The 55848-nt window shown below is 70.6% G+C and carries 51 protein-coding genes and 1 pseudogene (2 of these 52 running past the window's edge); 35 read left to right on the top strand and 17 right to left on the bottom strand.

What is annotated here, in order from left to right; genetic code table 11:
* Positions 1 to 1270: the 5' portion of a S8 family serine peptidase gene (locus ACFYXF_RS37000; RefSeq protein ID WP_389356348.1), read on the bottom strand. It extends 2114 nt beyond the left edge of the window; the window shows 1270 of its 3384 coding nt (coding positions 1-1270); the start codon lies at positions 1268 to 1270; the stop codon falls past the left edge of the window.
* A gap of 342 nt (positions 1271 to 1612) precedes the next feature.
* Here ACFYXF_RS37000 and ACFYXF_RS36995 point away from each other — a divergent pair, with 342 nt between their 5' ends.
* Positions 1613 to 1735 (top strand): hypothetical protein, encoded by a 123-nt coding sequence (locus tag ACFYXF_RS36995; protein ID WP_389356347.1) that lies wholly within the window; start codon positions 1613 to 1615, stop codon positions 1733 to 1735.
* Between the two features lie 43 nt (positions 1736 to 1778).
* Here the strand turns inward: ACFYXF_RS36995 and ACFYXF_RS36990 are convergent, their stop codons facing one another.
* A complete protein-coding gene (locus ACFYXF_RS36990) occupies positions 1779 to 2546 on the bottom strand; it encodes a polysaccharide deacetylase family protein (protein WP_389356346.1) in 768 nt (255 codons plus the stop codon).
* A gap of 159 nt (positions 2547 to 2705) precedes the next feature.
* Here ACFYXF_RS36990 and ACFYXF_RS36985 point away from each other — a divergent pair, with 159 nt between their 5' ends.
* The 5 genes from ACFYXF_RS36985 to ACFYXF_RS36965 all read left to right on the top strand — a co-directional run bounded on the left by ACFYXF_RS36985 (position 2706) and on the right by ACFYXF_RS36965 (position 7291).
* A complete protein-coding gene (locus ACFYXF_RS36985) occupies positions 2706 to 3908 on the top strand; it encodes a sensor histidine kinase (RefSeq protein WP_389356345.1) in 1203 nt (400 codons plus the stop codon).
* Entirely contained in the window at positions 3896 to 4585 is a 690-nt protein-coding gene (locus tag ACFYXF_RS36980; RefSeq protein ID WP_389356344.1) for a response regulator, read from the top strand. The genes ACFYXF_RS36985 and ACFYXF_RS36980 overlap by 13 nt, the downstream gene beginning before the upstream one ends.
* A 116-nt stretch (positions 4586 to 4701) precedes the next feature.
* Positions 4702 to 5073, top strand: coding sequence for a nuclear transport factor 2 family protein (locus ACFYXF_RS36975; protein ID WP_389356343.1), 372 nt, complete (start codon positions 4702 to 4704; stop codon positions 5071 to 5073).
* Between the two features lie 107 nt (positions 5074 to 5180).
* Positions 5181 to 6365 carry an NAD(P)/FAD-dependent oxidoreductase gene (locus tag ACFYXF_RS36970; protein WP_389356342.1) on the top strand — a complete coding sequence of 395 codons (1185 nt, stop codon included), beginning with the start codon at positions 5181 to 5183 and terminating at the stop codon, positions 6363 to 6365.
* A gap of 29 nt (positions 6366 to 6394) precedes the next feature.
* On the top strand, positions 6395 to 7291 hold the full coding sequence (locus ACFYXF_RS36965; protein ID WP_389356341.1) for an RNA polymerase sigma-70 factor: 897 nt from the start codon (positions 6395 to 6397) through the stop codon (positions 7289 to 7291).
* 69 nt (positions 7292 to 7360) lie between these two features.
* Here ACFYXF_RS36965 and ACFYXF_RS36960 read toward each other — a convergent pair whose 3' ends face one another.
* Positions 7361 to 8683, bottom strand: a complete 1323-nt coding sequence (locus ACFYXF_RS36960; protein WP_389356340.1) for an MFS transporter — start codon at positions 8681 to 8683, stop codon at positions 7361 to 7363.
* A gap of 244 nt (positions 8684 to 8927) precedes the next feature.
* Between ACFYXF_RS36960 and ACFYXF_RS36955 the strand changes: the two genes are divergently transcribed.
* The 14 genes from ACFYXF_RS36955 (at position 8928) to fabG (ending at position 24113) form a co-directional block, all read left to right on the top strand.
* The gene (locus tag ACFYXF_RS36955; protein WP_389356339.1) at positions 8928 to 9758 is read left to right on the top strand and encodes a 2-amino-3,7-dideoxy-D-threo-hept-6-ulosonate synthase; all 831 of its coding nucleotides are present in this window, start codon (positions 8928 to 8930) and stop codon (positions 9756 to 9758) included.
* Complete coding sequence (locus tag ACFYXF_RS36950; protein ID WP_389356338.1) at positions 9755 to 10972, top strand: 3-dehydroquinate synthase II family protein; 1218 nt, start codon at positions 9755 to 9757, stop codon at positions 10970 to 10972. The genes ACFYXF_RS36955 and ACFYXF_RS36950 overlap by 4 nt, the downstream gene beginning before the upstream one ends.
* 6 nt (positions 10973 to 10978) lie before the next feature.
* Positions 10979 to 12388 (top strand): class I adenylate-forming enzyme family protein, encoded by a 1410-nt coding sequence (locus ACFYXF_RS36945; protein ID WP_389356337.1) that lies wholly within the window; start codon positions 10979 to 10981, stop codon positions 12386 to 12388.
* Between the two features lie 112 nt (positions 12389 to 12500).
* Entirely contained in the window at positions 12501 to 12776 is a 276-nt protein-coding gene (locus ACFYXF_RS36940; RefSeq protein WP_389356336.1) for an acyl carrier protein, read from the top strand.
* A complete protein-coding gene (locus ACFYXF_RS36935; RefSeq protein WP_389356335.1) occupies positions 12773 to 13057 on the top strand; it encodes an acyl carrier protein in 285 nt (94 codons plus the stop codon). The genes ACFYXF_RS36940 and ACFYXF_RS36935 overlap by 4 nt, the downstream gene beginning before the upstream one ends.
* Positions 13047 to 14351: a beta-ketoacyl-[acyl-carrier-protein] synthase family protein gene (locus tag ACFYXF_RS36930; protein ID WP_389356334.1), complete on the top strand. Its 1305-nt coding sequence runs from the start codon at positions 13047 to 13049 to the stop codon at positions 14349 to 14351. Before ACFYXF_RS36935 ends, ACFYXF_RS36930 begins: the two co-directional genes overlap by 11 nt.
* A complete protein-coding gene (locus tag ACFYXF_RS36925) occupies positions 14348 to 15088 on the top strand; it encodes a hypothetical protein (protein ID WP_389356333.1) in 741 nt (246 codons plus the stop codon). Before ACFYXF_RS36930 ends, ACFYXF_RS36925 begins: the two co-directional genes overlap by 4 nt.
* Positions 15075 to 16784: a class I adenylate-forming enzyme family protein gene (locus ACFYXF_RS36920; protein ID WP_389356332.1), complete on the top strand. Its 1710-nt coding sequence runs from the start codon at positions 15075 to 15077 to the stop codon at positions 16782 to 16784. The genes ACFYXF_RS36925 and ACFYXF_RS36920 overlap by 14 nt, the downstream gene beginning before the upstream one ends.
* A complete protein-coding gene (locus ACFYXF_RS36915) occupies positions 16781 to 17350 on the top strand; it encodes a hypothetical protein (RefSeq protein WP_389356331.1) in 570 nt (189 codons plus the stop codon). The genes ACFYXF_RS36920 and ACFYXF_RS36915 overlap by 4 nt, the downstream gene beginning before the upstream one ends.
* Before the next feature lie 5 nt (positions 17351 to 17355).
* Complete coding sequence (locus tag ACFYXF_RS36910) at positions 17356 to 18288, top strand: NAD-dependent epimerase/dehydratase family protein (RefSeq protein WP_389356330.1); 933 nt, start codon at positions 17356 to 17358, stop codon at positions 18286 to 18288.
* Positions 18285 to 20270 (top strand): FAD/NAD(P)-binding protein, encoded by a 1986-nt coding sequence (locus tag ACFYXF_RS36905; RefSeq protein WP_389356329.1) that lies wholly within the window; start codon positions 18285 to 18287, stop codon positions 20268 to 20270. Before ACFYXF_RS36910 ends, ACFYXF_RS36905 begins: the two co-directional genes overlap by 4 nt.
* 11 nt (positions 20271 to 20281) lie before the next feature.
* A complete protein-coding gene (locus ACFYXF_RS36900) occupies positions 20282 to 21715 on the top strand; it encodes an adenylosuccinate lyase family protein (RefSeq protein WP_389356328.1) in 1434 nt (477 codons plus the stop codon).
* Positions 21703 to 23325, top strand: coding sequence for an MFS transporter (locus ACFYXF_RS36895; protein WP_389356327.1), 1623 nt, complete (start codon positions 21703 to 21705; stop codon positions 23323 to 23325). Before ACFYXF_RS36900 ends, ACFYXF_RS36895 begins: the two co-directional genes overlap by 13 nt.
* A 65-nt stretch (positions 23326 to 23390) precedes the next feature.
* Positions 23391 to 24113, top strand: coding sequence for a 3-oxoacyl-ACP reductase FabG (gene fabG / locus ACFYXF_RS36890; protein WP_389356472.1), 723 nt, complete (start codon positions 23391 to 23393; stop codon positions 24111 to 24113).
* Positions 24114 to 24224: 111 nt separating this feature from the next.
* Here the strand turns inward: fabG and ACFYXF_RS36885 are convergent.
* A pseudogene (locus tag ACFYXF_RS36885) lies at positions 24225 to 24380 on the bottom strand (helix-turn-helix domain-containing protein); the annotation flags it as partial.
* A gap of 103 nt (positions 24381 to 24483) precedes the next feature.
* On the opposite strand from ACFYXF_RS36885, the gene ACFYXF_RS36880 reads away from it, so the two are divergent.
* From ACFYXF_RS36880 to ACFYXF_RS36865, 4 genes are read left to right on the top strand one after another with little or no spacing between them, the layout of a single operon-like run.
* Positions 24484 to 25971, top strand: a complete 1488-nt coding sequence (locus ACFYXF_RS36880) for an ATP-binding protein (protein ID WP_389356326.1) — start codon at positions 24484 to 24486, stop codon at positions 25969 to 25971.
* Positions 25972 to 25980: 9 nt separating this feature from the next.
* The gene (locus ACFYXF_RS36875) at positions 25981 to 26673 is read left to right on the top strand and encodes a Rieske 2Fe-2S domain-containing protein (RefSeq protein ID WP_389356325.1); all 693 of its coding nucleotides are present in this window, start codon (positions 25981 to 25983) and stop codon (positions 26671 to 26673) included.
* Positions 26655 to 27029 carry a hypothetical protein gene (locus ACFYXF_RS36870; RefSeq protein ID WP_389356324.1) on the top strand — a complete coding sequence of 125 codons (375 nt, stop codon included), beginning with the start codon at positions 26655 to 26657 and terminating at the stop codon, positions 27027 to 27029. The genes ACFYXF_RS36875 and ACFYXF_RS36870 overlap by 19 nt, the downstream gene beginning before the upstream one ends.
* Positions 26984 to 27301: a prevent-host-death family protein gene (locus ACFYXF_RS36865; protein WP_389356323.1), complete on the top strand. Its 318-nt coding sequence runs from the start codon at positions 26984 to 26986 to the stop codon at positions 27299 to 27301. The genes ACFYXF_RS36870 and ACFYXF_RS36865 overlap by 46 nt, the downstream gene beginning before the upstream one ends.
* Positions 27302 to 27353: 52 nt before the next feature.
* Here the strand turns inward: ACFYXF_RS36865 and ACFYXF_RS36860 are convergent, their stop codons facing one another.
* Positions 27354 to 27560, bottom strand: coding sequence for a DUF397 domain-containing protein (locus tag ACFYXF_RS36860; protein ID WP_389356322.1), 207 nt, complete (start codon positions 27558 to 27560; stop codon positions 27354 to 27356).
* Positions 27557 to 28429, bottom strand: a complete 873-nt coding sequence (locus ACFYXF_RS36855) for a helix-turn-helix domain-containing protein (RefSeq protein ID WP_389356321.1) — start codon at positions 28427 to 28429, stop codon at positions 27557 to 27559. Before ACFYXF_RS36855 ends, ACFYXF_RS36860 begins: the two co-directional genes overlap by 4 nt.
* Before the next feature lie 249 nt (positions 28430 to 28678).
* Between ACFYXF_RS36855 and ACFYXF_RS36850 the strand changes: the two genes are divergently transcribed.
* The 3 genes from ACFYXF_RS36850 to ACFYXF_RS36840 are packed head-to-tail and all read left to right on the top strand — an operon-like array spanning position 28679 to position 29564.
* Complete coding sequence (locus ACFYXF_RS36850) at positions 28679 to 28987, top strand: hypothetical protein (RefSeq protein WP_389356320.1); 309 nt, start codon at positions 28679 to 28681, stop codon at positions 28985 to 28987.
* Complete coding sequence (locus tag ACFYXF_RS36845) at positions 28984 to 29184, top strand: hypothetical protein (RefSeq protein WP_389356319.1); 201 nt, start codon at positions 28984 to 28986, stop codon at positions 29182 to 29184. Before ACFYXF_RS36850 ends, ACFYXF_RS36845 begins: the two co-directional genes overlap by 4 nt.
* Entirely contained in the window at positions 29181 to 29564 is a 384-nt protein-coding gene (locus ACFYXF_RS36840) for a hypothetical protein (RefSeq protein WP_389356318.1), read from the top strand. Before ACFYXF_RS36845 ends, ACFYXF_RS36840 begins: the two co-directional genes overlap by 4 nt.
* A 59-nt stretch (positions 29565 to 29623) precedes the next feature.
* Here the strand turns inward: ACFYXF_RS36840 and ACFYXF_RS36835 are convergent, their stop codons facing one another.
* Positions 29624 to 30370, bottom strand: coding sequence for a phosphotransferase (locus ACFYXF_RS36835; RefSeq protein WP_389356317.1), 747 nt, complete (start codon positions 30368 to 30370; stop codon positions 29624 to 29626).
* A 292-nt stretch (positions 30371 to 30662) separates the two neighbouring features.
* Here ACFYXF_RS36835 and ACFYXF_RS36830 point away from each other — a divergent pair, with 292 nt between their 5' ends.
* Positions 30663 to 31592 carry a hypothetical protein gene (locus ACFYXF_RS36830; protein ID WP_389356316.1) on the top strand — a complete coding sequence of 310 codons (930 nt, stop codon included), beginning with the start codon at positions 30663 to 30665 and terminating at the stop codon, positions 31590 to 31592.
* A gap of 239 nt (positions 31593 to 31831) precedes the next feature.
* On the opposite strand, the gene ACFYXF_RS36825 is transcribed toward ACFYXF_RS36830, so the two are convergent.
* The 3 genes from ACFYXF_RS36825 to ACFYXF_RS36815 are packed head-to-tail and all read right to left on the bottom strand — an operon-like array spanning position 31832 to position 37477.
* Entirely contained in the window at positions 31832 to 34789 is a 2958-nt protein-coding gene (locus tag ACFYXF_RS36825) for a hypothetical protein (RefSeq protein ID WP_389356315.1), read from the bottom strand.
* 16 nt (positions 34790 to 34805) lie between these two features.
* A complete protein-coding gene (locus tag ACFYXF_RS36820) occupies positions 34806 to 36098 on the bottom strand; it encodes a hypothetical protein (protein ID WP_389356314.1) in 1293 nt (430 codons plus the stop codon).
* On the bottom strand, positions 36098 to 37477 hold the full coding sequence (locus ACFYXF_RS36815; RefSeq protein ID WP_389356313.1) for a hypothetical protein: 1380 nt from the start codon (positions 37475 to 37477) through the stop codon (positions 36098 to 36100). Before ACFYXF_RS36815 ends, ACFYXF_RS36820 begins: the two co-directional genes overlap by 1 nt.
* A gap of 150 nt (positions 37478 to 37627) precedes the next feature.
* Between ACFYXF_RS36815 and ACFYXF_RS36810 the strand changes: the two genes are divergently transcribed.
* From ACFYXF_RS36810 to ACFYXF_RS36800, 3 genes are read left to right on the top strand one after another with little or no spacing between them, the layout of a single operon-like run.
* Positions 37628 to 38065 carry a hypothetical protein gene (locus tag ACFYXF_RS36810; RefSeq protein WP_389356312.1) on the top strand — a complete coding sequence of 146 codons (438 nt, stop codon included), beginning with the start codon at positions 37628 to 37630 and terminating at the stop codon, positions 38063 to 38065.
* A gap of 1 nt (position 38066) precedes the next feature.
* Positions 38067 to 38540 carry a hypothetical protein gene (locus tag ACFYXF_RS36805; RefSeq protein WP_389356311.1) on the top strand — a complete coding sequence of 158 codons (474 nt, stop codon included), beginning with the start codon at positions 38067 to 38069 and terminating at the stop codon, positions 38538 to 38540.
* Positions 38537 to 39421: a DUF3592 domain-containing protein gene (locus tag ACFYXF_RS36800; RefSeq protein ID WP_389356310.1), complete on the top strand. Its 885-nt coding sequence runs from the start codon at positions 38537 to 38539 to the stop codon at positions 39419 to 39421. Before ACFYXF_RS36805 ends, ACFYXF_RS36800 begins: the two co-directional genes overlap by 4 nt.
* 4 nt (positions 39422 to 39425) lie before the next feature.
* On the opposite strand, the gene ACFYXF_RS36795 is transcribed toward ACFYXF_RS36800, so the two are convergent.
* The 7 genes from ACFYXF_RS36795 to ACFYXF_RS36765 form a co-directional block, all read right to left on the bottom strand.
* The gene (locus tag ACFYXF_RS36795) at positions 39426 to 42017 is read right to left on the bottom strand and encodes a hypothetical protein (protein WP_389356309.1); all 2592 of its coding nucleotides are present in this window, start codon (positions 42015 to 42017) and stop codon (positions 39426 to 39428) included.
* A 184-nt stretch (positions 42018 to 42201) separates the two neighbouring features.
* Entirely contained in the window at positions 42202 to 45552 is a 3351-nt protein-coding gene (locus ACFYXF_RS36790) for a S8 family peptidase (protein ID WP_389356308.1), read from the bottom strand.
* A gap of 142 nt (positions 45553 to 45694) precedes the next feature.
* Positions 45695 to 46759, bottom strand: a complete 1065-nt coding sequence (locus ACFYXF_RS36785; protein WP_389356307.1) for an ABC transporter permease — start codon at positions 46757 to 46759, stop codon at positions 45695 to 45697.
* Positions 46756 to 47688, bottom strand: coding sequence for an ABC transporter ATP-binding protein (locus ACFYXF_RS36780; protein ID WP_389356471.1), 933 nt, complete (start codon positions 47686 to 47688; stop codon positions 46756 to 46758). Before ACFYXF_RS36780 ends, ACFYXF_RS36785 begins: the two co-directional genes overlap by 4 nt.
* 4 nt (positions 47689 to 47692) lie before the next feature.
* Entirely contained in the window at positions 47693 to 48190 is a 498-nt protein-coding gene (locus tag ACFYXF_RS36775; protein ID WP_389356306.1) for a GntR family transcriptional regulator, read from the bottom strand.
* Between the two features lie 334 nt (positions 48191 to 48524).
* On the bottom strand, positions 48525 to 49592 hold the full coding sequence (locus ACFYXF_RS36770; protein ID WP_389356305.1) for a CU044_5270 family protein: 1068 nt from the start codon (positions 49590 to 49592) through the stop codon (positions 48525 to 48527).
* Positions 49589 to 50278, bottom strand: coding sequence for an RNA polymerase sigma factor (locus ACFYXF_RS36765; RefSeq protein WP_389356304.1), 690 nt, complete (start codon positions 50276 to 50278; stop codon positions 49589 to 49591). Before ACFYXF_RS36765 ends, ACFYXF_RS36770 begins: the two co-directional genes overlap by 4 nt.
* Positions 50279 to 50483: 205 nt before the next feature.
* On the opposite strand from ACFYXF_RS36765, the gene ACFYXF_RS36760 reads away from it, so the two are divergent.
* The 4 genes from ACFYXF_RS36760 to ACFYXF_RS36745 form a co-directional block, all read left to right on the top strand.
* Complete coding sequence (locus tag ACFYXF_RS36760; protein ID WP_389356303.1) at positions 50484 to 53768, top strand: FG-GAP-like repeat-containing protein; 3285 nt, start codon at positions 50484 to 50486, stop codon at positions 53766 to 53768.
* 446 nt (positions 53769 to 54214) lie between these two features.
* Entirely contained in the window at positions 54215 to 54919 is a 705-nt protein-coding gene (locus ACFYXF_RS36755) for a Crp/Fnr family transcriptional regulator (RefSeq protein ID WP_389356302.1), read from the top strand.
* Between the two features lie 105 nt (positions 54920 to 55024).
* Positions 55025 to 55747 (top strand): hypothetical protein, encoded by a 723-nt coding sequence (locus ACFYXF_RS36750; protein WP_389356301.1) that lies wholly within the window; start codon positions 55025 to 55027, stop codon positions 55745 to 55747.
* Positions 55744 to 55848 carry the beginning of a hypothetical protein gene (locus tag ACFYXF_RS36745; RefSeq protein WP_389356300.1) on the top strand. Its footprint extends 2331 nt past the window's final position, so only the first 105 of its 2436 coding nucleotides appear in the window; it begins with the start codon at positions 55744 to 55746; its stop codon lies off the right edge, out of view. The genes ACFYXF_RS36750 and ACFYXF_RS36745 overlap by 4 nt, the downstream gene beginning before the upstream one ends.

The raw sequence follows: 55848 nt of genomic DNA, 5'->3' as shown, positions 1-55848 counted from the left end.
CGGCGGCGGTGATGGCGGCACCGGGCGCGGTCAGGTCGGGCTTGACCCCGCCGTCCCCGACGCGCGGGCCACGGCTGGAGAAGTCGGCGAGCGCGTCGGCCTTGTCGACCGCGCCCACGGTGAGCGCGGCGTCCGCGCTGCCCGGCGAGCCCACGGTGCTCTCGCCGTACTCGCCCTCGTTGCCCGCCGCGATGACGAAGAGCGTGTCGCTCTCGGCGGATAGCCGGTTGACCGTCTCCTCCATCGGGTCGATGCCCGGCATGTCCGTACCGCCGAGGCTGAGGTTGACGACGTCGGCGCCCTGCGCCACCGCCCACTCCATGCCCGCGATGATGCCGGAGTCGGAGCCCCAGCCGTCGTCGTCGAGCACCTTGCCGTTGAGGATCTTCGCGCCCGGGGCGACACCCTTGTACTTGCCGCCGGACTTGGCGCCCGTACCGGCCGTGATCGACGCCACATGCGTACCGTGCCCGAACTTGTCGGCGGGGCCGGACGCGGAACCGGTGAAGTCCTGCTCGGCGATCACCTGGTCGGTGAGGTCGGCATGGGTGGTGTCGACGCCGGTGTCCAGCACGGCGACCTTGGTGCCGGTGCCGTCGTACCCGGCGGCCCAGGCCGTCGGCGCGCCGATCTGCGGGACGCTCTTGTCGAGGCTGGCCTTGCGCCGACCGTCCAGCCACAGCTTCTCGACGGCGGTCGAGGCGGTGAACTCCGCCGCGCCCTCCGTGTTGTCACCGGTGACGGCGTTCCAGAACTCGGAGCCGCGCTTCTTCACCGGGCGCATCGCCTTGCCGTTGACCACCGGCAGCGCCCGGCCGATCTTCGCCCCGGCCCCGGTGAACGGGGACATCGAGGGCGCCTTCTTGCCCTTGAACGTGACGATCAGCGGTACGTCGGCACGCCCCGCGTCGTCGTACCCGTCGGCGACCAGCTGGGTCACGTCGAACAGCCGGGCGTCCAACCTGCCCTGCGCCAGCAGCAGTTCGGCGTCACCGGGCACGACCCGGGTGTGTCCGTCGACCACCCGGACGGAGAACGGCACCCGCTCCCGGCCCTCCGCCCGCACCACACCGGTGACCTTCCCGGCACCGTCCACCATGACCTGGTCACCGGTGACGAGGGTGACTGTCTTCATGGCCTTGCCCGAACCGGCCGCCTCACCGGCACCCGCCTCGGCCGTACTGACCGTACTGGCGCCGCTCGTGTCCTGGGCTTCCGCACCCGGCACGCCGGCCAGCAGAAGGGCCGTGGAAGCGACCCCCGCCGCCACGACCGCACGCCTTGGTCTTGCGCGTAACTCCACCTGAACTCCTGACACTTCGGAATCGGAAGGCTTCGGAAGGAAGCCGTCCCGCGAACGCCGGACGACTCGGGCCTAGAGACGGACGGGGGTGGCACCGGGTTGGAAAAAGATCAGACGTGTTTCTGACGAGAGATCAGTCTGCTGTCCGCCGTGGAACCCCCGCCTCCGCCGTTCGGCCAGTACAGAGGGGGTTTCGGTCCATGGGTTCCAGCCGTTCGGCCGAGGCGGCGCTGCCCTCCGAGGCAGCAGATTGGGCTGTCGGGACCCGGGCAGATGCGCGGGGTGACACGAGCCGCGAGGGAGTAGGACATGACGAAGGCACCACTGCACGGGACGCGGACGAACCGGCATCTGGCGTGGGTCACAGCACTGGCCGTGGCCGCGCTGATCGCCACCCAGTGGCTCGCCTCGGCGGGCCTCCCCGCCCACTGACGGTGATACCCACTGCCCGGATCCCGGCGGGCGATGGTCGCCGTCAGGGCCGGTACACACCGCCCGGTTCCGGTACGGCGGGTGCCAGGAGCTGGGAGACCGTCACGATCGTGTAGCCGCGCCGGTGGAGGGCGTCGATGATGCCCGGCACCGCGGGGATCGTCCCCTTGTAGCGGTCGTGCAGCAGGATGATGCCGTCGCGGCGCGTCTGTTCCAGTACGCGGCGGGTTATCAGAGCGGTGTCCGTCGTCTCGTAGTCCTTGGCCGTGACGCTCCAGAGGATCTGCGCCAGGCCCAGTCTCCGCATGACGGCGGAGACGTCGTCGTCGGTGCGGCCCTGCGGGGGCCGCATCAGGACCGGGGCACGGCCGGTGATGCGCCGCACATCGTCCTGTACGGGTTTCAGCTCGGCCTCCACCTCCTTCGCGCTCAGTTCCGTGAGGACCTTGTGGGACCACGTGTGGTTGCCTATTTCGTGCCCCTCCTCCGCCATGCGCAGAACCGTCCGGGGGTAGGTGTCCGTGTGTCCTTTTCCCTGGAGGAAGAAAGTCGCGTGCACCTTCTTCTCCTTGAGGATGTCGAGGAGTTTCGGGGTGGGGGCACTCGGTCCGCCGTCGAAGGTGAGGGCGACGCATTTCGCCACGCTGCAGTCGGGGCCGGTGCTGCTCCTCCGGGCGGTCTCCGGGGCGGTCTCCCGGGCGTCACGCGGAGACGTCACACCGTGCAGCGTGGTACATCCGGCGGTCAGGAGCACCAGACCCGCGACACCGCACAGCATGGTCGAAATTCTTGCGGATTTCTTGCTTTTCATTCCGCCAACCGTAGAAATTGGCGGGGTCCGGGAAATCGGCAATAAGGCGGCAGTCGCACCCGTACCAAAGAATGGTGTGCACCCGTGCCACCTATACTTTGGTATAGGGAATCAGCCGTCGGCTTCCGTGTGCCGCGACCCGTGGGTACGGTCTCTTCCGTGATCGACGTGCGAAAGGCCTGGCGTGACCGTCCCGTGCTCGCGGACCTGGCCGTGGTCGCCGCGGCCGCCGCCCTGACCCTGATCGTGGCCAGGGCACGACGTACGGGCCTGTCCGTCTATCCGCAGCTCGCCGGCAGCGCCCCGGAGAGCTTCGTCGGCGGGCTGCTGCCCGCCGGCTGGGGGTTCGCCTCCCTCGGCAGCCTCGTGCCCCTGCTCGCCTGCGCCGCGCTCTGTCTGCGCCGGCGGCATCCCGCCGGGGTCGCGGCGACCCTGATCGTCCTCAGCACCTGCTGGCCCCTGGCCGTGCCGGTGCTGATCGCCCTGTTCACCGTCGCCACGACATGTCCGGCCCGTACGACCTGGTCGATCACCGGGGCCGCGCTCGTACCGGTGCCGGTGTATCTCCTGGTCGCCCCGCCCGTCGGCCCCCTCGCCCTCGCGACCGCGGTGTCGGCGGTCACCCTCGTGGCGGGTGCCGTGGGCTGGGGGCTGGCGGTCGCCGGCCTGCGGGAACGGGCCGTACGGGCGGAGACGGACGCCGCGACGCGCGCCCAGCGGGCACAGCGGCACGCCCGGGAGGAGATCGCCCGGGAGATGCACGACGTGCTCGCGCACCGTCTCTCGCTGCTGTCCATGCACGCGGGAGCCCTGGAATACCACCCGGGCGCCCCACCGGAACAGGTCGCCCAGGCCGTCGGTGTGATCAGGGACAGCGCCACGCAGGCCCTGGAGGACCTCCAGGACGTACTGAAGGTCCTGCGCGCCCCGGTCGTGAGCGAGCACACCGAACCGCCCCTGCCGATTCCCACGCGGCTGGCCGTGACCCTGCTGATCGAGGAGTCCCGTGCCGCGGGCGCGCGGCTCAGCGTGCGCCGGCTGCTCGACGACCCGGCCACGATGTCGCCGGTCACCGCCCGCACGGCCTACCGGCTGCTGCAGGAAGCCCTCACCAACCACCGCAAGCACGCCCCCGGCACCCCGGCGTCCCTCACCGTCACGGGCGGGCCCCGGGACGGGCTGAGCATCCAGGTGACCAACCCGCTGCGCCCCACCACGGACTCCGTACGAGACCCTGTGCCGGGCTCCGGTCAGGGGCTGATCGGCATGCGGGAACGGGTCGACCTGGCCGGCGGGCGACTGCACCACCGCACCACGCCCACCGACTTCCACCTCGACGTCTGGCTCCCATGGACAGCGTGACCCGCACGACCCGGCTGCTCGTCGTCGACGACGATCCCCTCGTACGTGCCGGACTGCGGCTGATCCTGTCCGCCGCCGACGACATCGACGTCGTGGCGGAGGCCTCCGACGGCGCCGATGTGCAGGGCCTCGTGGACCTGCACCGCCCGGATCTGGTCCTCATGGACATCCGTATGCCGAGGATGGACGGTCTCTCGGCCACCGCGGCGCTCCGACAGCGGCCCCGGCCCCCGGAGGTGCTGATCCTGACCACCTTCACCACCGACAGCTACGTCCTCCAGGCGCTGCGGGCCGGAGCCGCCGGGTACGTCCTCAAGCACACGCCCCCGGCCCAGATCGTGGCGGCCGTGCGCAACGTCATGGCGGGTGAACCCGTGCTGTCCTCGGCCGCCGTGAGACAGCTGATCGACACCGTCACCGACCCCGCGGCCGGGGCGGTGGGCCGGACCCGGCGCGAGGAACGGGAGAAGGCCGAGGCGGCGCTGGACCGGCTGGGCGCCCGGGAGCGGGAGGTCGCGCTCGCCGTCGCCGAGGGCCGGACCAACGCGGAGATCGCCGCGGCCTGCCACATGAGCCTGCCCACGGTGAAGGCGCACGTCTCGCACATCCTGACCAGGCTCGGCCTCAACAACCGCGTGCAGATCGCGCTCCTGGTCTACCGCGCGGGCCGCGTCTGAATCCGGGGCGCCTCGTGGCGCCGCACCCTGAACAGTTACTGCTAAAGTCGAAGTTACTTGCTTCTATTCTAGCAGTGACTGTACGGCGGTCACCGCCGTCACCCCCGAGGAGCGCCATGCCCAGGAACGAGTCGCAGAAGCAGCCGCAGGACATCGCCCCGAGCGCGCTGCCCGAGACGATCACCCGCTATCTGGCGGCGCACCGCGCCCACGACACCGCCGCCGCGATCACCGCGTTCACCGGTGACGCCACGGTGACCGACGACGGCAGGACGTACGAGGGCATCGCGGCGATCGAGCGGTGGCTGGGCCGGGCCGCGACCGAGTTCACGTACACCGTCGAACTCACCGGCGCCCAGCGGACGGACGCGGCCCGTTTCGTCGCCGTGCAGCACCTCGAAGGCGATTTCCCCGGTGGCACCGTCGACCTGCGCTACCGGTTCGCCCTGCGCGGCGGCCTCATCGAGCGCCTCGTCATCGAGCCCTGAGAATCGCCGTTGCCGCGTCCGGTGTGCGCCACGTCTCATCCGTGGGGTGTTACGCCGGGAGCGGCTGTGGTGTCTCCATGCCGAGTCCACAGCACTAGGGAGACATGATGAGCGGGAACGCAGAGGTGGTCGTGGTCGGCGGCGGGTACGGAGGTGTGACGGCGGCCAACCGGCTGGCTCGGCGCGACGGTGTGTCGGTGACCCTGGTCAATCCGCGGCCCGAGTTCGTCTCGCGGATCCGGCTGCACCAGCTCGTGACCGGCTCCGACGACGCGGTCGAGGGCTTCGGTGAGGTGCTGGCCGGGAACGTCCGGCTGGTGGTCGACACCGCGACCCGGATCGACGCCGCCGAGCGCCGGGTGTCGCTGGCGGACGGCGACCCGCTCCCGTACGACTACCTCGTCTACGCGGTGGGCAGCGGCGCCGCCGATCCCGGGGTGCCCGGAGCGGCGGAGTTCGCTCACTGGGTGTCCGACCTCGAGGGCGCGGAGCGGCTGCGGTCGGCGCTCGACGCGGCGCCCGCGTCCGCTCCGGTGATCGTCGTCGGGGCCGGTCCGACCGGCCTTGAGACCGCCGCCGAGCTGGCGGAAACGGGCCGCAAGGTGACTCTGGTGTGCGGTGATGTGCTGGGTCCCTCGCTGCATGCCCGGGTCCGTCGGCCCGTCGCCCGCAGGCTCGCCCGGCTGGGCGTGACCGTCCTCGAAGGTCCCGGCGCACAGGTGACCGAGGTGACGGGCGAGGGCGTACGGCTGGACGACGGCCGCGTACAGCCCGGCGCGGTGACGATCTGGACCGCCGGATTCCGGGTCCCGGACCTGGCCGCCCACAGCGGGCTGCGCACCGACTCCGCGGGCCGCCTGCTCACCGACACGACGCTGACCAGCGTGGACGACGAGCGCATCGTCGCCGCCGGGGACGCGGGCGTGATGCCGGACCACCCGTTCCGGATGAGCTGCCAGGCCGCCGTACAGCTGGGCCCGGCCGCCGCCGACACGATCCTGCGCCGGATCGCGGGGAAGACTCCCGCTCCCGTCCGGATGTTCTTCGCCGGGCAGTGCCTCAGCCTCGGCCGGAAGGAGGGCGTCACCCAGTTCTCGTACCCGAACGACAAGGTGAACGCGCTCGGCATCAGCGGGCGGACCGGCGCCGGCGTCAAAGAGATCGCCTGCCGGTTCACCCTCAACAAGCTGGTGTCCGGGGCCCGCAGGGCCGGTTCGCGCCCGGCCGCCCGCGTGTCCCACGGCGGCACCACCGACCGTACGACTCCGTCCGACGCCCGGCCCGCGGCCTAGGGTCGGTCCGAGGGAGGTACGCGCACGACATGGACGACCACGTCACCGACCCCGCGACCGAGGCCTTCGTCGCCCACCGGGACCTGCTGTTCACCGTCGCCTACGAGATGCTCGGCTCGGCGGCGGACGCCGAGGACGTCCTCCAGGAGGCCTGGCTGCGCTGGGCGGAGGTCGACCTCGCACAGGTGCGGGACCAGCGCGCGTACCTGGTGAGGATCACGACCCGGCAGGCACTCAACCGGCTGCGCACCCTCAAAAGACGCAAGGAGTCCTACGTCGGTCCCTGGCTGCCGGAGCCCCTGCTCACCGCGCCGGACGTGGCCGAGGACGTCGTACTGGCCGAAAGCCTGTCGCTGGCACTCATGTTCGTCCTCGAAACCCTCTCGCCGACCGAGCGCGCCGTCTTCGTCCTGCATGAGGTCTTCGACTTCGGATACGAGGACATCGCGGCCGTGATCGACAGGTCCCCCTCCGCGACCCGCCAGCTGGCCTACCGCGCCCGCAAGCACGTCGACGCCCGCCGGCCGCGCACACCGGTCTCCCCGGCGGAGACCCGGGCGGCGCTGGAGTCGTTCCAGCAGGCGCTCGTGACCGGGGACCTGAAGGGGCTGCTCGACGTGCTCGCCCCGGACGTCGTCTTCGTCAGCGACGGCGGCGGGCTCAGGCCGGCGGCCCTGAAGCCGGTCGTCGGCGTCGACAAGGTGCTCCGCTACATGGCCGGCAGCGCGGGCAAGGCCGGCGGCGTCCTCACCGGTGCGCCCACGACCGTCAACGGCAACCCCGGACTCGTGCTGCGCGTGGACGGGGTGATCGACGGCGTGCTGGCGGTCCGGGTGGAGAACGCCCGGGTCACGGGCCTGTACTACGTCCGCAATCCCGAGAAGCTCACCCGGGTCGAGTCGGAGACCTCTCTCACCTCCCACTGAGCCGAGAGCCGAGCCGACAGGGGGCCAGGAGCCCTGGACGGGCCTCTGGCTCCTGGCCCCCTGTCGGCCTCAGGCGTCGAACTCGTGTTCCCGGGTCTCCGGCAGCGCCAGCAGACACAGGAGGCTCACCAGGCAGAGGCCGCCCGTGTAGAAGCCGAGGACCAGCGGGGATTCCCAGTGGCTGTTCAGCCAGGTGGCGACCGACGGGGCGAAACCGCCGCCGAAGGTGTTGGCCAGGATGAAGGCGGCCGAGGCGCCGGTGTAGCGCATCCGGGCCGGGAACAGTTCCGACAGGAAGGCCGCCACCGGGGAGAACATCAGCGCGAGGAACATCAGGCCGACCGTGTAGGCGCCGGTGATCACCAGGCCGTCGCGCGAGCTGAGCGAGGCGTACATGGGTATCGCCCAGACCACGCTCCCGACGGCCCCGGTCAACATCAGCGGGCGGCGGCCGATCCGGTCGGAGAGCCTGGCCACCGGGAGGGTGATCGCGATTCCGGCCGCCGCGCCGATGCTCGCCGCCGTCAGCATCGTGTTCCGGGGGATGCCGAGTTCCTGTGGGCCGTAGGAAAGGCTGTAGACGATCGTCAGGTAGTAGACGGCCGAGCCGCCGATCGCCGCGCCGGTGCCGAGCAGCAGCCGGCCGGGGTACTGCTTGACGATCGTGCCCAGTGGGAAGCGGGGCGCGGAGTCCGGCTGGGGCGTCTGCCCCTTGGCCTTGAAGACCGGGGACTCGGAGACCGTCGTACGCACCCACAGGCCGACCACGACGAGCACGGTGCTGAGCAGGAACGGGATGCGCCAGGCCCAGTCGGTGAAGCCCTCCATGCCCACGATGTTCATGGTGGGCAGGATGACGGCGGTGGAGAGCAGGAAGCCGAGCGAGGGGCCGATGTTCGGGATGGACGCGTACAGCGCCCGGCGGCCCGGCGGCGCGTGTTCGGCGGCGAGCAGCACCGCCCCGCCCCACTCGCCGCCCATGCTGACGCCCTGGAGCAGCCGGAGTGTCACCAGCAGTACGGGGGCGAGGAGTCCGGCGGTCTCGTACGTGGGCAGCAGGCCGACGCCGACCGTGGCCACGCCCATCAGCAGCAGGGAGACGACCAGGGCCTGTCTTCGGCCGAGCCGGTCACCGATCGTGCCGAACAGGACGACGCCGAGGGGGCGGGAGAGGAACGCGGCGGAGAAGGTGAGGAACGCGGCCAGGGACGAGAGGGTCGCGTTGCCGGAGGGGAAGAAGGCGGGACCGAGGACGAGTGCGGAGGCGGTGCCGTACACGGCGAAGTCGTAGTACTCGATCGTGGTGCCGACCAGGCTCGCGACGGCGACTTTCGGCGCCTCGGTCTTTTCCGACCGTTGTGGGGAAACGGTCATTGTCGGTAATTCAGGCATGGGGGGTCACTTCCAGGTCCTGGGGTGGTCCTGATTGGGGAGGGGAGTCACCCTAATCATCGAAATTCAATTTCGACAAGAAACGATTCCTGTCAGTTGGCTGTCAATATTCATGCCGCCAGCCGTATAAAAATTTACCGACGGTTACACCTTGCCAACCACCAGCCACACGAGAATGCTCGTGTCCGCATAACTTGAAAGTTCTACAACCATCGATTTTCGGACACGGAGAATCACAATTCCCATGCTGAAAACGGGCAAGCAATTACGCTTGAGAAGACTTTCGCTCGCGGGTGACGACCGCCATCTGCTCATACCCCTCGACCACAGCGTTTCGGACGGCCCGATCGTCCCCGCCGACAAATGGGACGACCTTCTGCGGGCGCTGGTGGCCGGCGGCGCCGACGGGATCATCGTCCACAAGGGACGGGCCCGCTCCTTCGCGCCGGACATCCTGAGGAGCTGCGCGCTGGTGGTGCATCTCAGCGCCAGTACGTCCTGTTCCGCCGACGTCCACGCCAAGGTGCTGGTCGCCGACGTCGAGGAGGCGCTGACGCTCGGCGCGGACGCGGTCAGCGTCCATGTGAACATCGGCTCGGACACCGAGGCCCGGCAACTGGCCGACCTGGGGGCGGTGGCCAGATCCTGCGACGCGTGGGGCATGCCGCTGATCGCGATGGTGTATCCGCGCGGCCCCCGGATCGAGGACCCGCGCGATCCGGCCCTTCTCGCCCATCTGGCCAACGTGGCCGCCGACCTGGGCGCGGACATGGTGAAGACCTCCGTCGCCCTGCCGATCGAGCGGATGGCCGAGGTCGTCGCCAACAGTCCGATTCCCGTCCTCGCGGCCGGCGGTCCACCGGACGGCTCCGACCTCGTCGAGTACGGCGCCGCCGTGATGGCGACCGGCTGCCGGGGGCTGGCGATCGGGCGCCGGATCTTCTCCCACCCCGCGCCCGCCGCGCTGGTGTCGCGGCTGTCGGCGGTCGTGCACGGCGGTGACGGTACCGGCGATCGACTTCCGGATGACATGCACATGACCGATTACTCGACGATCGTGGCAGGAGTGGCATGAGGTTCGCATGGATCGACCTGCGTGAGGTTCCCCGTCCGCAGCTCCAGGCGGTGGTGGACGCGGCAATCCACGCCCGGATGGCCGGAGTTGTGGCCTCGGATGCCGAGTTGCTCGGAACCTTGCCGCCGACGGTGACGCGGGTGCTGGTTCCCGGAGGGCCTTCGCCTGCTGCCGTGACGCCTACTGCCGTGAAGAAGCTCGGCGACAAGGAGGCGAAGGAAGCGAAGGCCGGGGACAAGGAGGCCAAGTCCCCGTCCGGGGGCGGTGCTTCGCCGTCCGGCGGCGGAATCGACGTGCTCCTGCGGAAGTTCGGCACGCAGGACGAGCTGGACGCCCTCGCCGCCGATCACCGCGCCTCCACTGACAAGCAGGTCTCCGGCTTCATCGACGTACGGGACGACCGCACCCTCCAACTGTCCTGCGCGGGCGCGATGGTGCTGCCGTACACGGTGATCCACTTCGCCGATCCGACCAAGATCCCGCTGGAGATCGTGCTCGCGGCAGCCGAGTCCGCCGAGGGCAAGCTGGTGACGATGGTCGACGGTCTGGAGGAGGCGGCGATCGTCTTCGACGTGCTGGAGCGCGGCTCGGACGGCATCCTCTTCACGCCCCGCAGCGCCGACGAAGTGTTCGCGCTGGCCCGGCTGTTGGAGGCGACGACGCCCCAACTGGAGCTGTCCACCCTGACCGTGGAGAGCATCCGGCACGTCGGACTCGGTGACCGGGTCTGCGTCGACACCTGCTCGCACTTCGAGGAGGACGAGGGCATCCTCGTCGGCTCCTACTCGTCAGGGTTCGTGCTGTGCTGCAGCGAGACACACCCGCTTCCGTACATGCCGACCAGGCCGTTCCGGGTCAACGCCGGTGCCCTGCACTCGTACACGCTCGGCCCTGACAACCGTACGAACTACCTCAGCGAGGTCGGTTCCGGCAGCGCGCTGCTCGCCGTCGGCGCCGACGGGCGGACCCGGCGGGTCGTCGTCGGGCGGGCGAAGCTCGAATCCCGGCCGTTGCTTGAGATCCGTACGCATGCCGAGGACGGCCGGCTGGTCAGCCTGACCGTGCAGGACGACTGGCATGTACGGGTGCTCGGCCCGGGCGGGAAGGTCCTCAACGTCACCGAGCTGCAGACCGGGGACGAGTTGCTCGGCTATCTGGCCGCCGACAAGCGCCATGTGGGGCTGCCCATCGGCGAGTTCTGCAAGGAGGTCTGAGGTTCGATGGGCGAACTCGAAGACAAGGGTTCGGGATCGGGATCGGACCTCACCGATCTCGTACGGCGCCTGTTCGACGCGCACGAAGACCGGCTGCCGTATCTGACGCATCAACAGGAGACCGTCACCCGGGGCGAGTTACGTGAGCGGGTGATCAAGCAGGCCGCCGTCTTCGCCGGTTACGGCATCGGGCCGGGCTCCACCGTGGGGCTGCGGACTCCGCCGAGTTTCACGCAGATCGAAGTGCTGCTCGCCCTGTGGCGGCTCGGTGCGCAGGTGCTGCTCTTCGACTTCCGGCTCAAGCCGCCCGAGGTGGCCGCGCTGTGCGGTGCCTGCCGGCCGCAGTTCATGGTCAGCGCCGGTTCCAACGTCCGGGCCACGTTCGGTTTCCGGTCCGAGTACGAGGTGCTCACCGAGCGGCGCAGAACCGGCCTCCCGGCGACCACCGGGCATCGGCTCGTCCAGTTCAGCTCGGGCTCGACCGGGCGGCCGAAAGTCATCGGCAGGACGGCCCGTTCGCTCGCCACCGAGGTGGACCGGTTCGCCGGGGTTCCGGGTATGCCGGTCAAGGGCGACCGGCTGCTGCTGCTCAGTTCGACCGCGCACAGCTTCGGGCTGATCGGCGGTCTGCTGTACTCGCTCGCCGCCGGTGTCTCGGTCGTCTTCGCGCCCCGTGTCTCCGCCCGCGACATCCTGCGGACCGCGCGCGAACACCGGATCACCGCCGTGTTCGGCGTCCCCACGCACTACGAACTCCTCGCCGCCGCCACCGATCCCGGCGCCCTGCCCGACCTGCGGGTCGCGGTGTCGGGCGGCGAGATCATGCCCCCGCAGGTCGCGGCGGGGTTCGCGCGGCGGTACGGCGTGGGGGTCGGCGAGGCGTACGGGACGACGGAGACCGGCATCGTCGCCATCGACGTCGGCGGGACGCTGCGGCCGTCCGTCGGTCGGGCGGCGCCGGGCGTGGTGGTCCGGGTGGCCGGCGGTGAACTCGACGTCGCCCTCGACGAGTCGCCGTACCTCTTCGACTCGGGCGGCACGCAGTACGCCGACGGGTGGCTGCACACCCGGGACCGGGCCGAAGTCGACGTGACCGGTGCGGTGTTCGTGCGGGGGCGGGCCGATTCCCTCGTCGTCATCGGTGGGCTCAAGGTGGATCTGACCGAGGTGGAGAACGTACTTCGCGAGCATCCTGCCGTTGAGCAGGCGGTGCTGGTTCACGAGGGCGTGACCGAGGCGTATGTCGCGGTGCGGGCGGGGGTGGAACGGCCTTCCGCCGAGGAGTTGGTGCGGTGGTGTCGGGAGCGGGTGGCTGATTTCAAGGTGCCTCGGGTTGTGCGGGTGTTGGATTCGCTGCCTCGTACTTCCAACGGGAAGTTGGTGCGGCAGGCCGCCCTGTTGCGTGGGTCCGGGTAAGGCGCTTCCGCAGGTTGTCCTTTGTCTGCGGGTTCGTTGTGGCTTGTCGCGCAGTTCCTCGCGCCCCTAAAAACGGGGCGCTTTACTACCCCCTTCTCTGGAGAAGTTGATCATGAGTACGTCTACCCTGGAAGACGAGATCCGCGAGTTTGTTCTGAGCGCGGTCATTGACGACATGAACATCCTGATGAGCCGTGACGGCATCACGGACGACAGTCCGGTGACCGTCGGGGGGCTGGATGTCGACTCCCTGAGCCTGATCGAACTCACGTTGCGGCTGGAGTCGCGGTTCGGGGTCGAGATCCCGGACACCGACATCGAACCCCTGGCCACCCTGACCCTCGGCGGGCTCGTCGCCGAGGTCGTCCGACGCGGTGCGAAGGCATGAGCACGAGTACGGGGGCCACTGGCACCGACATCACCATCGACTCCGTACGGGAGTTGCTGTCCGACCGGAAGGTCTTCCCCGGGCTGCCCGACGATCTCGGCGAGGATGCCGAACTCGTCCTGGATTCCCTGGGGTTGGTGTGGCTGCTCCATGTGGTGGAGGAGCGGTACGGGCTGGTCGTCGAGCCCAGCGACGAGGACATCGCCGGGCTGACCTCGCTGCGGCGGCTCACCGGGTATCTGCGGGGCGTCCAGGAAGGGGGCGTTCGGGGTGAGTCGTGAGGTGACGGTCACCGGGTATGGCGTGCGCAGTGCCTTCGGCGAGGGGGCGGATGCTTTGCGGCGCGGGGTGTTCGCGGGGGTGCCGGCGTTTCGGCCGACGACCCGGTTCGATACCGGGCCGTATCGTACGGCGTTCGCGGCTGCCGAGCCCGACGGTGTCGCCGCGGTGGAGGGGTGGGCGTTGCGGCATGCGCTCGGGCGGTGTGGAGATGATGCTCTGCGCATGGCCGGGCTGGGTCGGGGTGCTGAGGCCGCTGTACTGCTTGGGGTTGCCGGGGATCATCGGAGTGTTACCCGGTACTGGCGGGGCGCCGGGGATTCCGTGCCGAGCGATGGGTCGTACGTAGGGCGCGGGCCGTCCGTGGCTGGTCGCGCCCACGCGGCGGAGCCGCAAATGTCACAGCCCCGCGCCCCTGTCGGGGCGCTGCACGCGGCGGAATTGGATCGCAGCCCCACGGACACCGCCTCCCCCCTCGCCGATGCCGTGCCTGCTCGGCTCGCCGAGTTGCTGGCCGGCCACCTCGGTCTGAACGGCCCCCGACTCACCTTCACCAACGCCTGTGTCGCCTCCGCCGCCGCCCTCATTCATGGGTGTCGGCTGATCTCGTCCGGGCGGGTCGATGTCGCTGTCTGTGCGGGTGGGTATCTCGTCGAGGAGGAGACCTTCGGGAAGTTCGACTCCGGGCGGGCCCTGTCGCGGGACGGGATGGTACGTCCGTTCAGTGCCGAGCGGACTGGGCTGTTGCTCGGCGACGGTGTCGCGGCCGTCGTGCTGGAGTCCGCCGAGCACGCCCGGCGGCGCGGGGCCCGGCCGCTCGCGTCCGTCGTCGGGTGGGGCGCCGCCACCGACGCCCACCACATCGCCCAGCCCCACCCGGAGGGTGCAGGCCTCGCACGCGCCGCCCGGCAGGCGTTGCGGCTGGCCGGGGATCCGGACGGGGCGTCCCTCGACTACGTCAACGCCCATGGCACCGGCACCAAGTACAACGACGGCGCCGAGACACGTGGTCTGCGCGCCGCCCTCGGGAAACGCGCCGAGTCGATACCGGTCAGCTCGACCAAGAGCACCACCGGCCACCTCCTGGAGGCCGCGGGCGTCGTGGAGTTCGTCATCACGATGCTCGCCCTGCTGGACGGCGTCCTCCCGCCGACCGCCGGATACGGCACCCCCGACCCGGAGTGCGACCTCGACTACGTACCGAACAGCCCCCGTCCCGCCGACCCGCGCCGCGCCCTCACCATCAACGCCGCCTTCGGGGGCGCCAACACCGCACTCGTCCTGGAGCGGCCATGACCACGACCGACTCGGCGGTCGTACGAGGTTCCCTTGCCGTCCTCGCCGCCGCCACCGCCACCCACGGCACCGGCCGGGGCGACGACATCGCGCTGCCGAAGCTGCCCGGCTTTGTGGAGTCGGCGTTCAGTCCGCTGGCCTACGAGGTCGCCGCGAGGTGTCTGACCGTGTGCCCCGGGGACGGGGACCGTACCGCCGTGGCGCTGGTCAGTCTCGCGGGCGACACCACCACCGCCGATCTGGCCAGCTCACGCATGGTGTCCGGGCGGGTCCACAACCCGCTGCTGTTCATGCAGGCCACCGCCAACTCGGTGCTGGGGCACATGAGTCGGGAGTTCGGGGTCACCGGCCAGATGTTCAGCCTCTCCACCCTCGCCGACCCGCTGGCCGAACTCCTCGACATGGCCGCCCTGTTGCTGGAGGACCCGGAGCTGGACCGGGTTCTGGTGCTCGGTGTGGAGCTGGGGGGTGGCGGGCGCGTGGCCGCCGTGCGCCGTGAACTGGCCGCCGTGTACGGGGGTTCGGTCCCCGACTCCCCAGACCTTCCCGCTTCCGGCGGCCTGGCGGCTGCGGTGTTGCTCGCCCGACCCGGCGACGCGGCCGGGGCGCAGACGTCGATCGGGTCCGCCGGACCGCCGGTCGGGCAACCCGGCAGTATCCAGGGCCTGTTCGAGCTGGCCGCCGCCCACGCCGGACCACGTACCGAGACGGAGACCCATACCCATGCTCATCAGTAGGCAGGAGCGGGCCCGCATCTGCTCCGACACCGAACTGGGCGCCGGTAACATCCTGGCGCGGCTGGCCGCGTACGAGCGTCCGCGCGACGAGGTCGTGCTGCGTATGGACGGCAACTGGCAGGCCCCCGACGGGAGTTGGCCCACGCAGCTAACCCTCGGGGAGTTGTGCGAGGTCGTCGAGACCTACGCCGGCTGGTACGCCGCCCATGGTGTCCGGCCCCGCGACCCCGTCGCCCTCCACTCCTACTCCAGCGCCGAGTTCGCGGTGAACTTCCTCGCGCTGACGTCCCTCGGCGCGATCCCGTCGTTCGTCAACGGCAACCTGGCGCCGGACATCGCCCGGGAGTACGTACGACGGCAGGGGGCCGTCGGTGCGTTCACCGACCGGGAGCATCACGACGTACTGGCGTCGGGATCGGCCTCGGACCTGCGCTTCTGTGTGACCGCCGCCGATATCCGCCCCGAGCACCTCTCCTCGCTCCCGCCCTCCCCCTCCTACCCCTACCGGCACGACCCGACCGACCCGGTGCTCATCTCGCACTCGTCCGGAACCACCGGTATGCCCAAGGGAGTTCCGCACACCCACCGGACGCTGATGTACGCGCAGTTGCACCGCCTGCGCTACTCCACCGGCACCGACATGGAACGCACCCTGGTCGGACTGCCCGGCGCCCACAACGCGATGGTCGCGACGCTGCTCTACTGCCTGCTCCTGCGCACCGACATCAAGCTCCTCTCCAGCCAGCGCGGCACCGAAGTCCTGGACGCCATCGAGGAGTTCAGGCCCACCACCGTGCTGGCCTTCGCCGGGACCTTCGGCGAGATGGCCGCCGAGGACCTGACGGACCGTGATCTGTCCAGCGTGCAGGTGTGGTTCAACACCGGGGACGCGGCGCACGAGGCCCACATCCGGGCCCTCGTACGGCACGGCAGCCACCAGACCATCGGCAAGGATCTGCGGCGGGTACGGGTCGACGGCTCTGTCTTCGTCGACGGGCTCGGATCCTCCGAGGCCGGCTACTCCGTCTTCCACAACCGGCACACCAAGGACACCTCGGCCTACTCACGCTGCGTCGGCAGGCCGATCAGCTTCGCGGAGGCCGCCGTACTCGCCGAGGACGGCACCCCGCTGCCGGCTGGCGAGATCGGCCGCCTCGGCCTCAAGTCCCCGACACTCACGCCCGGTTACTGGAACGACTCGCTGACCTGGAACCGTATGCGCCTCGGCGGCTACTGGCTCACCGGCGACCTCGCCCACCAGGACGAGGACGGCAACTTCTACCACCTCGACCGCGCCCCGGACGCCATCCGCACCCGCGCCGGCGTCGTCTTCAGCACCCGCACCGAAGAACTCCTGCTGCGCGAACTGCCCGAGCTGGCCGACTGCACGGTCGTCGGGGTCGCTGAGGACGGCGTACGGGCGGACTGGGACGGGGATGGGGTGGCGGACGCGTACGCGCTGCTTCAACTCTCCGATGAGGATGAGGTTTCGGCCGAAGAGGGCGTCGGCGACGAGGAGTTGACCGAGCGCGTGAACACGGCCCTCAAGGCCGCGGGCTTCCCCCCAATGACACGCGCCCTGCGCATGAAGCCCGACGACGTCGCCAAGGGCGCCACCGGAAAGGTCCTCAAGCGGGTCATGCGCGACCGTTTCACCGCCTCCTCCGCCGCCTTCTCCATCAAGGAGCGCCGATGACCACGGGCACCGAAGGCGTCAACTACCGTGCCCGCGCCGGTGAGGCGTACCGGCTCTGGTGGCAGCACGACGCCAACTGGTATCAGGCGGTGGCGAGTCGGTTCGGGCAGGACGCCGCGAACGAGCTGAACGCCGAGGCGCTGCGCAAGGTCGCGACGCATGTCGGACAGCGCGTCGGCCGCCTCTCCGGCCCGCTCCCCGACACCGGCGACACCCGCAAGGACCTGGAGGAACTCCGCCGCCGGTACGACGACTGCGGCGACCGGATGTTCCCGCCGGAACTCCGCAACGCCTCCACCGAGGTCGAGGAGGACGACCTGATCGTCCTCACGCTGCGCCGGAACTTCGCGATCACCATGGTGCGGATGGCAGGTTCCCTGGACGGCTACCGCTGCCCCTGCACCGACATCCACGCGGGCTGGTCCGAGGGACTCGGCATCACCCTCACCGAGAACCGCGCCGAGACCTGTCTCCGCGACGGCGACAAGGCGTGCCGCCTGCTGATGCGCGTACGCACCCCCCTCACCCACGCACATCCCGCTACTCACGACGGTACGGAGGACTGAGCACCGTGCGGATACTTGTCGCCGGAGCCACTGGCGTGGTCGGACATCCGCTGGTGGGCGCGTTACGGGCGCGCGGCCACCAAGTGAGCGCGCTGGTACGGGAGGAGTCCCGGGCCCGCGCCCCCGAGGCGGACGCGCTCGTGGTCGCCGACGCCCTCGACCGTGCCGCGCTGCTGGCCGCCGTGTCGGACGTACGCCCCGACGTGGTCGTTCATCAGCTGTCGGCGCTACGGCTGTTGCGCGACGACCCGCCCGAAGCCTTCGCGCGGACCGCCCGGTTGCGCACCGAGGGCACCGCCAACCTGATCGCGGCGGCCCGCGCGGCCGGTGCCCGGCGGCTGGTCGCGCAGAGCATCGCCTTCGCCGCCGCGCCGACCGGGGAGGCGGTCGTCGACGAGAGCGTGCCGCTGTACGTGGACGCCCCGGACCCGGGTTGGGCGGCCACCGTACGGGCGGTGGCCGACCTGGAGTCCCAAGTCCTCGACAGCGCATCGGAGTTGAGCGGGCTGGTGCTGCGGTACGGGACGCTCTACGGCCCCGGCACCGCGTACGCCCGTGCCGGCGGCGGCACGGCCGAACGCGTGCGGGCCGGGAAGTTGCCGCTGCCCGAGGGCGGGGCCGGGATCACGTCGTTCCTGCATGTGGAGGACGCCGTGGGAGCGGCGGTGGCGGCCGTGGAGTCCTCGGAGGCCGCCGGGGCCTTCCACATCACCGACGACGAACCGGCCCCCTCCGCCCAGTGGTTGCCCCACTACGCCGACGCGCTCGGCGCCCCTCCCCCTCGTACGATTCCGGCGGCGATGGCACCCCGGCTGCTCGGCTGGTTCATGGCCCACCAGTTGACCTCGGCGTCCGGCGCGTCAAATGCCCTGGCCCGTACGGGACTTGGCTGGAAGCCGCTGCGGCCGGGCTGGCGCGACGGGCTGGGCCAGGAATGACCGAACCCGCGCCCAGTCCGGGTGAGGTTCTCACCGTGTGTGTGATCGGCGCCGGTCCGCGCGGGCTCTCGGTCCTGGAGCGGCTCTGTGCCAACGCGGGCGAGGCCGGCCGCCCGGTCGTGGTCCATCTCGTCGACCCGTACCCGCCGGGGCCGGGCGCGGTGTGGCGTACCGATCAGCCGCCCGAGCTGCTGATGAACACGGTCGCCTCGCAGGTCACCCTGTTCACCGACGACAGCGTGCCGTGCGCGGGCCCGTCGATACCGGGCCCGAGCCTGTACGAGTGGGCACGCGCCCTCGGACCCGGGTTGTACCCGGCCCGGGTCCTGGCGGAGGCGCGGCAACTGGGACCGGACACGTATCCGACCCGCGCCTTCCACGGCCACTACCTGGAGTGGGTCTTCCGGCACCTCTTACACACCGCCCCCGACCTGGTCACGGTCCACACGCACCGCTCGACCGCCGTCGCCCTGGCCGACACCCCCGACGGGCGCCAGACGGTGACCCTGGCGGACGGCGACCGGCTGGCCGGGATGGACGCGGTCGTACTGGCCCTGGGACACGGGGAGTTGACCCCGGCTCCGGAGGAGAGGAACCTGCGCTCCTTCGCCGCCAGGCACGCCAGCGTGACCTACGTCGGTCCCGCCAACCCGGCCGACGCCGATCTGAGCGGCATCCAGCCGGGCACGCCGGTCGCCCTGCGCGGACTCGGGCTGAACTTCTTCGACCAGCTCGCGCTGCTCACCGAAGGCCGGGGCGGCACCTTCAAACAGGGCGACCGGGGTGCGGGCCTCGTCTACATCCCGAGCGGCAACGAACCGGTGCTGTACGCCGGTTCGCGGCGCGGAGTGCCGTACCACGCGCGCGGCGAGAACGAGAAGGGTGCGCTCGGCCGCCACCGTCCGCGCTTCCTGACCCCGGAGATCATCGCCGGACTGCGGCGGCGTCCGGTCGGCTTCCGGGCGGACATCTGGCCGCTGATCGACCGCGAGGTACGGACCGTCTACTACGAGGCGTGGATCCGGGCCGCCCAAGGACCCTGGGCGGCAGCGGAGTTCGTCCGGTCCTGCTTCGCGGGGCTCGATCCCGAGCCGGTCCTCCTCGACCGGTACGAGGTACCGCCGGACAAGCGCTGGGACTGGCGGCGCGTGGAACGCCCGTACGGGGAGCGGCATTTCACCTCCCGGGCCGACTTCCGGGAGTGGCTGCTCGGGTATCTGCGCCGGGATGTCGTCGCCGCCCGGCTCGGCAATGTGAACGGGCCGCTGAAGGCAGCCCTGGACGCGCTGCGGGATCTGCGCAACGAGGTCCGGCTGGTGGTCGATCACGGCGGGGTCTCCGGTGCGTCGTACCGGGCCGAACTGGACGGCTGGTACACGCCGTTGAACGCGTTCACGTCGATCGGCCCGCCCGCGTTCCGGATCGAGCAACTGATCGCGCTGATCGAGGCGGAGGTGGTGCAGGTGGTCGGTCCGGGGATGCGGATACGGATGGTGGACGGTGATCCCGGTTTCGGTGAGGCCGGGTTCGGTGAGGCCGGTTTCCTCGTGGACGCGGAGGGGGTGTCGGAGGCGCCGGTGCCGGTGAGGGCGCTTGTCGAGGCGCGGCTGCCCGACATCGACGTGCGGCGGAGCGCCGATCCGCTGGTGCGGGGGCTGTTGGCGGAGGGCGGGTGCGTCCCGTACCGCCCGGGTGGCCATGAAGAGTTCGAGTCGGGCGGGATGGCGGTGACCGACGGCGCTCCCCGGCTGCTGGACGCGTCGGGACGACCGCACCCCCGCCGGTTCGCGTTCGGGGTGCCGACGGAGGGGGTGCGCTGGGTGACGGCGGTCGGCATCAGACCTGGCGTGGGCTCGGTGACGCTGGAGGACTCGGACGCGATCGCGCGGGCGGTGCTGGGGCTGGAGGAGCGCGAAGTGGTTTCGTACGGCGATGAGTTGATGGCTGGTCGAGTATCGGGCGCGGGGAGTGGACGCGGATGAAAGGGAGAGAGTTGACCGCGTCCTCCGTCGGCACCGACGCGGGGCTGCTCGCCCCCACCTGGGCGGGTACGCCGGCGGCGGCCGAGGTGACCGACGAGGCGTGGCTCCAGGCCATGCTGGACGTGGAAGTGGCCCTGGCCCAGGCCCAGTTGGCGGTGGGACTGACACCGGCGTCGGCGGTGGCGGCGATCGCCTCGGAGGCCCGCGCGGACCGCCTCGACCTGGTCGCCCTGGCGCACGCGTCCCGGGCCGCAGCCAATCCGGTCGTCGCGCTCGTCACCGCGCTCACCGAGGCGGTCGCCGCGAAGGACCCGGCCGCCGCCGAGTACGTCCACCGGGGTTCGACCAGCCAGGACATCCTGGACTCGGCGGCGATGCTGATCGCCCGCCGCGTCCTGGCCCTGATCTCCACCGACCTCGAACGCACGGCCACGGCCCTGGCCGCACTCGCGGACACCCACCGCCACACCGTTCTGGCCGGCCGCACCCTGGCCCAGCACGCGGTACCCACCACCCTCGGTCTGAAGGCGGCGACCTGGCTCCAACTCGTCATGGACGCCCGTACGCGAGTAGTGGCGGTGGCAGCCGCACTCCCGGCCCAACTCGGCGGAGCGGCGGGCACGTTGGCGGCGTACCGCGAATACGCGGCCCTCGACGGCGGGGCGGTGAGGGCGTCCGAGGGTGCGGGCGGCGTCGAGCTGCTGACCCCCTTCGCGAAGGCCCTCGGCCTGGCCGAACCGACCCTCCCCTGGCACACCGTACGCACGCCGATCGCCGAACTGGGCGCGGTGCTTCAGCTGGTCACCGGGGCGCTCGGCAAGTTCGCGCTGGACGTGCAGACGCTGTCCCGTACGGAGATCGGCGAGGTCTCCGAACCGGCGGCGACGGGACGCGGAGCCTCATCGGCGATGCCGCAGAAACGCAACCCTGCCCTCGCGACGCTGATCGTGTCGGCGGCCCGCCAAGTACCGGCGTACGCACTGGTGTTGGCGCAGTGCCTGCTGGCCGAGGACGAGCGTCCCGCCGGGGCCTGGCACGCCGAGTGGCAGCCGTTGCGCGAGGCCCTGCGCCTGACGGGCGGCGCGGCGCACACGGCGGTGGAGCTGGCGGAGGGCCTGATCGTCCACCCGGACCGCATGCTGGCCAACCTCCACCTGACGGGCGGAGCGGTCGTGACCGAGCGCCTGGCGGTGGCACTGGCTCCGGTACTCGGCAAGGCGAGAGCGAAGAAGCTCCTGGCGACGGCTTCGGCGGAGGCGGCGGAGACGGGCCGTCCGCTGACCGAACTCCTGGCCGGACACCAGGAGTTGTCCGAGAACCTCACCCCAGCCCACCTGTCGGACCTGCTCGACCCGACCCGCTACACGGGCGCGTCGGACGCCCTGATCGACCGAGCACTGCGCGCATACGAGGGCAACGGAGGCGTCGTCCGATGGGCAAAGTGAGAGTGAGCGATGTGATCGGTACGGGCGGTACGGGCGGTACAGGCGGTACGACCGGTACGGGGAAGCCCCGGTCGTCCTGGCCGGTCCTCCTGGTCGTGGTCTGCGCCCAGATGCTGATCTGGCTGGACACCTCGGTCCTCAACGTCGCCGTCACCACCCTGGCCGACCCGGCCGACGGACTGGGCGCGTCCCAGGCCGAGTTGGAGTGGGTGGCGAGCGCGTACACGCTCGTCTTCGCGGGCGCCCTGTTCGCGGGCGGCGCGCTGGCCGACCGTTTCGGCCCCCGGACCACGCTCCTGGCGGGCCTGGCCCTGTTCGGCGCGGCCTCGGGAGCCGGTGCGTTCGTCTCGTCCCCCGGCTGGCTGATCGTGGCGCGGGCCGTGATGGGCGCGGGCAGCGCACTGCTCATGCCGGCGACGCTGTCGGTGATCGTGCAGAGCACCCCGGAGGAGAAACGTACGCGGGCGATCGCGATCTGGAGTTCGTCCAGCGGACTCGGCGTGGCCGTGGGCCCGGTGGTCGGCGGGGCGCTGCTCAGCAACTTCTGGTGGGGCTCGGTGTTCCTCGTGAACGTACCGATCGTGGCGCTGTGCATGGCCGGAGTGGCAGCGGTCGTACCGGAGTTGAAGAGTCCGAGGCGCCGCCAACTGGACCTCCCCGGCCTGACGTTGTCGGTCGTAGGCCTCGGCGGAGTCGTCTACGGGATCATCGAGTTGGGCAACGGCCGGACCTGGTACGGCCCCCACGTCCTCCTCCCCCTCCTCCTGGGCGGCGCGTTGCTGACCGCGTTCGTGGCGGGTCAGCGCAAGTCACCGGCCCCCAGTCTGGACGTACGACTGTTCCGGCAGCCCGGGTTCGCGGCGGGCAGCGTCGTGCTGCTGATCGCGTTCATGGCCCTGGCCGGTCACCTCTTCTACGCGGCCTTCTACCTCCAGGGCCCGCGCGGCCTCTCCCCCGCCGATGCCGGGACGGTGATGATCGCCGCAGCGATCGGCATAGTCCTGGGCAGCCAGGCATCCCCCGCGATGAGCCGCCGTCTGACGGCCCGTTGGACGGTGGCGGCGGGAGTCCTGGCCACGGCGGTCACGTACATCGCGTACGCCTGGCTGGACGGCGGCACCCCGATCTGGTTCATCGCCACGCTGCTGTGGGTGCAGGGCTTCGGCATGGGCCTGGTCGGTACGCCGGTCACGGCCGTGATGATGAGCGGGGTGCCGCCGCAGCTGGCGGGCGCGGGGTCGGCGGTCAACAGCGTCACGCGGCAGGTGGGCGGGACGCTGGGGGTGGCGATGGCGGGCTCGATCCTGTCCGGGGTGTACCGGTCGCGCATGTCGGACGCCTCAGAACTACCGCAAGCGGTACGGGAGTTGCCCGCGCCCGTCACGGAACAGGCCCGCGAGTCCGCGGAGGCGGCCCGCTCCCTGGCCGACTCCCTCCACCTGCCCGAACTGGCGACGACGGCCGACCGGGCCTTCCTCGACGCGATGTACGCGGCCACCCTCTCCATCGCCGCCCTGGCCCTGATCGGCTTCGCGGTGTCGGTGGTGGGCCTGCGGACACGGGCGACGGAACCGCGAGCCGCCGTCCCGTCGAAGGTGGACTCCGCGTAGCGGACGCAACCCGGAAGAAGGAGGAACAGAGGGTGGAGGAGAGGAACTTGGAGAGCGAGGCCATGATGGCGCAGGCGGCGCCCCGTTCGGTCTTCGTCACCGGCGGGAACCGGGGGATCGGGCTGGCGATAGCCCGCCGTTTCGCGACGGCGGGGGACCGGGTCGCGGTGACGTACCGGGAGGGGAGGCCGACAGCGTCGGAGGGATTCCTGTCCGTACGCTGCGATGTGACGGACAGTCAACAAGTGGATCAGGCCTTCAAGGAGGCCGAGGCGGCACACGGCCCGGTGACGGTCCTGGTCGCCAACGCGGGCACCTCGAACGACCGTCTGCTGGTCCGGATGACCGAGGACGACTTCGCCTCGGTCATCGACACCAACCTCACCGGGGCCTTCCGGGTCACCCAGCGCGCGGTACGCGGAATGCTCCGCGAGGGCCACGGCCGTATCGTCCTGATCTCCTCGACGGCGGCCCTGCACGGCTCGGCCGGCCAGACCAACTACGCGGCGGCGAAAGCGGGTTTGATCGGCTTCGCCCGCTCCCTGACCCGCGAGCTGGGCCCAAGGGACATCACCTGCAACGTGATCGCACCCGGCCTCACGGAAACAGACATGAGCGCCGCCCTCACCCCCGACCAGCGCCGCGACCTCCTCCGCCAGACCCCGGCGGGCCGACTCGGCCGCCCGGAGGAGATAGCGGACGCGGTGGCGTTCGTGGCGGGGGCGGGGGCCGGGTATGTGCGGGGGGCGGTGATTCCGGTGGACGGGGGTGCGGGTTTGGGGCATTGAGGGGGGCGGGCGCGAGGTTCCCGTCTGCCTCGCGGTCCACGGATATCGGGCGTGGTCGTGCGCGCCGGAAAGACAGGGTCCGCGCCTGCTCAGGCCACCGAGGACTGCCCGGTCACCGCCCCGGTCGATGGTCAGCGACGCGTCCAGCGCCTTGGCCAGGCGGGTGAGCAACGGCAGGGTGGGTACGGAGTCCCCGCCCTCGATGTGGGAGATCTGCGACTGGGTCATGCCGGCCCGCCGCGCCCGCGCCGGCTCGGACTGCGACAGACACTCGTTCCCCCGGGAGAATCCGCGCCCTGCGGCACACCCAGCAGCTGCAGAATATAGAAGTACACTTTATGAAAACGTACTTCTAGTTTCTGGGGCGCCCGTGAAGAAGCCCGCCGAGATGTTCGACCGGGAATACGAGTGGTCGGCGCTGAGTCGGTTCATCGCCGACCCGCAGCCCGGCGCGACCCTCGGGGTGGTCTCCGGACGTCGCCGCCAAGGCAAGACCTTCCTGCTGGAGGCCGCCTGCCGGGCCACTGGAGGGTTCTACTTCGGTGCCACCGAGGCCGCCGACGCCGAGTCGCTGCGCCGGATCAGCACGGCGTTGACCGCCCACGTACGCCCGGCCAGCCCCTTCCACTTCGCCAACTGGTCGGAGGCCGTCGACGAACTGCTCGCACTCGGCTCCGAGCGGCCCGTCCCCGTGGTGATCGACGAGTTTCCCTACCTCGCCAAGGGCAACCCCGAACTGCCGTCGATCATCCAGGAGGCGCTGCGGCCCCTGCGCGACCAGCGCACCGCCTCCCGCACGCGACTCCTCCTGTGCGGCTCGGCCCTGTCCTTCATGGGCCGACTGCTGTCCGGCAACGCACCCCTGCGCGGACGAGCGGGCCTGGAACTTATCGTCCGCCCACTCGACCATCGCCTCGCCGCGGAATTCTGGGGCATCACCGATCCCCACCTGGCGATGAAGGTGAACGCGATCGTCGGTGGCACACCGGCCTACCGGCGCGAGTTCGCACGCGGCGACTCTCCCGAGGGACCGGACGACTTCGACGACTGGGTCATCCGTACCGTCCTCAACCCCGAAAGCCCCCTCTTCCGCGAGGCCCGCTACCTGCTCGCCGAGGAACCCGACCTCCGCGACACCGCCCTGTACCTGTCCGTCCTGGCCGCCGTCGCCGACGGCAACTCAACCCGCGGTGGCATGGCCGGCTACCTGGAGCGCAAGGCGGTCGACCTCGCGCACCCCATCAACGTCCTGGAAGACGCCGGACTGCTGCACCGGGACGCCGACGCCTTCCGCGAGAACCGGCCCACCTATCGCATCGCAGAACCACTGATCGCCTTCCATCACGCGATCATGCGCCCGGTCTGGGACCAGCTCGAACGCCCCGGCAGTGCGGCACGGGTCTGGCAGGCCAGCCGCCGCCGCTTCGTCAGCAACGTACTCGGACCCCACTTCGAGCAGGTCTGCCGCGAATGGGCCCTGCACCACGCGGACCCCGAACTCCTGGGCGGTCTGCCCGCCCGGGTCGGCCACGGCATCGTGCACGACCCGAAAACCCGCACCAGCCACGAGGTCGACGTGGCGGTCATCGGCATCGCCGACGGTCACTCCAAGCCGCCGCTCCTGGCCATCGGCGAGGCCAAGTGGAACGACACCATGGGCATCGCCCACATCGACCGCCTCCGACACATCCGAGACCTCATCACCCAGGCCGGCCGCTACGACACGAGCGACACCCGGCTCATCTGCTTCAGCGGAGCGGACTTCAACGGCAAGGCGCACGCGTCCTCGGAAACGAACCCCGACGTCCGGCTGATCGACCTCACGGCCCTCTACAGCCCCACCTCACACACGCCTTAGCATCGGCGCATGCGCTTATGGCGGAGTCATGACACGGTCGCGGCCCTCCCTCGCGATCCCCGGGCCGACGAGTACCCGATGCCGATCGTTCCGTACGGGTGGTACGCCGTGCTCCGCAGTGGCGAGCTGCGTCCCGGGAAGGTCGTCAGCCTGCATTACTTCGGGAAGGCGCTCATCGCCTTCCGGGGGACCGACGGGCGGGCGACCGTGCGGGACGCGCACTGTCCGCACTACGGCGCGCATCTGGGCGCCGGCGGGAAGGTCGTGGACGGGACGGTGGTGTGTCCGTTCCACGGCTGGCGGTTCGGCGCGGACGGCAAGTGCGTGGAGGCGCCGTTCGCCGCCCGCACCCCCAAGGTGTCCCTCGGGGGCTTTCCGGTCCGCGAGCACAGTGGACTCGTCTTCGTGTACGCGGGGCCGGGCGAGCCTTCGTGGGAGGTGCCGGAGATCCCCGAAACGGGGTCCCGGGACTTCGCGGCGCCGATCGACGACATCTGCCGGGCGCGCATCCACGTCCAGGAGATGCGCGAGAACATCGTCGACGAGTCCCACTTCCACTTCATCCACGGCCAGAGCGAGCCCCCGTACAGGAGTGGCGGGAGGACGGCCCGTACGCCGAGGCCCGCGGCCGGATCTCGCGGCGTGTCCTCGCCTGGGACATCGACAACACCTTCGACGCGTTCATGTACGGCCCGGGCGTGATGGTGGTCCGCGTCCACGGCCCCGTCCTGTCGCTGACCGCGGTGGCCCTCACCACCCCCGTCGACGACAGCACGAGCGAACTCCGCATGCTGTACTACCTCCGCAAACCGGCCCGCTTCCCCTTCCTCACACCTGCGCTCAAGCTCGCCTTCCGCGCGGAGGCCCTGGGCGAGGTACGCGAGGAGCTCCGGATCTGGGACCAGAAGATCCACCAGGCCCGCCCGGTGCTGCTCCCGCACGAGAAGGGGATCAGAGCGCTGAGGCGGTGGTATGGGCAGTTCTATCCGCCGGAGGTGACGATTCCGGGGGCGTGTCAGCCGACCCCGTCGAACGCGCCCGGCTGTTCGCAGCTCTGATCAGCAGCGACGAGGGCGCCCGCGCGATTCTGCTCGCCCTGCCCGAGGTCTTTCCGTGGACCCGGCACCTGTCGACGGAGGAGGTACGCGAGTTCGTCGTCGACCTCGTGAACGCAACCCATGACGTCGCAGACCTGGACGTGCACACCAACCTGCACCGAGTCATAGTCGAATGGCGCGCCACCGCCAGAATCCTCGCGGACCCCGACCTGACGGCACAGCTGACCACCCCGCTCCCGGACGAGGACCACGGCGAGGTACCCGCTCCATGAGCCCCAAACCCCCGACCGTGCGGCCGGGGGTGTCCGTTTTTCTACTCTGCGGTCAGTGTTTGACATGCTCCACAAAGGCGCCCCAGGCTGCTTCGGAAGCAACCAGGATTGGCCCGCGAAAATTCTTGCTGTCGCGCACGGGGACAACGCCGGGGAGGTCTTTGGAGACCTCTAGGCAGTTGCCACCGTTGTTGCTGTAGGAGGACTTGACCCAGTTCTCCACGTCGGATGCAGTGAACGTGGTCGGCTGTATGTTCATTCTGAGATCTCTCGCGATAGCTGGTTCAGGATCTTCGGAGTGTCGCGCGGGGGAAGGGCGTTCGACGTCATGGCGTCGAACATCCGGGAGAACCGACCGACTTCGCGCGGCTTGTCGGTGACGGCGACGGTCCGCATCGCGGTATCGCTCTGGATGGTTGTAGGCAGGCCGTCGTCGAGGATCATGATGTTCACGTCGTGGAAAGCCACGTAACCCCGTTCCCCGTGGGGGAGAACCTGGATGGTGACGTTCTCCAGGGCGGCCAGCTCGATCAGTTCTGCGTACTGGCCACGCATCACGTCCGCGCTGCCGACGGGATACCGCAGAGCCGGTTCGTTGAGAACCACCCAGAGTTTCACGGGGTCGTCCTCACGCGTGAGCGCCTCCTTCCGCTTCATACGCATGCGCACGCTCTGCTGCACAAACTCCGTCGTGCTTTCGTCGATGAGCTTGTGCAGTTCGTGTACGGCTTCCGCGTATGCCTCGGTCTGAAGCAGGCCCGGGATGACGGACGGATGGAAGGCCCGGATCTCCCGCGCTGCCGCTTCGATGCCGAGGAAGCGAGGCATGCCGGAGAGCATGTTCGTACTGCCGTCCAACCACCACTCCCGGCTGGACGCCTCCCGCTGGAGAGCGACCAGGCGGTCCGTCTGATCCTCGTCGGTGATCCCGTAGCGCTCCAGCAGTTCCCGCAGGTGGCCGGCCTGCCGGAAGGACTTCCAGCCTGTCTCGACACGCTGGAGGGTGCTCTCGTCGATGCTCAGGCCGTCGACAGCCTGAGCCATGGTGAGCCTGGCCTCCTTGCGCAACTGCCGTAGTTCATGGCCGAGTCCGATCCGCCTGGCGGTTGGCTGAGGTTTTGCGGCCATGTGCTCCCCGATCCCGCGCATGTGCGCGCGTTGCGTGCGATGTGTTCAGCCTTGCATCCGGTGCGCGCGCCGCGGAAGCCATGCGCATGCATCGGCAAGTGCCAATTTTCCCACTGAGGCTGATTACTGGCAGATTCTATTGCGACTGCCGGACGTTGAGGAGGACGGTGATCCCGAGACGAAAAGACCCCGGCGAGTCGGTCAGGACCCCCGGGGCATGGACCACCAACTGCATAGGAGTTGATGAACATGGCCGAGCGTAGCGCTGCCGCGCTGCACTGGGTTGGGGTGACCCTGGTTCTCTGGGGCCTCACCCGCCTGATCCCGCCGACCGGCATCCGCCGGAAAACTCCGACGACGGCGCCAACCGTCATGACCAGTGCGAACGCCGGTGACCTTGCCGGTTCGGCGGTACGGGTGCCCGCTGCGCGCCGGTCGCCGTACAGCGCCGACCGCGCACCCCTGGACGGTTCCGCGTCCCGACTGTCCCGGCCCTACCTCCCCGCCGTCACTGACCTTGTTGTCCACGCAGAACCGAGCACGGCGGGGGCCCGATGACCGGCCGGCGGGGTACCAGGCTTCAAGCGGCCGTACGGCAGGCCGAGTTGCCGATGCTGCGCGCCTACCGGCTCTGGTTCGAGCACGCCCGCAAGTGCGCCGAATGCAAGCCCGCCAGCAAAGCGATGGACGGGTGCGAGAACGGACAGGGGCTGTGGGGCGCCTACCGCCACGCGTACGACGGAGGTGCCGGATGACCACCCATCCCACCGACACCTGCGGGACCGTTCGCGCCTCGCTGTTCTACCGGGCACCGATCCTCAGCGAGACCGGAGCGTGCGTCCTCCGCAAGAGGCACGAGGGAGACCACCAGGATGCCAAGGGCGCACGCTGGTACGTGATTCCGCTCGTCGGCGGACCGGACCTCGGCGGGGAGAAGGGCCCCGCGACGACCCCCGAACCGACCTGGACACCGGAAGCCCCATTCCGTTCCACCCGCTGCGTCCTGGGCCAACACCCCGGGTGCCGCGACTCCGAACCCCGCGACACCGGCGTACCCGGAGTCCGCTACCTCGTGTGCACCTGCGTCTGCCACCACCCGGCACCGGCGACGGGAGCTGTCGATGAACTCCACTGACTCCAGGCCGAGTTGGTGGCAAGTGCAACACGCGCCAGTGGTCTGGTCAGGCGGCCGTCTCACATCCGGGACCTCAGTACGTCGACCTCACAGCCCGGCGCGAAGGGGTGGAAGCCGTGCTCGGTCAGCCAGCGAACACTCAGCAGGCTTCGTAACGACCACCACGCGTGGATCACGTCGAGGTCGATGTCGGTGCCGTAGCCGGTGACGACGTCTTCGAGGTGTTCCTCGTGTCCGAGCGTGAAGGTGGCGAGGTCGTGCAGGGCATCGCCCTGGCCCGCCTCGGACCAGTCGATGATGCCGGTGACCTCGTCGCCGTCGACGAAGACGTGCGCGATCTGCAGGTCGCCGTGTGTGAACGCGGGAGTCCACGGCCGGAGCGCGGCCTCGGCGACCTGGCGGTTGCGGGTGACCAGGTCGGCGGGCAGGAGGCCGTTCGTCACGAGCGAGCCGCACTCGTGGTCGAGTTCCGCCGTCAGCGCGGCGATGCTCCGGCCGGCCTGGCCAGGTCGGGGTGGCAGGGGTGCTTCGTGCAGCCTCCGGATGGCGGCGCCCGCTGCGGCCCACGCCGCCGACGACCCGGTCGACGGCCCGCCGAGGCGCCCGAGCGTCGTCCCCGGGAGTGCGGCGATCGCAAGCACGTGCGGCTTGCGCCACAGGATGTCCGGGGTCGGGACCGGCACGAGGGACATCGCCTCGACCTCGGCGTCGAGGCGCGCCTGATCGGCGTCCACCTTCAGGAACACGTCACCGACGCGCAGAGTCACGCGCTCGGAATGGGCGACGACGACTTCGACCTCATCCATGGGCGACCAGTATCCCGGGGTCGATCGCCGACGTCGCCGGGTTTGTCGCGTGCGAGTACGCGGCTGACCGCGTCCCGAAACCCGGCGGCCTCGTGCACGACACCGGCCTCTGACCAGGTCAAGCCCACCACTTTTGCCAGGAGTCCTTAGCACCGCAGCACCATCCACAAGTCGGGTTCCGGTGTTTTCGCCGGAACCCGTTCGGCGAGGAGATACGGTCCGATGCCGTGGGGCGACGCCAGGAGCGCGCCCCCGCCCTCCTTTCCTCTCTTCTCCGTGCGGGAGTTGTGACATGGGTGGTCTTCGATTGCTTTCCGGAGAAGAGGTCGACAGAGCTCTGTCGGCCATGGCCGACAGTTCGGCCGTTCTGCTCCGGGAGTGCGAAGCCGAAGAACGGCGCATGGAGGAGTTGGAGGCGCTCAGCGAGGCCGGTATTCGGCAACACGCTGACAGGAGGCAGAGTTCCAGGTACGACGCTGAAACCGTGCTGCTGACGGTCCGTCTGGATCTGGCCGTCCGCTGCGCCAAGGCGCACCGCGACGCCGCGCGCGAGTTCGTCTGCTGGTGGCTGGACACATCCCTGGCTGCCTGGAATTCCGCCGTCCACGGAACGCCGCTGCCTCACGCCCGCATGGGTGCAGCCGCGCCGGACACCTTGATGACCGACGAAGAGATGTCGATCCTGCCGAGTGCGGACGAACAGACGCGTCAGCTCGTGGAGTTGGGCACCTTCCTGGGCGCCCCTCGGCCGGATTCCGTATCCGGCGATGACGATGACCTCGTAAGCATGACCGCCGACCTGGCGGCCCGCGCCGGACTGTTCGTCCAGCAGGACGACGCGGGCGGTATCAGCGTGGTGGACAGTGCCGATCCTGAGGCGCGACGCCGCCGCCTCTGGGGAGACCTCTGGCTCGAACACGGCATTCCGGCCCTGCCCGAGCCGGACGAACTCGACGTTCTCCTCGACCGCACACCCGGCGAGGCAGCGGACCGCCTGCGGAGCGCCACTCAGGAAGTGATCCGAGCTGTCATGGCCGGATCGCGTGCCTCCGAAATGGAAGCCGCCGAGGACCCATGGACACCCGCAGACATTGATGAGTACGACCGACTCTCCGACCAACTGAATCGTCTGACGAACCTTCTCGCCGACTGCGCACAGATCATCACCGACAGCCTTCCCAGGACCCGGGCGGCGAACCAGAGTCGGACCGGCGCCGACTGAACTGTTGCGGAGCGGGGCGGGGCACGGCTGCCGTCGTTCGGGGCGGCTGCGCCCGGCCGCTTCCCGTACTGGATCTCAGGACCCCTTGATCAGCTTCTTGATCTGCCGGCGACGCCTGGCCGTCCCCGTCGTCCGACGACGACGCGCACGCGGCGGACACCGCAATGCGCACGTGCGGCCCCCTGAGTGCCGCTTCGCTTCCGGAATCGTCGTCGGTGTTCAGTCTGGACGTTCAGGGGTCATACGACGATGCACGTCATCGCCGCCCACAGCAGCGGCGAGTGTTCGGTCCTGCCCTCCGATCGCCAGTGGTCCAGCTGTTCGCGCTGCCAGTCCGCCAAGCTGCTTACCGGGTCGGGGTGTTCGTGGGCCCTGTCTATCGCGCATATCGCCTCCGACAGGGGGCGTACCGACTCCGGGACCTTGGCCAAGTGGTGGTAGGCGAAGCTTGTGGGGAGGGTCCAGCGGGTGGCTGTGACCAGGGCGGCGCCGTTGTGGAGCATGGCCGTGGCCAGGCCGAGCGGTTCCGTGAAGCGGAGGTCGGCGGCGCTCTCGCAGCCGATCAGGGCTACCCGGGGTGGTGCGGGCCAGATACGGGAGCCCGGTTCGCCGTCTGGGCGGAGCGGCAACGTGCCCAGTAGGAGGTCCTTGGCCGACAGGGGGCGGTGGGTGCGGATCGGGTCGGTCAGGCCTGTGGTGTTCGGGCCGCAGCAGAGGTGGAGCGTGCCGTCCTCGCTCTGGCCGCCGGTTACAGGTGCGCCGCTCACGTGGCCTACGTAGAGGAGTCTGCGGGCGCCCTTGCGCAGCACCTCGCTCAGCCAGTCCCTGTCCTGGTCCGTGCGGCGGAACGCCTCCGCCGGGGTGGCGATGGATGGTGCGACCGTGGTCGTGTCGAGGTGGTTCTGGACGAGGGCCAGCAGCTCCGGGTCCGAGCCCGGTGGGCCCAGGACCGAGCCGAGCGGGGAGTCCGCACGGAATCCGGGGACCCTGGGGTCCAGGACCAGGACGACTGTTTCGGAGGGGGACGCGGACCTGTCTTCTTCGTCTTCGGGGGTCGTCTGCCTTCTCAGTGACGTCGGTGCCGTCGTCACCACGTCCGCCAGGTCCAGGAGTCGGATGTCTGTCCCGTCTTGTACAGCCAGTAGCTCCCAGGGGACCTGGGCGACCCGTGGCGACGGCTGGATCCGGATCAGGGGGCGGCCCGCTCGTGCCGACACCTGGCGGATCTGTGCCGTCAGGCCCTCCGGCCACAGTGCCTCCGCCAGCGACCGGGCGAGGTTGCGCTCTGTGTCGTGGGTCGCCAGCGGGCTCGTCTCGAACGCCCGGCGCATACCCGTCGCGCCCTCGCCCGACGCCGGCAGCGCCTCCGCCAACTCCCCCACCGCCCGGTCGACTTCGTCGGCGGGGGCTCGGCCCGTGCCGAAGCCCTTCGCGCCGCCCGCCCAGGTCCAGGTCATGAACAGGTCGCCGGCGTCGGCCAGTCGGACCTGGACCACTGGGCGGCTCGTCAGATCATCGGTGATCCAGAAGGGGATCTCGTCGTCGTTCACGATCCGGCGGCGATAGCGGAACTCGGCCGCCGCGATGTACTCCTGGAGTGCGACCCGGCCGGGGCCCTGGGCCGCCATCCGTACCTTCGGGGGCGGTGCGACGCGCAGGCCCGCCGAGGCGGCTGCCTCCGCCGCCACTCCCCCGAGACCGGGCCCGAGCGTCGTCGGGGCGTCCGCTCGCTCGTACGCCCTCTCCGCCTTCATCGCCGCGTTCGGGAAGAGCGATGTGCCCGCCTCGGCCGTCGTCGACGGGCGTGGATCGGGCGCCAGGGACAGGGTCGCGCCCGCGCTGCGGTGTTCCACCAGTTCGAAGAGCAGGCCCTGGTCCTGGCGTCGTACTGCCAGGCGGAACGCCAACTCCATGCCCTCGTCCGCCAGTTGGAGCCACTGGGCGCGGGCACGGGCGGTCGCGAAGTCGTAGCGGGCCGCCTGGAGGGTGAGGGCTGCCGGGAGTGCGAGGGAGAGGGCGTTGTCGATCGAACGTCTCTCGTGGGCGCCGTGGTCCGTCCGGTTCAGGTTGTCCTCAAGCGTGGTCGCCAGCATGAGGTCGACCTGTGCGCAGCGCTCGTACACCTCCCGCTCCTGGTAGACGTCACGGGCCGTCTGGGCCAGGCGCTTCATCTCCTCGATGTCGCCACGGGCGTACGCGTGTTGAGCGCCCAGCAGCATCGTGTCGGCGGCTGCGAGAGAGGCGCCGAGCTGCTCGAAACGGGACAGGCTCGCCGTCGTCAGGTCGCCCGCGCTTGTCATGTCGCCGCGCCGGCCCGCCAGGTAGGCGCGGGCCTGTTCGCAGGCCGCCAGGTCGCCGTGCAGTTGTTGTTGCTCGAAATATGCGGACGCCTCCGCGAACAGGCGTTCCGCCAGGGCGTGTTCGCCCCGGTCCATCGCGACCCATGCCCGGTACGCGAGCATCGACCGCTGCTCGCCGATGTCCCCCAGGGCCCGGTAGCGCTCCTCCGCGCGGGCGAGATGGTCCTCGGCCTCGTCGAACCGGCCGGTCGATGAGCAGATCATGCCCAGGGCGGTCAACAGGCGCGGGACCGTCTCCAGTTGCGTCGCGTCGGTTGTCCCCAGGGTGGGCAGCAGCGCCGTCGCGAGGTCCTCCGCCGGGCCCCACTCACCCCTGTCCATCAGCAACAGCACCCGGTTCAGGGCCAGTTCGGACGCTCGCAGTCCCTCGGGGTCGTCGAACTCGGGCAGTCTGACCGCCGCCTCGTCCAGGCACGCCAGCGCCTCGTCCAGGCGGCCGGTTCTGCGGAACAGGTCGCAGCCGGCGATCAGCGTCCTCAGCAGCATCTCCAGCCACAGTTGACGGCCGCGCGGGCCCATCGGCGCCGACGCGATGCCGTCGAGCAGGGTGCGGGCGCGCTCCACCGCGTCCTCGGCTCCGGCCAGGTCCGTGGCGGTGAGCCGGACACTCGCGAGGTTGGAGAGCAGGTGGGCTCGCAGGAAACGTACGTCGGGCGAGTCCTCGATGGACTCCGCGAACGTGAGCAACTCGTCGTAGACGGCGCACGCGGCCGACAGGTCGCCCGCCAGCTGGTGCTCCTCGGCCAGGGCGAAGGCGCTGTCGAGCGGCTCCCCGTACAGCTGCGTCCCGCCAGCGGTCGTGGCCTGCTCGCCCTGCGAGATCTCCTCGTTCGACATACGTCAGTGGTCCTCGTCAGTAGTCCTCGTCGGTGGCTGCTGCCGCGGTCTCGGCGAGGAACGGGGCCGAGGGTGTGTCGTGCGGCGACCCGTCGTGTGCCGTAGGTTCTGTCGCCGCGGTCAGTCGTCGCCGAGCGAGGGCTCGTACGGCTTCACGGGCCGCGCGGTCGCCCGGCGTGCCCGTGACCGGGTCGAAGCCCGGCAGCAGGACGCCGACCTCGATACTCGGCGCCGATATCCCCGCCAGCAGGTCCGGGTCCAGCTCGCGGCGGCCCGTCCACAGGTCGTCCCGTCTGGTGAGGGGCACCCGGTGCGGGTCGCCGCCGTCGACGTGGACCTCCGCGACCAGCGGCGCGCCGGTGGTCGGCGCCGTGCTGTGGGCGACGACCTCGACCTCGATCCGTCGCCGTGCGCCCAGTGCACGGGCGGTCCAGGTCACCGCGCCCTCGGCCGCGTCGACGAAGCCGGGCGGGTAGCGGCGCCAGTCGTTGGTCCCCTGGCCCCGGGCGATCAACCGGCCGCCGGTGCCCAGTGGTTCGCCCGCCGCCAGGGCGTAGCCGTCGGGGCGGGCGAACAGTACGCCGAGGTCGGTCGACGGGTCGGCGGGGCCTCTCCCGTCCAGGGCCGAACGGAGGTCGCGCAGGGCGGGCCCGTCCAGTCCGGCGGTGTCCGCCGCGTCGTCGATCAGCCGTAGGACGCTCTCCAAGTGGCTTGCCACATCCACCTGTTGGGGTGTGCCTCGCCACCACTGGAGGAGGGGGTCGAGGGCCGCCTCGTGGTCCGCGATCAGTTCAGCGGCGCAGTCGTCCGGCTGATCGTCACCGTAATCGCCGCCGCCGTCGAACAGTTGCTGGCAGTGGTGGGTCAGCGCGGCCAACTCCAGGCCCAACAGGTCCGGTTGGAGGGCGGGTATCGCGTCCGGGTAGGAGGCCGGCCACCACCTGGCCGCCCAGTGGCCGAGGGCGAGCCGGGCGGCGCTGCCCGCGAGGGCGGTCGGGTGCGCGATCACTCGTACTCCGGTCAAGTCCCCCGTCGTACGGCCGCAGTCGTGGACGACGGCGGCAACACGCTCGCCGTACAGCGCCCACAGCCACTGCTGGGCCCGCCCCGGATCGTGGATCTGCGCCGACGGCAGACACCCAGGGGTACCGAGGACCGGCCAGGTCAGGACCGCGCCCGCCACATCGAGGACCGCCCGGGTGAAGTCCGCTTCCATGGCGGGCACTTCACCGTCCACGGCGATCCGAACCGTGCCGTCCTCCTCGCCCCGCGAGACCCGCACGGCAACGCCCGACCCCGCCCCCGCCATCACGCGCTCCTCGCCCCGGCCGCCGGCGCACGGCTGCCCGTCGACAGGCCGCGCAGCGCCGAGCGGACGCGAGCCCGGTGGTCCATCATCACCGAGCGGGCGACACCGTCGAGCACCGACCAGGCCGACGCGAGGTCCGGCAGGGGTGCGTCGCGGACGTCGCGGCCGTGCAGCCGTACCCACAGGCGTCGCATGTAGGCGGCCCACGGGGTACGGAGGTCCTGGGCGAGGGCGTCCAGGACGCCGCCGTCCGGGTCGGGGTACGGCGAGACGGTCATCCGGCGGGCGCGCAGCACCGAAGCCTCCCGCTGCCAGCGGCTGTTGACGGCCCGGTGCGCCGCCGTCCGGCCGAGCGAGCCCCCGGTGCCCAGCGGGTCGAGGCCCGCCGCGAGCCGGCCGCCGAGGACGACCGCGACGCGCAGGCTCTCGTCGTAGAGGCCGAGCGGGGCGCAGCTGCGGCCGGTCTCCCGTGCGACGAGTTCCGGCACCGTCGGCAGTTCCTCCCGGTGGGCCGACGACTGGAGGACGACGAAGAGTCGCTCGAAGAGCGTGCGGTCCAGCGGCGCGGGCAGGGTAGCCGTCGAGGCACCCCGGCCGACCTCGGGCCGTGGCGGTGTCCGCCGTCCGGTCAGCCCGAGATGGGGCGGCAGGTCGTCGCGGCCCCAGACCCCGCTCGTGTACGCCCACAGGGCCCGGCCGAACAGGTCGCCGTGGCCCGCCTCGACCATGGCGGTGTACGACGGTGAGGTGCGCGTCGCGTCCGGTGCGCCGCAGGTGTCCAGGGCCTCGGCGGCCCGTGCGGTGATCGCCGCGATCGAGGCCGCGTCGGCGGTGGCCGGGGGTCGGCGCTCCCAGGCGGCGGCCAGTTCGCCGTCGAGCCGGAACCGCCTTGCGGCGTCGGCCAGATGGTCCTTGAGGGCGTCCACCGTACGTCCGCCGGGTGTGTCCGCCACCTCCTCGACGACAGCCCTCGCCGTCGCGTCCCCATCGAGCGAAGGCGCCCCGTGCTCGGTGGCCAGCTCGAAACACCGCTGGAAATACAGGTCCTGGGGGTTACCCGCGACGATGCCCAGCGCTCGCCGCGCCTTCTTCAGCAGCGTGAACCACTGTGCCGTCGCCGCGAGACGCGCACCGGACTCCCGGATCAGCCCGTCGAGACGCGCGGCCTGCGCCGGTTCGAGGAAGTCCGCCGCGAGTTCGGGACGCAGCGCCGGTCTGACGATCAGCGGCAGCAGGATCAGCTTGACCGTCCGGGTCAGCGGTGCCCCGCCGGGGCCGCTCAGCGGTTCCAGGCCAGGTCCGAGGCCGCGCCAGGCACGGTCGATGACCAGGGCGCGCGGTCGGCGCTCACCGGTCGGCTGCTGGCTGGAGGACGGCATGCGAGGAGCGTACGCCGAGAAAAAACGGGCGGTCACGGCGAGGGGAAACGGGGCGGACGGGCGGCCGAAACCTGGGATCGGTAGGCGTCGCGGCCCGCCTAGCGTCCATCTCGTCATCGTCGGATGAGGGAATCGAGAGGGGAACAAGTCATGGGAATCTTCGGGCGCCGCAAGAGCCGTGAGGAGAAGGCCGCCGAGATCGTGGGCAAGGTGGCGAGCGGCAAGGGTTTCTACGGCCGGACCACGCGCGCGTTCCTCGGCCAGGAGGACTTCGCCAGGGTGCAGCAGTCGATCGGCGCCTACAACTCGGGCCTCGACGTTCAGCAGTTGCTCGCCGCAGGGGTGCCGACCATACCGGCCGTCGTCGTGTCGATCGGCGACACCGGCAAGCTGATCAACTACGACCCGGTCGTCGACCTGGTCCTCCAACTGCCCGGCGCCGCCGACCGGATCGCCCTCCAGACCATCGTCTCCAAGCTGCGGATCCCGCGTACGGGCGACCAGGTGCTGCTCATCGCCGACCCCGCCCGCCCCGGTGCCTACCTCTACGCCGGTGACGGCGTGGCGACGGACAGGCCGGAAGCCTGAGATGACGGACGGGCCGGGCACCTCGGAGGGCGCCGAACCGACTCGGGTGGACCGGATCGGTGCGGCGGGCGCCGTGCTCCTCTACACCAGCGCCGCGGCGATGTGCGTATGGGGACCGTTGTTGCTGGGGTTCACCCTCTTCACCGACGCCTCGATGCTGGTCGAAGGCATCATCATCACCGTGGTCTGCCTGCCCCTCGGCATCGCCCTCTGGTGCATCGCCAGTGTGGAGCGAGAGCACAACCGGCTGCTCGACACGGTCGGGCTGCCGGCCACGGGCGAGATCACCGACCTGAGCACCTGGTCGGACGGGGAGGACTCCGGGATCGCGGTCGCCCTGCGGATCAGCGGACCGGGGTTCGCCGCGTTCGACGCGACCTGGAAGCGCTCGCCGGACGCCGGCCTGCGGGTGGGCCTGCGCATCGCCGTCGTCGTCGACCCGACCCGCCGCCTGTACCGCATCGAGACCCAGTGAACACACACCACGCGCACGACCTGCTGGAGCTGTGGTGGACGGTCCCCGCAGGACTGGCGCTCCTCGGCTACGCCCTCTCCCTGGCCGGGCTGACCCCGGCCCAGCGGGCGGTCTGGACGACGGCCAGGATCGTGGCGGTGGAGCAGCCCGCGCACGGCGCGTCCAAGTACCCCGGGATACCGGTCACGGTCGCCTTCCCGCACCCGGCCGGCGGGCAGGACGTCGTCCTCCCGAACACCGGCAGGCACGGTCATACGCTCACGGAGGCCTGGGTGGGCCGCGAGGTGGCGGTACGTCATCCGCGTGGACGGCCTGACCTGTTCCGTGTCGTGCTCGACACCATCCCCGACCGGAGCGGCCGGTCCGCCCCCGACTGCGCGGTCGCCCTGCTCCTCGTCGGGCTGGTCGTCCACGCGACCGTCCTGTGGGGGTACCCGTGGGCGCTGCTCGGGTTCGGGGCGCTGGTCACCGTGTTCGCCGCGACGGGCGCCGACCTGCGCAACGCGCGTGTCCGTGCCGCGCTGCTGTCCTCGGCGGTGGCCGTCCCCGGCCGGGTCGTGGCCGTGACCAGGGACGTCCACACCGACGGCGAGGGCGAAGAGATCGTCAACCACGCCCCCGTCATCGTCTTCACCACCGCCGAGGGCATCCGGATGACCGTGCTGTGCCGCGAGGGCGTCCCCAAGCCCCGCAGCTCACTGGGCCGCGACCTCACCATCCACTACGCGCCCACCGCCCCAAGGATCTACACCCCGGACCTGGCGGCCGAGCACCGCGACAACGAGGGGACACTCGGCGCCGTCGTCCTCGTGCTGATCGCCGGGGCCGGGGCGACCGTGACCGGCGCGGTCCTGGTGGGACAACAGCTGCTGAATTCCTGACCGCTCAGTTCCTGACCGTCAGATACAGCCACCCGCCCCAAGTGCTCACGTTCGTCGTGTCCTTGGCGCTGCGCACGTACTCCGCCCGCACCCGGAACCTCTGATCGACCGCGTTGGTCAGGCTCAGGTGCGTGACGCCCACACTGCCCGGGGCCATGGAGAAGCAGGGCGAGGTGGTGAGCGTGTGCCAGGCGCCGCCGTAGTACTCCTGGGCCTGGAACTTCGCGCACTGGCCGGACTTGTCCGGCGTCACCGTGGCGACCACCTGCGGCTTCACGGTGTGGTGGTAGACGCGGTACGTCGTGCCGCTGTACGTCGTCGTCCCGTAGTAGCCGCCGAGCTTCGTCGCGACCCGCACCTGGCCGTTCACCGTCCGCGTCGCCGACTTCGGGGCATAGCGGTAGTCGCCCGCGAAGGACGCCGTGAACGTCGTGTTGTGGGTCAGCTTGTACGTCGCCGTCAGGTTGCCCTTGCTGTCCATGGCCGCCGTCTTGACCAGCGTCTTCGTGCCGCCCGCCGGTGTCGCCCAGATCGACACCGTACGGCTGTTGTACGTGGCCCCCAGATGCGCCGTGACCGTGCCCGTCGCGCCGTACGTATAAGTGGACGCGTTCGTCGCCACGGAGACCGTCGTCGCGAGCCGCGACACCTGGACGATGGCCGAGGCGGTCGCCGCCTGGTGCGAGGCGTCTCCCGGATAGCTGACCGTGTAGGTGTTGGCGCCGCCGATGCTCGGCGTGTCCTTGATCGTCACCTTGCCGTCCGCGCCCACAACGCTCGTCCACCGCACCGGAGTTGTGGTGTGTCCGGCGTCGGTGCGGGTCACGGTCACCGTCTCGCCGCTCGCGTAGGGAGCGTCGGTCAGCGTGCCGGTGAAGCTCAGCGCGGCGCCCCGCGTCGCCGTCGCGGGCGCCTTGAGGGTCAGGGCCGGGGTGTACGGGGAGACCTGGACGCTCGCGTCCGAGGAGGTCGGCTCGTGTGTCGCGTCGCCCGCGTAGGAGAGGTGGTAGGTGAACCTGCCCGAGGCGGCCGGAGCGTCCGCGACCGTGAACTCCGTTGTCGCCGGGTCGACCTGGACCGACGGGAGCTGGACCGTCTGCTGCGTGTCCTCGTTGGTCCGGGAGACCTGGACCGTCGTGCCCTCGGGGAGGCTGCCCAGGTTCAGGGAGGTCGTCAGCGAGCCCGTGAACGCCACCGCACCCGGCGTCGCCGACGTCACGTCCGGGAACGGGATCGTCGTCGACAGCTTCGCCACGTACACCGTCAGCGAGGCCGTCGACGGGCGGTGCGTCGCGTCGCCCGGGTATGTCACCTCGTACTTGTAGGCACCCTCGTCCGGGCGCGTGTCCGTGACGGCGAACGAGCCGTTCTTGTCCAACGTGGCCGTGACGCCCGGGAGTTCCTCGCCGTCGCGGGTCACCTTCAGGCTCTCGCCCGTCGGTGTCCAGCCCTTCGTGCTCAGGGTTCCGGTGAACGTGAACGACTGCGTCGGCACCGCGTACTGCGGGTGGTTCAGGGCGAGTTCGGTGTCGGTGAGCTTCGCCTCGCTCAGCGTGTTGAGCGTGTAGGCGCCCGCCGAGTCCTTCGTGACCGCGTACAGCGTCGTGCCGTCGCCGCCCCACTCCAGGCCGTCCGGGGCCAGGGTGCCGGAGGGGAACGTGACGTGGTTCTCGGCGAGTTGGGAGCCGGCGTACAGATACAGACCCGCCGCCGAACCCGCCGTGGAGCCGACGGCGATCGTCCCGTCGGCGTCGAGGGCCAGGGAGTTCGGGGCGGAGTAGAGGCCGCCGCTGTAGTAGCCGGCGGGGCTGGCGAAGTTGAGGTCCGCCGTGCGGTAGGCCTGGACGGACGGGGACTCGGGAGCCGCCAGCAGCACCTGTGCGCCGTCGGCCGTGACCTGGAGTCCCGTAGCCGTACCGCCGTGGATGCCCAGGTTCGCCTTGGTCGTCGCCGTACCTGAGGAGACGTCGAAGGTGGCGACATGGCTGAGGTTGTCCATGGGTACCTCGGCCGCGAGGACCTCGCCCCCGGCGGCGAGCACCGGCGCCACCGACCAACTGTCCATCGTGGGCTGGGGAGTTGCCGCCGGTTCCGCCGCTGCCGGGTCCACCGAACCGATGGCACCCCTCCCGTCCGCCGCCGCGTCCGTGTAGCCGTACCAGACCTTGCCGCCCGCCACCGCGACCGAGACGGGGGCGCTGTCCGCTCCCGTCGGGACGCGGGTCGTCTCGCTCAGCGTCGCCGTGTCGATGGCGGACAGGGCGTCGCCGTCCGCCAGGGCCGCGTACAGCGTGCTGCCGTCGGGCGACAGGGCCAGGCCCGTGGCGCCCTGTTCACCGGCGATGGTGGTGACCGGCGTACCGGACAGGTCGGTCACCACGATGCCCGTCGAGCCCGCGCCCTGGCTGAAGAAGATGTGCTGGTGAGCGGTGTCGACCAGCATGTGCGCGTACGTGGACAGTGGCAGCGCGGCCGTGCTGTCGGCCCAGGCGGCTGAGCCGGTGAGACCGGCGAGTCCGATACCGGCGGTGGTCAGCCCCGCGACGATCGATATCGACGTCGCGAGGGAGAGCGAGGCCTGTCTGGGGCGGCGCATGGAGCTCCTGGAACGGAGGAAAAGGAAGAGCGGAAAGGGTGAACAAGCAGGTCGGACGATAACTCTCCCTGCTGGCCCAGCTGTAGTGAGTCAGGCCCCTCAGCCGTCATGAATCCGGTAAGAACCAGAAAGCACCCGGACCGGCCGAAGCCGATCCGGGCGCCTCTCTCCTTCTCTGTTCGCTCTACTTGATGGTGCGGTAGGCCCGATTGATCGTCTGCTTGAGGGTGTTGCCGTCCTTGTCCGTGAGCGTCACGCGCAGGGACACCGTGCCCGCCTTCGCCGGGTGGCGCAGGTCGAGACGCTTGCCGTCGACCGCCTTGGCCGCGTGCCAGGTCCGGCCGTCGTCGTAGGAGACGGAGAAGGCCAGCTTGCGGGCGGTACGCGCGGTGGCCGCACCCTCGACCGCGAACGGCACCGAGAACCGCGTACCCGCCTTGGCCGTGCTCGCCATGCTCAGCTTGGGCGAGAAGCGGACCGCCGACAGCGGCAGCCGCTGCCCGACACCGGTGACGTGCGCGGAGGTGAAGGTCCACTCGGCGGTGACGCGGGTGGAGACCGACGACAGCGAGGTCGGGCGGGAGACGTCCGTGGTGAGACGGTACGCGCGCTTGGCGGCGGGGAGTTCGTACGAGACGCCGGCCAGGTCTGTGTCCGTGGCGAAGATCTTCGTGCCGCCCGCGTAAAGGGTGCTCTTCGCCTTGCTGTAGCGGGAGTCGCCGACATGCCCGGCGCCGTCGGAGAAGAGAGGAAGGTACGCCATGAAGGTGTCGCCGACCCGGACGGCACCCGGACGGTCCTCGGTGCCCGTCAGCGGACCCGTGAGGTGCGGGCCGAAGACCCCGGTGTTGAACCGCTCGGTGTACTGCTTGCCCGCGCTGTACGAACGGGGGTTCGCCGTCCACTGGCCGGCGTCCCACACCGTTTCGCCGTCCGCGTCCTTGCCGCTCTCCTGCGAGACGGAGTACCTCCACTTCACGCCCGGCAGGACGTAGTCGGTGAGGTTGGCCGGCAGGGAGAACTCGGTCGGGAAGAAGTCGGCCCAGCCGCCCGGCAGGATGGGCGCCGCGACGAGCGACCCCGTCTTGCCCTTGGCGGGCTCGCCGGCGGCGATCGTGATCTTGGCGAACTGCGCGCGCTTGAGGTTCACGGTGAAGCCGGCCAGATCGCCGGTACGGTTCATCGCCGGCCGGTAGCTCGTACTGCCGTGCGTCCAGGTGCCGTTGTACTGCGCGAACGCCTCCTTCGCGGGCAGCCGGGCGCCGAACTGCCCGACGCGCAGCTTGCCGAAGCTGTCCATCAGGTACGTGGAGGTGCTCTGGTTCCCGTCGATGTCGAACCCGAGGTTGAGGGTGGCGTCGGTGTGCTTGGCCTTGCTGTCCGGCACGGTGATCCGGACGGGCTTGGCCTTGCGGGCGTCCATGACGAGGGTGGTGTCCCGGGTGAGCGAGAACTTCGGGTTGACGAGCAGGGCGAGGTTGCCGGCGTGAGGGTTCGCGGCCGTGTCGGTGTCGATCCGGCCTTCGAGGCTGTAACGCCCCTTGGGCAGCCGCACGGTGAACTCGCCGTCCGTGTCGTCCGAGTAGTCGTTCCAGATCTGGTTGTCCAGCCCCTGCACCCCGGTCTCCGAACGCCCGGCCGGCTTCCCGTTCAGGTCGAGGTGCTTGACGGTCAGGTCGTACGACTCGACCTCGCGCTGTAGGCCCACACCGGTCCGCACAGAGTTGCTGCCCCCGTCCGTCGCGATGACCGAGCCGCCGAAGCCGCCGTCTGCCGTGCCCGCGCTGGAGTCGGCCGTGACCTGGGCGGTCGCGGTGGAGCCCGCCGGGACGGTGAGCTGCTTCGGCGAGACCTCGAACATGCCCTCGGCGGCGGGCTTTCCGTCCTCGCCGTACGCCTCGGTGGTCAGGTCGAGGGTGAGGGGCGCGGTGCCGTCGTTGCGGTAGGTGATGGTCCTGGTGACCGGCGTGTCGTCGGTGTGCGGCCACTGCTGGGTGGGGAAGCCGAGGGTGGCCGGGCTCGTGGTGAGCTGCTGGTCGAGGGCGCGGACGATGTCCGTACGGCCCGTGCCCTGCGCGAACGCCGAGACACCGGCGGTCGGCTTGGCGGACGCGGTGAGGGCGGCCTTGATGCGCTCGCCGGTCCAGTCGGGGTGGCGCTGGGCGAGGATCGCGGCGGCGCCCGCGACATGCGGGGTCGCCATCGACGTACCGCTCATCGAGACATAGCCGTCGGCGGCCGGGTCGCCCTCCGTGCCCTCGGCGGCCTTCGCGGCGACGATGTCGACGCCGGGGGCGGTGAGGTCGGGCTTCAGTGAGCCGTCCGCCGTCGGACCCCGGCTGGAGAAGTCGGCCATCGCGTCATCACGGTCGACCGCGCCCACGGTGAGCGCGGCGGCGGCACTGCCGGGCGAACCGATGGTGCCGGCAGCCGGACCCTCGTTGCCGGCGGCGATCACGAAGAGGGCGCCGGAGGAGGCGGACAGGTCGTTCACGGCCTGTTCGAGCGGGTCGTCACCGGGGCCGTCGGGGCCGCCCAGGCTGAGGTTGATCACCTTGGCGCCCTCGGCGATCGCCCACTGCGCACCGGCGATGATCCCGGACTCCTCGCCGTAGCCGCTGTCGTCGAGCACCTTGCCGCTGATCAGCCGGGCACCGGGAGCGACCCCCTTGTACTTGCCCCCGGGTTTCGCACCGGACCCCGCGACGGTCGAGGCCACATGCGTACCGTGCCCGACCCGGTCGACGGTGTCCGCCGACTCGGAGAAGTTCTTCACCGCGTCGATACGGCCCTTCAGATCCGGGTGCGTGCCGTCGACCCCGGTGTCCAGCACGGCGACCTTGACGCCCTCGCCGTCGTACCCGGCGGCCCACGCCTCGGGGGCGCCGATCTGCGCGGCGCTCCGGTCGAGGGCCGCCTCGACCTTGCCGTCGAGCCAGATCCGCTCGACCTTGTCGGCGGCGGCCGACATCGCCCGCGCCGTCCCCCCGCTCCCGGTGAGCGTCTCCCACAGCTCGGCGCCGTCGGCCTTACGGACCCTGAGCGCGTCCCCGTTCACACTGGGCAGGTCCCGGCTGACCCGGGCCCCGGCGGCGGACAGCGCGCTCGACGCGAGAGCGCGGCCCTTGGCGTACGTCACGATCAGCGGCAGATCGGGGCGGGCGGCATCGTCGTACCCCCACTTGACCAGCTGCGTCACATCGAACAGCCGCCGGTCGGCGGTGCCGTTGGCGAGCAGCCGCTCGGCATCACGCGGGACGACAAGGGTCCGGTCGGCGTCCCGCGCTATTCGGAAGGTGGTCCCTTCCCGCCCCTTGGCGGCCCGTACGCCGGTGACCTGCCCGGCGGAGTCCAGGGTCACCCGGTCCCCGGTGACAAGGGTGACGGTCTTCCCCTCACCGAGGCGGCCGGCCGTAACGCTGCCGGTCTGCGCGGCCTGCGATCCCGGCGCCCCGAGCAGGGTCCCGGTAAGGGCGGCCGCGGTGAGCACGGCGAGGGCCGTGGCCTCGCGTCGACGTCTGTTGCGGTGGTTCAAAGGAAACCTTTCTCTCCGGACTTCCGGGCACGGCAAAGCAGCCCGTCCGACGGGACAAAGAAACAAGGAGTGGGGAGGCGCCCCGATAGGGGCGCGGGGAACTGCGCGACCAGCCCCCACCGGCCCGCAGCAAAACGACTACTCAGACGAGCCGCTTACGACCCCAGACGAAGAGGAACACCGCGATCCCAGCGGTCAACGCGAACAGAATCGACGCCCCGAACCACTGCATACCGTTCATCTGCGACATCGGCAGATAGTCCACCGACCACCCCACGACATCCGCCTTCTTCAGACAGACCTCACGCACCGCATCCGAATCCCCCTGCGCACACGTGCTCCAACCAAGCAGCTTCCCACTGCTGGTGATGTACGACTCGTCGATCTGGTACACGCCGTCGGGCAGCGTCGGCATCGAGTTCTCGGCGAGGACGCCCTTGTTCGTCGTGACCGTGATGACGTTGCCGAGCGACAGGATGCAGTAGGACCAGACGAGCTGGAGGACGACGGTGAACCCGAAGGTGACCACCATCGCCATCAGCGTGCGCCGCAGCACCGCACCGATCGCCACGCCACCGATGACGGAAAGCAGGGTGAGGGCTACGGGCACCGGGCCCGTGGTGTTGAACGCTTCGCTGGAGGTCCAGTCCATGACCGTGACCTCGGACTTGACGGGGCTCCACCACCAGCCGAACGCGGCCGACAGCGCGACCGTGATCACCAGGACCACCAGCGTGGTCAGCCCCAGCTTCGTGGCCAGCCAGCGGGTCCGGCTCGCGGACTGGGCGGCGACCAGCTTGGCCGTGCCGTTCTCCAGGTCGCCCGCGAGGAGCGGGGCGCCGAGGAAGACACCGAGCAGGATGGGTATCGCCATGAGACCGGTGGAGACGGAGGTGAACGCGTCGTTGTACTGCTGGAACTCGTTGCCCACCTCGTCGAGGCTCTTGGTGGGATAGCCGTAGCCGTCGAGGAAGTCCATCATCTGGCCGCGCTGGTAGACGATCCAGGCCGCGGAGAGCGCGGCGGCGGCGAAAATGGTCCAGTAGGCGGCCCGGTGCTGGCGCCAGACCAGCCAGGTCATTCCGCTGAGTCGGGGGCGCCGGGTGGCCTCCGTGGTGGTCGTCGCGCTCATGGTCCCGTTCTTGCTGTCGGTCGAGGTGCCGGAAGAGACGTTCTTCGGGGTCGAGTTGCTGGTCGAGATGCTCATGCCGCCACCGCCCCGGTGCCGAACGCCTGACCCTGGACCTGGGCGGTCGGGGTGATCAGGGGCGGTGCCTCGGGCGAGCGGAGATACGCGAGCAGGAGTTCCTCCATGTTCGGGGCGTCCGTCTCCCAGGGGCCGGTGACCGGGCCCTCGGGGCGGATGAGCGCGGTGAACTGCCGTCCGCTGGTACGGGACTCGACGAGGGTGTGGTGCGCGAGGCCGGCGGGCACTCCGTCGCCCTCCTTGGCGCCCGTGACCAGGGTGTGCACGGACATCAGCTCGTCCACGTCACCGGCGAGGCGCACTCCGCCGCCGGAGACGACGATCAGGTAGTCGCACACGTTCTCCAGTTCGGCGAGGACGTGGGTGGACATCAGCACGGTGGTGCCGCGCTCGGCGGCCTCGGCGAGGAGGGTGCCCATGAGTTCGTGGCGCACGACCGGGTCGAGGTCCGACATCGGCTCGTCGAGGAGCAGCAGGTCGGGGCGCTTGCCGAAGGCGAGGGCGATGGCGACGCGGGTGCGCTGGCCGCCGGACAGGGTGTTGATCTTCGCCTCGAAGGGGACGTTGCCCGCGCGGATGATGTCCTCGGCGGCGCGCTGGTCCCAGCCGGGGTTCAGCTCCCGGCCGAGCCGCAGGGTCTCCGCCACGGTGAAGCGGCGGAACAGGGGCTTCTCCTGGGCGAGGAAGGCCGTACGCCTACCGGACTCGGCCGATCCCGGTGCCTCGCCGAACAGGCTGACCGAGCCGTGCGTCGGCTGCAGGACATGGGCCGCGATGCTCAGCAGCGTGGTCTTGCCGGCCCCGTTGGGTCCGATCAGCCCGCAGATCCGGCCGGCCGGGAGCCGGAAGGAGCAGTCCCGCAGCGCCCAGCCCCGCCGGTAGCGCATGCCCAGTCCGTACGCCTCAAGCGCCGGCTCCCCCGCGTACATACCGTCACTCACCTGTGCTCCTAGTTGTCGTGGCCCCCGTGGACCCCGTCGTCATGGACCCCGTTGTGGTGGACCCCGGTGTCGAGGCCCCCGCCGTCGGCGCGTTCCCGGCGGCGTACTGCTTCTCCATCGCCGACGTGACCAGTGCGGCCACGTCCTCCTGCTCCAGACCGGCCCCGGCCGCCTTCGACATCCAGGCCACCAGCTCCCCGTACAGCGGGGAGTCGGTGCCCGCCGAGGGGCGGGCCAGCGTGCGGCGTACGAAGGTGCCCTGGCCGGGTCGCGGTTCGACCAGGCCCTCGCGCTCCAGCTCGCGGTACGCCTTGAGGGTGGTGTTCGGGTTGACCGCGCTGATCTCGGCGACGTCCTTGGCGGTCGGCAGCCGGTCACCCGGCACCAGAACGCCCATCCGCAGGGCCTGCTTGGTCTGCTGCACGATCTGCTGGAAGGCGGGGACCCCGCTCCGCCTGTCGATGCGGTACTCCACGATCACCACCACCATTCCACTACTTGATTAGTGGAATGATGATGGAGGGGTTGACGGGCGCTTGTCAACGGGGGCCGGGAGAACGGCGCGCCGTGGCGGGGGTTGTCCAGAGTGACGGGAGGGGCTTCTTGGACGACGTTCCGGTGGTCAGCCTGGGTGCGGGCCTGGAAAGACCCGGGCCGAGACGGGCCGGCGGACTGAGCGGGACAACAGGAAAGGGGGTTCGCCGACCGCTGTGTGCGGTTGGCGAACCCCTTCGGTGTGAGCGTGCCGGGCCGGCCGATCCAGAGCAGGTACGTTCCGCCGGCCGTTCGACGGGACTTCGGGTCCGCGACGGCGGCGGCCGTCCTTACCTCTTCTTCTTCAGGGAATCGGGATCGAGAACGTGAATGGATCCTCCCGGGACCTTGACGAGGGTTCCGCCCCGGCCACGGGAATCGACCCGGTGTTCTTCGGCGGGCTCGGCCTTCGGGGCGGTCCAGACGGATTCCAGGGACACGTACGTCGTCGTGAGGTAGACCTGACCGTCCGCCGGGCCGCCGAGAGTCGAGTTCTGGCGCTCCAGCGGCATGGCGGTCTTCGGGTCGATGACGATGCGGCTGCGTGTGGTCTGGCCGTCGAACTCGATCGCCACCCCGGATCGCCCTGCGCTGTCGTGCACGGGACCGACAAGGCGGAGATAGGGCAGGCGGGCCAGCAAGTCATAGAGCGCTGCGCGCACTTCGGAGCTCACCGGCGCCTCGAGCAGGGTGACGATGCCCCGGAAGACCACCTCGTTCTTGGGGGTCTTCGTCGGCTTGCCGCTGAGGAGATACGCCTTGAGGGCGTCCGGTTCGGTCGGCAGCTTGGGGAGGTCGTCCCAGTTCACCCCCCCGTCTGCGACATCCCAGGCCATCTGCGCGTCGGGCGCCTTTCCCGCCGCGACGAAGACGTACCTCCCCTTCCTCTTCGTGATCATTCCCGACCGGCTGAGCCAGACAGTGGTCGGGCTGGCGGTGTCGTGGATGCTGACGGACTTCTGGCTCACCTTCCAGTACGGCGCGTCCGTGCTCGGAGCCTCCGCCGCCGTGTCCGCCACCCCGTGGAGGAACGACGCCGCGTTCGCGCCCGCCGCCGGTGGGGTGTCGCCGAAGGGGATCGTCGGTACGGCGATCGCGCCGGCGACGACTGCCGCGACGGCGGCGGCCGAGAGCAGGATGCGGCTGCGCCGGGTACCGGCGAAGCGCCGCCGGGGCCACTTGCTGTCCGTCGCGGCACCCTCGCCGGCGGCGGCCAGGCGTACGGCGGCCAGGGCCGCGTCGATCGTCCCCGCGCCCGGCGGGGTGACTTCGCCGGCGGCGGCCAGGATGTCCGCGCCGGGGAAGTCGAGGGCGTCGAATGTGTCGAGGCCGTCGAGAACCTCGTGCTGCTCGGTCATACGGGGTCTCCTGTCGGACGGAGTACGGACGTACGGGCGGACGTGCCGGACGCGTGTGCCGTCCGGTCCGGGTCGAGTGCCTCGCGCAGCCTGCTGCGGGCCCGGTGCAGCCGGGAGCGGGCCGTGCCCGGGGGTATCCCGAGCACCGCCGCCGCCTCCGTCGGGGTCAGCTGCTCCCAGGCCACAAGGAGCAGCAACTCCCGCTCCACATGCGGGAGTCCGGCCAGCGTCCCGCGTACCAGCGGGGCGAGTGCGGCGGCGTCGAGCCGCTGGTCCACCGCGTGCCACGGGTCGGCGTCCACGACGGACGCCGTACGCCCGAACCGCTCCGGCTCCGCCTCCGGCCGCTCCCGCGCGCTGTCGCGCCAGTGGGCGGCCAGGACGTTGCGGGCCACGCCGAACAGCCAGGTCCGGAGCGTGCCCTTGGCGCTGTCGAAGGTCCGGCGGCTCGTGTACGCCTGGAGCCAGACCTCGGAGAGCAGATCGTCGGCGGCGGCGGGCGCGCGCCGCGCGAAGTACCCGTGGAGCGCCACCGAATGCCGGGCGACCAACGGCTCGAACGCCGCGGGATCCCGCGCGGAACGGGCGAACAGCTCCCCCTCGTCCGGCACTTCACCGTCCGGACCCTCCAGCCCCTCCGACGCACCGCTCTCCGGTGCCGGTTGTCGCGTCGATGCCCACCGCATGAAGACCCCCTTCCGCGACCGTGCCACACGGTCACACCCTCTACTTGTCGGCTGCGGGAAAAGCGTTCGCTGGTGGTCATGGGCATGCTGTTACGCTCGGTCACGCACGCGCGTGGGGGGACGGCCGGGGGGCCGAGCGAGAAGTCAGGGCGCTGTCGTACGTACGTTCCCGCCACGCCCTCTTCTTGCCTTCCCTGGAGGAACGGTGGCCCGACCCGGCCGACGCCGACACAGACCTGCCCGTACCGCCACCGCTGTCGTGGCCGCGGCACTGAGCCTCGGCCTTCCGCTGAGCGCCGGCGCCGTGCCGGTGTCGGCGCCCTCGACCGTCGCCGCGGCCGGAGAAGGAGAACTCGTCCTGCCGGCCGCCTCGCGTGCCGTGCCCAGGGCCACATGGATCCTCAACGCCGGTGCGAGCGGGTTCCTCTGGGCGCAGGAGGGCGACGACCGGCTCCTGTGGTCGGACTACGCCACCGGTGCCACCACCGGGCTGGAGCAGCGGCTGCCCTACACCATCCACCGGCGCGACATCGGCAGGGGTTCCTTCAACGACTTCCCCGAGTCCAGGCCCGGCTGGTACGGGGACGGTTCCGACACCGTCGCGCTGTACTCGGAGAACGGGGACGACGACCAGGTCACCCTGATCCAGGGCGACGGCACTTCGGGGGGCACCGCCGTGGTGCCGGTGGCCCCGGGCCACTCGTACCTGGGCACCTTCGGCGACACCGTCCTCACCAGCAGCAACAGCCCACGCACGTACCACCTGCTGCGGCCCCAGGACGGGGGCGGAGTCACCGATACGCCGGTGACCGGACTTCCGGCCGATGTCGCCGTCGACGTCCAGGACGGTGACGCGAGGTCGCTCCTCGTCCACTACCGCAGAGGTGCGGACGGGGGGAACGGCCGCTGGGGCACCGTCGACCTCGCCACCGGGGTGTACAGCACCCTGCCCGACCGGGTCGACGCCTCCGACGAGGGCTGGGAGGTGACCGGCTTCCGGCTGGGCGCCGACTCGGTGGTGCGACTGCGTGCCGGAAGCGGCAAGGCGGACCTGTTCGACCGCGACGAACTGTCCGCACCGCCCCGGACCGTCGAGACGGGTTCCCTCAACTCCTACGCCTCGTTCGGCGTCGTCGGCGACGCAGTGCTCGGCATCGCATCGCAGTGGACGGACGACGATCAGTACGTGCCCCGGGGCCGGCCCCTCTGGGCACTCACCCCGGACGGCACGGGCACGGACACGACCAAGGTCATGGAACCGGCCACCAGCCAGCTCGTCCAGGCACCCGACGGCTCCGTCCTCGTGGCGGGCGCCGAGCGGTACGTCGAGCGGGGCGACCTCGACTGGGGGGTGTACCGGATCGCGCCCGCCGCCGACGGCACCGTCACCCGTACCCGGCTGACCGCCGTCGAGCCGTTCCCCGCCCAGATCCACGGCCTCTCCCTCGGCAGTGGCATTCTCAGCACGGCCGACAACAGCACTCTGTACGAGCCGGACAAGGTCATCGGCGCGTACCGCAGCACCTGGCTCACCACACCCACCGGGGGCGGCACCCCGAGCGTCACCCGGAGCACCGTGGACGGCCTGGTCGACGGCTGGGACGGCAACTGCGGCCCGAACGACAACACGCCCCGCTGCATCCCGATGTTCGCCGACGGCACCGGCCACCACGGCCGCGAACGGGACACCGTGACCGGCCTGACCATGCTGTACGCCAACGGCTCCCCCAACTGGGGCCCGACCCTCGACACGAACGACGACTCCCCGGAACTGACGGATCTCTCCGGGCGGTACGCGATCGTCGAAGGCATCTCCTCCTCGAACCAGTACATCGGCGAGTTCTCCGCCGGTACGGCCGGGAAGGTCCTCCAGAAGCGCAAGCGGGTCGCCGCCGCCGTCTGGGGCAACACCCTGTGGAGCGGCGCAGCCACCGGAGGCAAGGTCACCGCGACCCGGCTGCCCGCCGGCACCGCCGTGGAGTCCTTCACCACGACCAACGGCTGCACCCCGTACGAGCTTCAGGCTGTGGGCCGCTGGGTGTACTGGCAGTGCCTGGACGAACCAGAAGGCAACTTCCAGGACGCGGGCGTCTACGACCGCACGACCAAGCGCACCTCCACCGCCCCGGTGGGCGAGGTCCTCCTTGGTGACGGCTACCTCGTCCAGTACATCGAAGGCACCTACTCGGAAAGCGGCCTGACCCTCGTCGACCTGCACGAAGGGCTGCCGTCCAGCGGGTCCTACGACGACCTGCCCAGCCGCAAGCTCGTCGACTGGAGGGAACTCGGCCGGTACGAATACGGAACCAGGAGTCGACGCACCAGCTGGACCGTGGACCGCTTCGGCGGCCCCGTCGCCCACGCCGACGACGAGCAGCGCGTCCACATCGTGCCGACCGGCGTCCCCGCCTCCGCGCTGACCGCGATCGACTCGACCCTCACCCCCAACTCCACCGGCTGGTCCGGCAGTTGGTGGCTGTCCAAGCCCGCCGCCGACTGGCAGGTCACCGTCCGGGACAAGGCGTCCGGCGCCACCGTCCGTACCCTGACCGGCTCCTCCGCGCGCGGTCTGCTGATGGCCGCCTGGGACGGCAAGGACACCGCGGGCCGGCTCGTCGCCAACGGCACCTACACCTGGGCGCTCACCGCGAAGCCCGCCGACGGCCAGGGCGCCTCCCTCACCCTCTCCGGCACCACCAGGGTGACGGCGGGATCGGCGGCCCCGCGCGACTACGCGGGCGGCGACGGCGTCGGCGACCTCCTCACCCTCTCCGCCAACGGCACGCTCACCGTCCAGCGCGGCACCGGCACGGGCACCCTGGGCGCCAAGGTCACCGGCACCGGCTGGCCGACGAGCGCGAAGTTCGTGCCGTACGGCGATCTGAGCGGCGACCGCTGCAACGACGTCCTGGTCCGGCTGAGCAGCGGCGCCCTGCGCGCGTACCGCCCGGCCTGCGGCAAGGCGGCGACGCCCTCGACGCCGTACACCTCGCTCGGCACCACCGGCTGGAACCAGTACGACGTGCTGACCTCACCCGGTGACGTCGACGGCGACCGGCGGCCCGATCTGGTCGCCCGGCAGGCCTCGACCGGCGACGTCTTCCTCTTCAAGGGGACGAGCACCGGCAAGCTCTCCGCCCGTGTGAAGGTCGGCTCCCGCTGGACCGGCTACAAGAAGATCGTCGGCGCCGGAGACCTGAACGGCGACGGCCGCGGCGACCTCGTCGCGCAGGACAAGTCGAACGAGCTGTGGCGGTTCGACGGGACCGGCACCGGTGCCTTCAAGGCGCGGGTGAAGATCGCCGACAACTGGGGCGCCACTTACAACGTGGTCGTCGGCGTCGGCGACTTCACCGGAGACGGCCGCGCGGACCTCGTGTCCCGGGACACCACCGGGAACGTGTGGCGCAACAACGGCACCGGGAAGGGCACGTTCGGCCCCCGCACCCGGATCGCCACGGGCTGGCAGGGCTACAAGGCCGTCATGTAACGCCGGTAGCGCCGGTCGACCTGCACCGAAGCGGCCCGGCAGTCCCGACGAGGGGCTGCCGGGCCGCTTCCGTCCCCTCACCGTCCCGCCCCCGCGGCCACCCCTCACCACCACACCCCCATCACCACTTCCGCACCGGAAACCTGATTTTTCGCCAAGTACGACGCATCCGGCCGATTCCTTGCGTTGTTGCGGACGGTCGTTCGAGTGGCGGGGCTGACCTGAGGGTCCGCTGTGGAACGTCCGGTCCGGCCGGTCGGCTCGGGGGTTTGCGGGCGGGGGCCGTGCGGGCAGGGATTCCGGGCCACCGGACCGTTTACGTGCCCATACATGAATTACCGGGCGGTACACCCGATATGGCGTAATCCACTCAGGCCAGAACTTCGCTCTGTCACCATCAACGCCATCGCAAGACCAGGGGTCCGGAACGCGGCGGGGGGCGTGCCATGGGACTGCTAGGCAATGAGCTGGCGTTCGCGCAGTCGCTGACCGCCCAGGAGCGCGAGGGCGTCATGGCTCTCGGCAATCCGAAGCACTTCGCGGCCGACGCCCATCTCCTCACCGAGGGCGACCGATCCAGCCACGTCCTGATACTCGTCAAGGGGTGGGTGACCGTCTCCGTCGCGACGGACCGGGGCGCCACCCGGCTGATCCTCGGACTGCGCGGCCCCGGCGAACTCCTCGGCGAGATGGCCGCGTTGGACCCGCATCCGCGCAGCGCCACCGTCCGTGCGCTGGGGCCGACCCAGGCCCAGGTCATATCGGGGGACGCGTTCCGCAGGTTCCTCGCCGAGCATCCCCGGGTGAGCGGGCTGGTGATACGCCAGCTCACCTTCCGGCTCCGCAGCGCCGACCAGGAACGGTCCGCGCTCGCCTCCCTCACCGTCCTCCAGCGGCTGGCCGGCCGGCTCACCGAACTGTCGGGGTCGGGCGGCGCACCCCGCTCCCCGTATGTCCCAGCCGGATCCTCGGTCGTGCAGCTCGCCCAGGACGAGCTGGCCGCGAGCATAGGGGCCACCCGGGAAGCCGTCGCCAAGAGCCTGCGGCTGCTGCGCACCCAGCAGATAGTGCGGACCGGCAACCGTGTCGTGGAGATCCTCGACCCCGAGTTGCTCGCGCTCCTCGCCGACGGGCACGCGGAGAGCGCGTAGATCTCCGGCCCGCCGTGTGTAAACGGCTACAGACGGCCCTCGTCCCGGGCCCGAATCTGAAGGGGCGACCGAACGACGATCGAACAGCACCAAAGGGGGCACGGGGTGGACGACCGCGACGCCATGGATCTCTCCGAAGCGCGCTACGAGTTGGTGATCAGCGTCGACGCCCGGCGTTCCGGGCAGTACGACGACATCGACAGGCCACGGATGCGCGCCCGGATCTACCGGGTCGTGGAGACGGCGTTCACGCACGCCAAGGTGGCCCGCGACGCCGTACACATGGAGGACCGCGGCGACGGCGTACTGCTGTCGGTGGCCGCGCGGATCCCGGTGACCCGGCTGCTCGGGCTGTGGACGGTCGAGCTGCACGAGAACCTGCGCGACGAGAACCGCGCCCTGAAGGTGCCGCTGGGGCTCCGGATCGGGATGCACGTCGGTCCCGTACGGCACGACCCCCACGGGATCAGCGGACGCGCCGTCGACCTGGCCTGCCGCCTCGCCGACTCCGCCGCCGCCCGCGAACTCCTCGACGCCGAGGGCGCCGACCTCGTCCTGGTGACCTCGAACTCCCTGTACGAGGACGTGGTGCGGGGCGGCGGCAAGTTCATCGAGCCGGAGCGCTACACCTCGGCCCGGCTCACCCTCAAGGAGGGCGAGACGACGGCCTGGTTCCACCTGCCGGGCAGAGCGGCGGCGGCCTCCTCCCCTCGTACACCTGCCCCGGTCGTGGACTCCGGCAGGACCTACACCGCCGGGCGCGACATCTCCGTGATCCAGGGCAGCACCTTCCACCGGGACGTCCGCATCGGCGGTGACGACAAGTGAGCGACGACGACCCGCAGTCGGACGACACCCCCGAGCCCGACCCGCCCGAGAACAAGGAAAGCCCCGAAGACAAAGAAGATAAAAAAGAAAAAGAGAACAAA

This window comes from Streptomyces sp. NPDC002680 (genome assembly GCF_042889145.1).
Lineage (GTDB): Bacteria > Actinomycetota > Actinomycetes > Streptomycetales > Streptomycetaceae > Streptomyces > Streptomyces adonidis.
Note: the sequence above shows the minus strand (reverse complement) of the source record. Positions and strands in the feature narration are given on the sequence as shown.

Excerpts from the sequence above, each read along its gene's own strand:
- ACFYXF_RS36995 (WP_389356347.1), top strand. The coding sequence starts at position 1,613 with ATGACGAAGGCACCACTGCACGGGACGCGGACGAACCGGCATCTGGCG.
- ACFYXF_RS36990 (WP_389356346.1), bottom strand. The coding sequence starts at position 2,546 with ATGAAAAGCAAGAAATCCGCAAGAATTTCGACCATGCTGTGCGGTGTC.
- ACFYXF_RS36980 (WP_389356344.1), top strand. The coding sequence starts at position 3,896 with ATGGACAGCGTGACCCGCACGACCCGGCTGCTCGTCGTCGACGACGAT.
- ACFYXF_RS36975 (WP_389356343.1), top strand. The coding sequence starts at position 4,702 with ATGCCCAGGAACGAGTCGCAGAAGCAGCCGCAGGACATCGCCCCGAGC.
- ACFYXF_RS36970 (WP_389356342.1), top strand. The coding sequence starts at position 5,181 with ATGAGCGGGAACGCAGAGGTGGTCGTGGTCGGCGGCGGGTACGGAGGT.
- ACFYXF_RS36965 (WP_389356341.1), top strand. The coding sequence starts at position 6,395 with ATGGACGACCACGTCACCGACCCCGCGACCGAGGCCTTCGTCGCCCAC.
- ACFYXF_RS36960 (WP_389356340.1), bottom strand. The coding sequence starts at position 8,683 with ATGCCTGAATTACCGACAATGACCGTTTCCCCACAACGGTCGGAAAAG.
- ACFYXF_RS36955 (WP_389356339.1), top strand. The coding sequence starts at position 8,928 with ATGCTGAAAACGGGCAAGCAATTACGCTTGAGAAGACTTTCGCTCGCG.
- ACFYXF_RS36950 (WP_389356338.1), top strand. The coding sequence starts at position 9,755 with ATGAGGTTCGCATGGATCGACCTGCGTGAGGTTCCCCGTCCGCAGCTC.
- ACFYXF_RS36945 (WP_389356337.1), top strand. The coding sequence starts at position 10,979 with ATGGGCGAACTCGAAGACAAGGGTTCGGGATCGGGATCGGACCTCACC.
- ACFYXF_RS36940 (WP_389356336.1), top strand. The coding sequence starts at position 12,501 with ATGAGTACGTCTACCCTGGAAGACGAGATCCGCGAGTTTGTTCTGAGC.
- ACFYXF_RS36935 (WP_389356335.1), top strand. The coding sequence starts at position 12,773 with ATGAGCACGAGTACGGGGGCCACTGGCACCGACATCACCATCGACTCC.
- ACFYXF_RS36925 (WP_389356333.1), top strand. The coding sequence starts at position 14,348 with ATGACCACGACCGACTCGGCGGTCGTACGAGGTTCCCTTGCCGTCCTC.
- ACFYXF_RS36920 (WP_389356332.1), top strand. The coding sequence starts at position 15,075 with ATGCTCATCAGTAGGCAGGAGCGGGCCCGCATCTGCTCCGACACCGAA.
- ACFYXF_RS36915 (WP_389356331.1), top strand. The coding sequence starts at position 16,781 with ATGACCACGGGCACCGAAGGCGTCAACTACCGTGCCCGCGCCGGTGAG.
- ACFYXF_RS36905 (WP_389356329.1), top strand. The coding sequence starts at position 18,285 with ATGACCGAACCCGCGCCCAGTCCGGGTGAGGTTCTCACCGTGTGTGTG.
- ACFYXF_RS36895 (WP_389356327.1), top strand. The coding sequence starts at position 21,703 with ATGGGCAAAGTGAGAGTGAGCGATGTGATCGGTACGGGCGGTACGGGC.
- fabG (WP_389356472.1), top strand. The coding sequence starts at position 23,391 with ATGGCGCAGGCGGCGCCCCGTTCGGTCTTCGTCACCGGCGGGAACCGG.
- ACFYXF_RS36875 (WP_389356325.1), top strand. The coding sequence starts at position 25,981 with ATGCGCTTATGGCGGAGTCATGACACGGTCGCGGCCCTCCCTCGCGAT.
- ACFYXF_RS36870 (WP_389356324.1), top strand. The coding sequence starts at position 26,655 with ATGTACGGCCCGGGCGTGATGGTGGTCCGCGTCCACGGCCCCGTCCTG.
- ACFYXF_RS36860 (WP_389356322.1), bottom strand. The coding sequence starts at position 27,560 with ATGAACATACAGCCGACCACGTTCACTGCATCCGACGTGGAGAACTGG.
- ACFYXF_RS36855 (WP_389356321.1), bottom strand. The coding sequence starts at position 28,429 with ATGGCCGCAAAACCTCAGCCAACCGCCAGGCGGATCGGACTCGGCCAT.
- ACFYXF_RS36850 (WP_389356320.1), top strand. The coding sequence starts at position 28,679 with ATGGCCGAGCGTAGCGCTGCCGCGCTGCACTGGGTTGGGGTGACCCTG.
- ACFYXF_RS36845 (WP_389356319.1), top strand. The coding sequence starts at position 28,984 with ATGACCGGCCGGCGGGGTACCAGGCTTCAAGCGGCCGTACGGCAGGCC.
- ACFYXF_RS36840 (WP_389356318.1), top strand. The coding sequence starts at position 29,181 with ATGACCACCCATCCCACCGACACCTGCGGGACCGTTCGCGCCTCGCTG.
- ACFYXF_RS36835 (WP_389356317.1), bottom strand. The coding sequence starts at position 30,370 with ATGGATGAGGTCGAAGTCGTCGTCGCCCATTCCGAGCGCGTGACTCTG.
- ACFYXF_RS36830 (WP_389356316.1), top strand. The coding sequence starts at position 30,663 with ATGGGTGGTCTTCGATTGCTTTCCGGAGAAGAGGTCGACAGAGCTCTG.
- ACFYXF_RS36825 (WP_389356315.1), bottom strand. The coding sequence starts at position 34,789 with ATGTCGAACGAGGAGATCTCGCAGGGCGAGCAGGCCACGACCGCTGGC.
- ACFYXF_RS36820 (WP_389356314.1), bottom strand. The coding sequence starts at position 36,098 with ATGGCGGGGGCGGGGTCGGGCGTTGCCGTGCGGGTCTCGCGGGGCGAG.
- ACFYXF_RS36815 (WP_389356313.1), bottom strand. The coding sequence starts at position 37,477 with ATGCCGTCCTCCAGCCAGCAGCCGACCGGTGAGCGCCGACCGCGCGCC.
- ACFYXF_RS36810 (WP_389356312.1), top strand. The coding sequence starts at position 37,628 with ATGGGAATCTTCGGGCGCCGCAAGAGCCGTGAGGAGAAGGCCGCCGAG.
- ACFYXF_RS36805 (WP_389356311.1), top strand. The coding sequence starts at position 38,067 with ATGACGGACGGGCCGGGCACCTCGGAGGGCGCCGAACCGACTCGGGTG.
- ACFYXF_RS36795 (WP_389356309.1), bottom strand. The coding sequence starts at position 42,017 with ATGCGCCGCCCCAGACAGGCCTCGCTCTCCCTCGCGACGTCGATATCG.
- ACFYXF_RS36785 (WP_389356307.1), bottom strand. The coding sequence starts at position 46,759 with ATGAGCATCTCGACCAGCAACTCGACCCCGAAGAACGTCTCTTCCGGC.
- ACFYXF_RS36780 (WP_389356471.1), bottom strand. The coding sequence starts at position 47,688 with ATGTACGCGGGGGAGCCGGCGCTTGAGGCGTACGGACTGGGCATGCGC.
- ACFYXF_RS36775 (WP_389356306.1), bottom strand. The coding sequence starts at position 48,190 with ATGGTGGTGGTGATCGTGGAGTACCGCATCGACAGGCGGAGCGGGGTC.
- ACFYXF_RS36770 (WP_389356305.1), bottom strand. The coding sequence starts at position 49,592 with ATGACCGAGCAGCACGAGGTTCTCGACGGCCTCGACACATTCGACGCC.
- ACFYXF_RS36765 (WP_389356304.1), bottom strand. The coding sequence starts at position 50,278 with ATGCGGTGGGCATCGACGCGACAACCGGCACCGGAGAGCGGTGCGTCG.
- ACFYXF_RS36755 (WP_389356302.1), top strand. The coding sequence starts at position 54,215 with ATGGGACTGCTAGGCAATGAGCTGGCGTTCGCGCAGTCGCTGACCGCC.